This is a genomic window from Anabaena sp. FACHB-595, assembly GCF_048568275.1.
Taxonomy (GTDB): domain Bacteria; phylum Cyanobacteriota; class Cyanobacteriia; order Cyanobacteriales; family Nostocaceae; genus Trichormus.
Genome location: NZ_CP183473.1, coordinates 1,384,117 through 1,441,787, shown reverse-complemented (window position 1 = coordinate 1,441,787; position 57,671 = coordinate 1,384,117). Strand labels below are relative to the sequence as shown.

42 protein-coding genes and 1 pseudogene (2 of these 43 only partly in view) are annotated in these 57,671 nt (G+C 40.3%); 16 read left to right on the top strand and 27 right to left on the bottom strand.

Translation table 11 applies throughout. The features are described 5' to 3' along the window. Nucleotides 1-981, bottom strand: partial view of a 30S ribosomal protein S12 methylthiotransferase RimO gene (gene rimO, locus ACN222_RS06065; protein WP_010995394.1) — the 5' portion only. The gene continues 342 nt to the left of window position 1, outside the view; 981 of the gene's 1,323 nt are visible here — the first part of the coding sequence; it begins with the start codon at nt 979-981; its stop codon lies off the left edge, out of view. Between the two features lie 732 nt (nt 982-1,713). Here rimO and btpA point away from each other — a divergent pair. The 4 genes from btpA to ACN222_RS06045 all read left to right on the top strand — a co-directional run bounded on the left by btpA (nt 1,714) and on the right by ACN222_RS06045 (nt 7,298). Next, nucleotides 1,714-2,562 (top strand): photosystem I biogenesis protein BtpA, encoded by an 849-nt coding sequence (gene btpA / locus ACN222_RS06060; RefSeq protein WP_010995393.1) that lies wholly within the window; start codon nt 1,714-1,716, stop codon nt 2,560-2,562. A gap of 77 nt (nt 2,563-2,639) precedes the next feature. Continuing rightward, nucleotides 2,640-3,623, top strand: a complete 984-nt coding sequence (locus tag ACN222_RS06055; protein ID WP_010995392.1) for a vitamin K epoxide reductase family protein — start codon at nt 2,640-2,642, stop codon at nt 3,621-3,623. A gap of 557 nt (nt 3,624-4,180) precedes the next feature. Further along, nucleotides 4,181-6,394 (top strand): CHASE2 domain-containing protein, encoded by a 2,214-nt coding sequence (locus ACN222_RS06050; RefSeq protein ID WP_010995391.1) that lies wholly within the window; start codon nt 4,181-4,183, stop codon nt 6,392-6,394. A 667-nt stretch (nt 6,395-7,061) separates the two neighbouring features. Further along, complete coding sequence (locus tag ACN222_RS06045; RefSeq protein WP_010995390.1) at nt 7,062-7,298, top strand: hypothetical protein; 237 nt, start codon at nt 7,062-7,064, stop codon at nt 7,296-7,298. A gap of 362 nt (nt 7,299-7,660) precedes the next feature. Here the strand turns inward: ACN222_RS06045 and nadB are convergent, their stop codons facing one another. The 3 genes from nadB to ACN222_RS06030 form a co-directional block, all read right to left on the bottom strand. Beyond that, complete coding sequence (nadB, locus tag ACN222_RS06040) at nt 7,661-9,340, bottom strand: L-aspartate oxidase (protein WP_044522801.1); 1,680 nt, start codon at nt 9,338-9,340, stop codon at nt 7,661-7,663. A gap of 167 nt (nt 9,341-9,507) precedes the next feature. Next, nucleotides 9,508-9,936 carry a photosystem II complex extrinsic protein PsbU gene (gene psbU / locus ACN222_RS06035; protein WP_044522799.1) on the bottom strand — a complete coding sequence of 143 codons (429 nt, stop codon included), beginning with the start codon at nt 9,934-9,936 and terminating at the stop codon, nt 9,508-9,510. Nucleotides 9,937-10,267: 331 nt separating this feature from the next. Further along, nucleotides 10,268-11,047 (bottom strand): DUF3120 domain-containing protein, encoded by a 780-nt coding sequence (locus ACN222_RS06030; RefSeq protein WP_190449609.1) that lies wholly within the window; start codon nt 11,045-11,047, stop codon nt 10,268-10,270. Nucleotides 11,048-11,417: 370 nt separating this feature from the next. Between ACN222_RS06030 and ACN222_RS06025 the strand changes: the two genes are divergently transcribed. After that, on the top strand, nt 11,418-12,380 hold the full coding sequence (locus ACN222_RS06025; RefSeq protein WP_010995386.1) for an undecaprenyl-diphosphate phosphatase: 963 nt from the start codon (nt 11,418-11,420) through the stop codon (nt 12,378-12,380). 431 nt (nt 12,381-12,811) lie between these two features. Here the strand turns inward: ACN222_RS06025 and ACN222_RS06020 are convergent, their stop codons facing one another. Beyond that, on the bottom strand, nt 12,812-13,774 hold the full coding sequence (locus ACN222_RS06020; protein WP_010994426.1) for an IS110 family transposase: 963 nt from the start codon (nt 13,772-13,774) through the stop codon (nt 12,812-12,814). A 344-nt stretch (nt 13,775-14,118) separates the two neighbouring features. Between ACN222_RS06020 and ACN222_RS06015 the strand changes: the two genes are divergently transcribed. After that, complete coding sequence (locus tag ACN222_RS06015; RefSeq protein ID WP_010995384.1) at nt 14,119-15,459, top strand: TIGR03279 family radical SAM protein; 1,341 nt, start codon at nt 14,119-14,121, stop codon at nt 15,457-15,459. 91 nt (nt 15,460-15,550) lie between these two features. Beyond that, nucleotides 15,551-18,271 carry a glycoside hydrolase family 10 protein gene (locus ACN222_RS06010; RefSeq protein ID WP_010995383.1) on the top strand — a complete coding sequence of 907 codons (2,721 nt, stop codon included), beginning with the start codon at nt 15,551-15,553 and terminating at the stop codon, nt 18,269-18,271. Nucleotides 18,272-18,465: 194 nt separating this feature from the next. Here ACN222_RS06010 and ACN222_RS06005 read toward each other — a convergent pair whose 3' ends face one another. From ACN222_RS06005 to ACN222_RS05990, 4 genes are all read right to left on the bottom strand, one after another. Continuing rightward, entirely contained in the window at nt 18,466-19,587 is a 1,122-nt protein-coding gene (locus tag ACN222_RS06005) for a geranylgeranyl reductase family protein (RefSeq protein ID WP_010995382.1), read from the bottom strand. A gap of 105 nt (nt 19,588-19,692) precedes the next feature. Then, a complete protein-coding gene (gene frr / locus ACN222_RS06000; RefSeq protein ID WP_010995381.1) occupies nt 19,693-20,241 on the bottom strand; it encodes a ribosome recycling factor in 549 nt (182 codons plus the stop codon). Then, nucleotides 20,228-20,956, bottom strand: a complete 729-nt coding sequence (gene pyrH / locus ACN222_RS05995) for a UMP kinase (protein ID WP_010995380.1) — start codon at nt 20,954-20,956, stop codon at nt 20,228-20,230. Before pyrH ends, frr begins: the two co-directional genes overlap by 14 nt. Before the next feature lie 70 nt (nt 20,957-21,026). Further along, complete coding sequence (locus ACN222_RS05990; protein WP_010995379.1) at nt 21,027-21,581, bottom strand: thioredoxin family protein; 555 nt, start codon at nt 21,579-21,581, stop codon at nt 21,027-21,029. Nucleotides 21,582-22,342: 761 nt separating this feature from the next. Here ACN222_RS05990 and ACN222_RS05985 point away from each other — a divergent pair. Further along, the gene (locus ACN222_RS05985) at nt 22,343-23,269 is read left to right on the top strand and encodes an alpha/beta fold hydrolase (protein WP_010995378.1); all 927 of its coding nucleotides are present in this window, start codon (nt 22,343-22,345) and stop codon (nt 23,267-23,269) included. Between the two features lie 288 nt (nt 23,270-23,557). On the opposite strand, the gene ACN222_RS05980 is transcribed toward ACN222_RS05985, so the two are convergent. From ACN222_RS05980 to ACN222_RS05930, 11 genes are all read right to left on the bottom strand, one after another. Next, a complete protein-coding gene (locus ACN222_RS05980; protein ID WP_010995377.1) occupies nt 23,558-23,764 on the bottom strand; it encodes a hypothetical protein in 207 nt (68 codons plus the stop codon). A gap of 523 nt (nt 23,765-24,287) precedes the next feature. Beyond that, entirely contained in the window at nt 24,288-24,575 is a 288-nt protein-coding gene (locus tag ACN222_RS05975) for a hypothetical protein (protein WP_010995376.1), read from the bottom strand. 344 nt (nt 24,576-24,919) lie between these two features. Then, a complete protein-coding gene (locus ACN222_RS05970; protein ID WP_010995375.1) occupies nt 24,920-25,108 on the bottom strand; it encodes a hypothetical protein in 189 nt (62 codons plus the stop codon). Between the two features lie 401 nt (nt 25,109-25,509). Beyond that, nucleotides 25,510-27,678, bottom strand: a complete 2,169-nt coding sequence (locus ACN222_RS05965; protein WP_010995374.1) for a peptidase domain-containing ABC transporter — start codon at nt 27,676-27,678, stop codon at nt 25,510-25,512. A 143-nt stretch (nt 27,679-27,821) separates the two neighbouring features. Continuing rightward, entirely contained in the window at nt 27,822-29,954 is a 2,133-nt protein-coding gene (locus ACN222_RS05960; protein WP_010995373.1) for an HlyD family efflux transporter periplasmic adaptor subunit, read from the bottom strand. Nucleotides 29,955-31,427: 1,473 nt separating this feature from the next. After that, nucleotides 31,428-32,180: a metallophosphoesterase family protein gene (locus ACN222_RS05955; RefSeq protein ID WP_010995372.1), complete on the bottom strand. Its 753-nt coding sequence runs from the start codon at nt 32,178-32,180 to the stop codon at nt 31,428-31,430. A 104-nt stretch (nt 32,181-32,284) separates the two neighbouring features. Then, on the bottom strand, nt 32,285-33,097 hold the full coding sequence (locus tag ACN222_RS05950; RefSeq protein WP_010995371.1) for a metallophosphoesterase family protein: 813 nt from the start codon (nt 33,095-33,097) through the stop codon (nt 32,285-32,287). Continuing rightward, entirely contained in the window at nt 33,094-33,870 is a 777-nt protein-coding gene (locus ACN222_RS05945) for a GTP-binding protein (RefSeq protein WP_010995370.1), read from the bottom strand. The genes ACN222_RS05950 and ACN222_RS05945 overlap by 4 nt, the downstream gene beginning before the upstream one ends. A 158-nt stretch (nt 33,871-34,028) precedes the next feature. Further along, nucleotides 34,029-35,045: a mechanosensitive ion channel family protein gene (locus tag ACN222_RS05940; RefSeq protein ID WP_044520846.1), complete on the bottom strand. Its 1,017-nt coding sequence runs from the start codon at nt 35,043-35,045 to the stop codon at nt 34,029-34,031. A gap of 257 nt (nt 35,046-35,302) precedes the next feature. After that, nucleotides 35,303-35,575: a hypothetical protein gene (locus tag ACN222_RS05935; protein WP_010995368.1), complete on the bottom strand. Its 273-nt coding sequence runs from the start codon at nt 35,573-35,575 to the stop codon at nt 35,303-35,305. Nucleotides 35,576-35,766: 191 nt separating this feature from the next. Further along, the gene (locus ACN222_RS05930) at nt 35,767-36,453 is read right to left on the bottom strand and encodes a response regulator transcription factor (RefSeq protein ID WP_010995367.1); all 687 of its coding nucleotides are present in this window, start codon (nt 36,451-36,453) and stop codon (nt 35,767-35,769) included. A gap of 763 nt (nt 36,454-37,216) precedes the next feature. Here ACN222_RS05930 and ACN222_RS05925 point away from each other — a divergent pair. Then, the gene (locus tag ACN222_RS05925) at nt 37,217-37,720 is read left to right on the top strand and encodes a DUF2808 domain-containing protein (protein WP_010995366.1); all 504 of its coding nucleotides are present in this window, start codon (nt 37,217-37,219) and stop codon (nt 37,718-37,720) included. A 299-nt stretch (nt 37,721-38,019) separates the two neighbouring features. Here the strand turns inward: ACN222_RS05925 and ACN222_RS05920 are convergent, their stop codons facing one another. Beyond that, nucleotides 38,020-39,438: a sensor histidine kinase gene (locus ACN222_RS05920; RefSeq protein WP_010995365.1), complete on the bottom strand. Its 1,419-nt coding sequence runs from the start codon at nt 39,436-39,438 to the stop codon at nt 38,020-38,022. A gap of 956 nt (nt 39,439-40,394) precedes the next feature. Between ACN222_RS05920 and ACN222_RS05915 the strand changes: the two genes are divergently transcribed. Further along, nucleotides 40,395-41,702 (top strand): GAF domain-containing protein, encoded by a 1,308-nt coding sequence (locus tag ACN222_RS05915; RefSeq protein WP_010995364.1) that lies wholly within the window; start codon nt 40,395-40,397, stop codon nt 41,700-41,702. A gap of 133 nt (nt 41,703-41,835) precedes the next feature. On the opposite strand, the gene ACN222_RS05910 is transcribed toward ACN222_RS05915, so the two are convergent. Then, on the bottom strand, nt 41,836-42,195 hold the full coding sequence (locus tag ACN222_RS05910) for a hypothetical protein (protein ID WP_010995363.1): 360 nt from the start codon (nt 42,193-42,195) through the stop codon (nt 41,836-41,838). Between the two features lie 258 nt (nt 42,196-42,453). Here ACN222_RS05910 and ACN222_RS05905 point away from each other — a divergent pair, with 258 nt between their 5' ends. From ACN222_RS05905 to ACN222_RS05895, 3 genes and pseudogenes are all read left to right on the top strand, one after another. After that, entirely contained in the window at nt 42,454-43,503 is a 1,050-nt protein-coding gene (locus ACN222_RS05905) for a DMT family transporter (RefSeq protein ID WP_044522795.1), read from the top strand. Between the two features lie 152 nt (nt 43,504-43,655). Further along, nucleotides 43,656-44,663, top strand: coding sequence for an NADP-dependent oxidoreductase (locus tag ACN222_RS05900; protein ID WP_044520844.1), 1,008 nt, complete (start codon nt 43,656-43,658; stop codon nt 44,661-44,663). Nucleotides 44,664-44,901: 238 nt separating this feature from the next. Next, nucleotides 44,902-46,689, top strand: a pseudogene (locus tag ACN222_RS05895) (ShlB/FhaC/HecB family hemolysin secretion/activation protein). A 75-nt stretch (nt 46,690-46,764) separates the two neighbouring features. Here ACN222_RS05895 and ACN222_RS05890 read toward each other — a convergent pair. From ACN222_RS05890 to ACN222_RS05870, 5 genes are all read right to left on the bottom strand, one after another. Continuing rightward, nucleotides 46,765-46,923: a hypothetical protein gene (locus ACN222_RS05890; RefSeq protein WP_010995358.1), complete on the bottom strand. Its 159-nt coding sequence runs from the start codon at nt 46,921-46,923 to the stop codon at nt 46,765-46,767. Continuing rightward, a complete protein-coding gene (locus ACN222_RS05885; RefSeq protein ID WP_010995357.1) occupies nt 46,907-49,459 on the bottom strand; it encodes a filamentous hemagglutinin N-terminal domain-containing protein in 2,553 nt (850 codons plus the stop codon). Before ACN222_RS05885 ends, ACN222_RS05890 begins: the two co-directional genes overlap by 17 nt. A 202-nt stretch (nt 49,460-49,661) precedes the next feature. After that, the gene (locus ACN222_RS05880; protein WP_010995356.1) at nt 49,662-51,227 is read right to left on the bottom strand and encodes an NF038122 family metalloprotease; all 1,566 of its coding nucleotides are present in this window, start codon (nt 51,225-51,227) and stop codon (nt 49,662-49,664) included. Nucleotides 51,228-51,440: 213 nt separating this feature from the next. Beyond that, nucleotides 51,441-51,791, bottom strand: a complete 351-nt coding sequence (locus ACN222_RS05875; protein WP_044520838.1) for a hypothetical protein — start codon at nt 51,789-51,791, stop codon at nt 51,441-51,443. Nucleotides 51,792-51,938: 147 nt separating this feature from the next. Next, nucleotides 51,939-53,207, bottom strand: a complete 1,269-nt coding sequence (locus ACN222_RS05870) for an NF038122 family metalloprotease (protein ID WP_010995353.1) — start codon at nt 53,205-53,207, stop codon at nt 51,939-51,941. 577 nt (nt 53,208-53,784) lie between these two features. Between ACN222_RS05870 and ACN222_RS05865 the strand changes: the two genes are divergently transcribed. From ACN222_RS05865 to ACN222_RS05855, 3 genes are all read left to right on the top strand, one after another. After that, nucleotides 53,785-54,504 carry a DUF928 domain-containing protein gene (locus tag ACN222_RS05865; RefSeq protein ID WP_010995352.1) on the top strand — a complete coding sequence of 240 codons (720 nt, stop codon included), beginning with the start codon at nt 53,785-53,787 and terminating at the stop codon, nt 54,502-54,504. 131 nt (nt 54,505-54,635) lie between these two features. Beyond that, nucleotides 54,636-57,404: a CHASE2 domain-containing protein gene (locus ACN222_RS05860; protein WP_010995351.1), complete on the top strand. Its 2,769-nt coding sequence runs from the start codon at nt 54,636-54,638 to the stop codon at nt 57,402-57,404. Further along, a protein-coding gene (locus ACN222_RS05855; RefSeq protein ID WP_010995350.1) for a sensor histidine kinase crosses the window boundary here: on the top strand, nt 57,401-57,671 show its beginning. 1,052 nt of this gene lie beyond the right edge of the window; the window shows 271 of its 1,323 coding nt (coding positions 1-271); the start codon lies at nt 57,401-57,403; the stop codon falls past the right edge of the window. The genes ACN222_RS05860 and ACN222_RS05855 overlap by 4 nt, the downstream gene beginning before the upstream one ends.

Genomic DNA, 57,671 nt, shown 5'->3' with positions numbered 1-57,671 from the left:
TACATGATCAAACTCATGCCGTTGGACGAACTGTAGTAAATGCTCAAACTGTGCTTCTGTTTCTCCAGGGAAGCCCACTATAAATGTTGTCCGTAACACAGCACCTGGAATGGCTATCTTGAGGCGCTCGATGATTTCATCGTTGACTCGCCCTTGCCAGGGACGGTTCATGCTACGAAGAACTTCACTATGAGAATGTTGTAGAGGCAAATCTAGATATGGTAAGACGTTTGGCGTTTCTTGAATTGCCGCTATCACATCCGGGGTTAATCCAGTGGGATAGGCGTAGTGCATCCTAATCCACGGTACATTAATTTTCCCTAAAGCACGCAATAGTTCGGCTAATTTGGGCTTACCATAAATATCCAACCCATAGTTGGTGGTGATTTGGGAAATAAGAATGATCTCTTGCACCCCTTGGGCTACTAGTTGCTCGGCTTCAGCAACTATAGATTCTATAGTACGCGATCGCTGGTTTCCGCGTAAGTGGGGAATTATGCAAAATGCACAACGGTAATCACACCCTTCGGCTACTCGCAGGTAGGCTACACCTTCGGTAGTAGTTCGATAGCGTGGGGTCGTTTCATCGGCGATATAGGTTGGCTCGGCGCTAACTAGTGTAACCCGTTCGCCTTGCTCTGCTCGCTCAATGACGCTAACTATTTTATGGTAGTCCCCTGTACCAACTACAGCCACTGCTTCGGGTAGCTCTTCCAATAATTGTGTTTGGAAGTGCTGCGCCATACAGCCCGTAATTACAATTTTTTTGTTGGCTTCTGCGAGTTCTACTAAGGTTCTAACCGATTCTTCCCTGGCTGATTCGATAAAACTACAAGTATTGACTATTACGTAGTCGGCTAATTCTTCATTTGTATCTACACCATAACCTGCTTTTACCAGCAGGCCTAACATATGTTCTGTATCAATTCGGTTTTTCTCACAGCCCAAGTGAGAAATTGCTATTGTCGGCTTTTCACCCATATTTTGAAAAAAACTTCCAGTCTTTTCTTGTTATTAAACACAAAACGCGATAGTCTTGCTTTTTTCCTCCGCACCCTTGACTGACAGCGATCTGGTGGGGTGTATCCACAGCCAAAAACTGCCTTGAAACCTGTGACCTTGACTATTTCAGGTCGTGTTATGATATTTTTATTAGTTTGTTTCCCAGGGTAATTTTGAGTGTCTTGAGATAAATCCGACACCTTTAAGTTTTTTAACAATTCGCCTATTGGTATTTTACATTACCGCAGCGTATGCGTTGTTAATTTACCCATCGGGAAGCCGCCCAAAGGGCTGGTTGTGAGAAGTCGCTACCCTCAGGGAAATCGCACTTGCGACTACGCCCAATAAAGCAGTAATGCTACCCTAACGATCAGGCTTGACCTACATGAATCGCAGGTGATGTGCCTAAACCACGGGAAGCTGCCTTGCGTGTTGTGAGTGGCAAACTCCTCTTGTAGCCAGGTTTTATCTTAACATATCTTATGGTAAGTTTTGCGCCAAATTCTGTCTTCAGGAGGAGGTAGTAAAATATCCTGCATAAAACGAAATTTAATGATGTGGGCTGGGGGTGAGGGAGATAAGGAACATAGGGGAGATAAGAAAGATGAAGGAAATGAGGGAGAATTTTTTTGAATACCCAATCCCCATTACCCAATCCCCAGTACCCAATCCCCAGTACCCAATCCCCAATCCCTGACAATAGTTAAAGACGTGGACTTATATCAACTATTTAAAACTCGCACACCGATTATTGGCGTGGTTCATCTGCTCCCACTGCCTACCTCACCCCGTTGGGGAGGAAGCCTGAAAGCAGTGATTGATCGGGCAGAACAAGAAGCCACGGCTCTGGCTAGTGGCGGAGTGAACGGTATTATCGTAGAGAATTTTTTCGATGCGCCGTTTACTAAAAATCAGGTTGATCCAGCCGTTGTTAGCGCCATGACTGTTGTCGTGCAAAGAATACAGAATTTGGTGACATTGCCGGTCGGTCTAAATGTGTTGCGAAATGATGGAAAAAGTGCGATGGCGATCGCTAGCTGTGTCCGCGCCCAGTTTATTCGTGTCAACGTTCTAACTGGGGTGATGGCGACAGATCAAGGATTAATTGAGGGAGAAGCCCATGAATTATTGCGCTATCGGCGAGAATTGGGTAGTGATGTACAAATCCTGGCTGATGTCTTAGTCAAGCACGCTAGACCACTGAGTTCACCAAATCTGACTGTTGCGGTAAAAGACACGATTGAGCGGGGTTTGGCAGATGCGGTGATTTTGTCTGGCTGGGCTACTGGTAGCCCCCCCAATCAAGAAGATTTGGAATTAGCTTGTGATGCTGCCAATGGCACACCCGTATTTATTGGTAGTGGGGCGAGTTGGGAAAATATTGCTACACTGTTGCAGGCTGCAAACGGTGTAATTGTTTCTAGTTCACTCAAACGTCACGGTCGAATCGAGCAACCAATTGACCCGATTCGCGTCAGCCAATTTGTGGAAGCTGCTCATCGGAGTTGGAACTCTAAAGGTGAGAGCAAATCGGTTTCCTCAATCACTATACATTCGTAATTGCTGGGGACTGGTGACTGGGAATTCTTTTAGTCTCCAATCCCTAATCCCCAATCCTTAATACCCAATCGCAATTTATGATTCGCCGCCGTTCTACTCCTTGGATTCATAAATGGTCGCGTCTAATAATTGCCGCGATCGCCGGATTTGGCGCTCTCAATACCGGTTATCTAACTATAGAAAAGTTAACAGGAGGTAGCCCTGCTTGTGTAGCACAAGCTGGTGCTAAGGGTTGTACTGATGTACTTTCCAGCCCCTGGGCAACAATTTTAGGACAGCCATTAGCCTTGTTTGGGTTTCTAGCATACACCAGTATGTTGGTGTTAGCGTTAGCACCTGTTGTTTGGAAAGGTGGAGACAACAACAGCCGCAAACAACTAGAAAATGTGACATGGTGGCTACTGCTGGTAGGTGCGATCGCCATGTCTGTTTTCAGTGGCTATTTAATGTATTTACTGGCATTTGAAATTAAAGCTCTGTGCCTTTATTGTATTAGTTCGGCTTTATTCTCCCTCAGCCTTTTGGTGCTAACAATTCTTGGGCGCTCTTGGGAAGATATCGGACAAATATTATTTACTGCTTTGATCGTGGGCATGGTAACGCTGATAGGTACTCTAGGCGTTTATGCAGGTATTAATAAACCAGATGTTACGTCTTCTAATATACCTCCTGGACAGGTAGCACCTTTTGTCCCCAAAACCAATCCTAACCCAGAATTTGGCTGGGAAATTAATAGTACTTCTGGTGAGGCAGAAATCGCCTTAGCACAGCATTTAGTTAAGGTAGGTGCTAAGGAATATGTAGCGTATTGGTGTCCTCACTGCCATGACCAGAAACTACTTTTTGGGAAAGAAGCTTACCAAATCATCAGTGACAACATTAAGGTAGAGTGTGCTGAGGATAGTCCCAAGGGTCAGCCAGAATTGTGTCGAGCTGCAAAAATACAGGGTTTCCCCACTTGGATTATCAATGGTCAAACCTATAGTGGAGTGCAGAACCTCTCAGAATTAGCCAAAATCACAGGTTATACAGGGCCAAGCAACTTCAAGTACTTTAGGTAACTTCTACAAATCATCCCAGTCCAGACACAAATAAATATGACAAATAAAACAGTCAACTGGTTGATAAGCGTAAGTCACCTGTTGACTGTTTTATTTTCTGGAAGTCCCTTAACGCGGTAGCGTCTCGTAGAGAAGCCTTTCCTGCGGGAATGCTACGCAGGCTTAAGCCTAACCGTAGGGTAACTAGCTTTTTTCATAAAAAAGATGGCAATTGTAACTAAGTGAAAATATACTATTGACAAATAGTATTTAGACTAAGCTTGTGTCTATGAATAATAAAATATCAATCACACAATTAATTGTTATCTATACCAGGCGATATTATCCGGATAGATATTATTTAGATATACATATTCCATACAAGTCAGTCTAGTTTATGTTGATATGTAAGAAGTCGAAATTCAGGTGACATCATTCACAATCATGAAGAAATAAATGCCTAAAATTATATTTTTCTTCTGATTATTTAACTTGGATCTCAAGACTCTTCTGATTTTGAGAATTTTGGATTGATATTTATCAGCAATAGAGACAATTATCCCACTTAGGTATTGGGAATGAATAAGCAACTAGGGAATCCTCTTGTGAGGTTAATTCTGGGACTAAAGCAATGGCTGAGTCGAGGACGGAGAGAATTCATTACTGCTTCCATCGTTTTGGTTTGTGTCCTGATGATGCGTTCTATAGGATTACTGCAATCCGTAGAATTGGCTGCATTAGACCAATTTTTTCGCCTCCGACCAAACGAACAGCCTGATAATCGCATTACTATCGTCGCCATTGATGAAGCTTCTTTAAGTCAAGGATTCCCCATTCCTGATGGCATCATTGCTAATTTATTAAAGAAATTACAAGCCAATCAACCCCGTGCTATTGGTTTAGATATTTATCGAGATTTACCAACCAAAGATGGTTATGAAAATCTAGTTGATACTTATAAAACAATACCGAATTTAATCGGCACGCAATTATTATCAAATAATAAAAGTTATAAAGTTGCGCCGCCACCACAATTAAATTCCCAACAAATAGGTTTTAATAACTTACTTTATGACCCTGATGGCAAAGTACGCCGAATTTTGTTGTATTGGCATATTGGTGAAAATTATTATGAAAGCTTTGCTTTGAAGTTAGCTTTATTATATTTAAAATCAGAGAAAATTCTTCCTAAAAAAGCGGCTAGCAACCCGGAGTATTTACAGTTAGGTAAGTCAGTTTTTCCTCGATTTAAAAAAAATGATGGCGCTTACGTTGGAGCCGATGACAAAGGTACTCAAATTCTGTCTAATTTTCCTAAACCAGGTTGTCGAAATTCGTCTTCAGATTCCTGCGGCTTCCACCGGGTGAGTATGCTAGATGTGCTAGATGACAAAGTTCCGCGCAGTTTGATAGAGGATCGCATTGTCTTAATCGGCTCTACTGCTCCTAGCCTCCAAGATTTTGTATTTATTCCCTATTCAGGTCGTTGGATGGGAGCAGCAAAACCGGTGGCGGGGATTGAACTGCAAGCTTATTTTATTAGCCAGTTAATTTCTGCGGCTTTGGACGGAAGACCTGTATTAAAGGTTTGGTCTGATTTTTGGGAATACTTGTGGATTTTTGCTTGGTCATATTTAGGAGCAGTAGTAGCATGGCGAATAAGGGGAACGATTCCCAGTATCGTGGCAATACTTGTTGCTTGTTGCTTGCTTTGTTTAGGTGCTTATCTAGCTTTTTTATCAGGGTGGTGGATACCGTTAATTCCAGCACTGGTGACCTTAGTTGGTTCAGTCATTTGGATGATTAATTATCTTGCTCATATGCAGGAAGAGTTAAAGCGTTCCAAAGAATTTTTGCAGCAAGTAATTGATACGATCGCTGACCCAATTTTTGTAAAAAATGAGCAACATCAGTGGATTGTTTTAAATAAAGCTTACTGTCGATTTATTGGTTATCCTGAGAGTTTTTTAGTCGAAAAGTCAGATGTTGATTTTTTCCCTAAACATGAAGCTGATGTTTTTCGACAGCAAGATGAGTTAGTGTTTGAAACTCAAAGACCTCAGGAAAATGAGGAAGAATTTACTGATGCTTATGGGAAAACTCATTTAATTGCTACTAAGCGATCGCTCCACAAGGATGCGGCCGGTAATTTCTTTTTAGTTGGGGTGATTAGAGATATTACTCAGCGCAAAATCATGGAGGAAGAACTCAAGCGCACAGCAGCTGAGTTGTTTCGCTCTAATAATGAATTAAAACTGAAAGAAGACCATCTGCGTTATTTAGCTTATCACGACGCTTTAACTGGTCTTCCGAACCGTAAATATTTTGCGGAACAACTTTACGAATCTATTAACTGGGCAAAAGATAATAATTTATCCCTTGGACTCCTATTTATTGACTTAGACGGCTTTAAGCAGGTTAATGATAGCCTTGGTCACGAGATGGGCGATCGCTTGTTAGTGGTGATAGCTCAAAGACTTAGCAATTCTTTACGCGCTAGTGATACAGTGGCTCGCTTAGGTGGCGACGAATTTACCGTCATTTTACAGGCAATACCTAACGTGCAGGTAGCAGCCAAAGTCGCTGAAAAAATTCTAGCGAATATCACTGAGCCAATTGTTTTGAACGGGTGTACTGCCAAAGTTTCCGTGAGTATTGGTATTAGCATTTACCCAGAAACAAGCTTAGATCCTGATACATTGCTAAAAAAAGCGGATGCTGCTATGTACCGTGCTAAACATTTAGGAAAAAATCGCTTTGAATTGGCGGATAGGGTAAATACTGAGTTCTGAGTCAGGAACTTCTAAATAATTTTTGAATTTTGTTGGCGCAACCTTTCTGGCGCGGATGCTACACAGGAGTAAAACTACTTATAGAGTATTTTGAATTTTGAATTTATTACTGTCGGATAGTCATGATAGTTACTTAGATATTGAACAGCACAACTAGTCTTAGCCAGACATATTATGAAATTTTACTGATCTCTGTAAAGCCAATCTTTAAAAAGAATGATTATAATGGTCGTTCTCTCCCTAAATTTTACATATTCTTAAGATTATGAATTTATGAAATTTAGATGAGCCTGCGTAATGTTACGTAAACCGCTACTATGAATGTGAGTATTTACACTATGAATTGTTAAAAAATAATTAAAAAAATATGATGTTGATATTTCTCCTGTGGTAATTAATGAACATATATAACTTTTGACGGAGAAATAACTATAACCAAAGACCGGTGAAAATAACTGGCCGTAAGTTATATTGCTTAACTATTGAGTACCTTTCTGTGTCAATTCTTGAAAGGATGCGACTCTTCACGGTGTTTTAGTTAAGTATTTCTCTGTCTCACCAATAAAATTACCCAGTGTTTAATTTTTGGGAAAAATCCTTTTCTCTTTTGTAAAAAAATAAACAACCTGTAGATAAATCAGAAATTTAAAAATAATTCCCCAAGCATATGAAAACCAACTGGACAATTATCGGTGTTGTGATATTTTGCATTAGTGCCAGCCTAATTATTCCCAAGGTGGCAGATGCCAATGGCAACCAGAGTCATGTTTCCTTGGCTAGCAGTTCTAGGGATATAAGCACGATACCGAGCCAATCTGAGCAAAAACCACAAGATTTGGAAGAATCTTATGTTCCACCAAATTACGGTGGGCCAGATAGCCAGCATGGTAGCGGTACTCGCTAAATATTGATTTTTTCCAGGGTTTTATAAGCTAACAAGCACGGTGTGGACTATTTGACTAAATAGTTCCGTAGCTGCGGTAATTTGCGCCTAACACCGTGAAAAATTTAAATCCAGAGTGATTACCTGGAAATAAATATCAATTTGCTATCAGTATTTATTTGTGTCTATTGGAAGTCAGTATAACGCCGTGTGCAACTTTCTCTCAAACCTAACCCCCAACCCCTTCCCTGCAAGGGAAGGGGAGCAAGATTCAAAGCCTCTCTCCGCTTCGGGGAGAGGTTTGGAGAGGGGTTTCAAAAATAAGTTGCACATCGCGTAGTATATGGAACTTAAACACTTAGTTGAATATACTTAAGCATTATTTAAGATTTCATAATCGGAGATTGCCACCATTGGTGCTTTTGTACTAGAGAGTGGACTTGCCAATCAGGATTTGAGTGGGGATAGTCTAAACGGAAGTGTCCGCCACGGCTTTCAATTCTAAAAGCAGCGCTTTTGAGTATTAAATAGGCAACATCGAGTAAATTGCCTGTTTCTGCCCAGAGTCGTAGTTGTTGGTCGGTATCTGAAAAATTACAGCTAACTGGCTCGTTTGGTTGTAGAGATAACAAAAATTGGCTTAAAGGCAGCGCTGCAAAATCCTGTTGCCAAGATTTTACAGTAGCGATCGCCACAGATAAAGTAGACTGTTCTCGACAAATACCAGCGCTTTGCCAAACTAGACGCGGTAACTTTTCTCGCAGTATGGCTAATTGTGATTGCTGGTGTTGCCACTCGCTGGCATCAATCTTAAATTCTCTTGTGGGTAAGGCTGGTGTTTCTGTATGCTGTATCAAATCTGCTGGCGTGAGATTTGCTAGTTGCGCGCCAAAGACAATACACTCCAGCAATGAATTACTTGCTAAACGATTAGCACCATGTACACCTGTACTAGCGGTTTCTCCCACTGCATACAATCCAGGTATATTAGTTTGATTCTTTAAATTGGTGGCAATACCACCCATCCAATAATGGGCGGCTGGGGCTACAGGAATTGGTTCGCGGAAAACATCTATACCCCAACGCTGACAAACCTTAACAATATTAGGAAACCGGAGACGAATCTTGTCTTCGGGGATGGGGCGCATATCCAACCACACATGGGCTGTGGCAGGATCGACAGCAGTGCGTTGTAAATGACTAAATATAGCCCGACTCACAACGTCTCTGGGTGCTAATTCTCCAGCCGGGTGATAGTCAAAAGCAAATCGCCGCCCTTCATTATCTACTAGGTGTGCGCCTTCACCACGGACTGCTTCACTAATCAGGAAACGGTCTGCACCTGGTTTAGTTAAGGCTGTGGGGTGAAATTGGACAAATTCTAAGTCCCGGAGAATAGCCCCAGCCCGCCATGCAATTGCAACTCCATCGCCAGTACTGACCGCCGGGTTTGTGGTTTGGGCAAATACTTGACCACCGCCACCAGTCGCCAGGACTACAGCCCCAGCCCTGACCCATGTAATTGCACCTTGATAAAACAGGCTGATTCCTTGACAATGACCAGTTTCTGGTTCCAGCCAAAGACTCAAAGCCAAAGCTTGCTGAATTACTTGGATATTGGGACGACGTAATACTTGATCCGTGAGAGTAGTTGTGACTTCCCTACCTGTAGTGTCGGCGGCGTGAAGAACACGGTTACGAGAATGGGCAGCTTCTAAAGTTAATGCTAAAGCTTGTCCGTGTCGGTCAAAAGCAACTCCCAAGTTAACCAAAGATTCGATACATTTGGGGGCTTGTTGAGCCAGAAATTCTACGGCTGCAACATCACACAAGCCTGCTCCTGCTTGAATTGTATCTTCAATATGTAGAGAAGGAGAATCATTAGGGGCGATCGCAGCAGCTATACCACCCTGCGCCCAATCACTAGCAGATAAAGCAACAGTTTCTTTGGTAATCAAGCCGACTCGTAAGGATTCTGGCAGACACAATGCCGTATACAGTCCAGCCGCACCAGCACCGACCACTAAAACATCAAATTGGCTAGGAAACTCTATTTGTGACAAGGTTAGAAATCTGGGTAATGGGTAACGGGTAATGGGTAATGAATAATGGGTAATCACCAATCACCAATCACCTATTACCTATTACCTATCCCCTGATTTAATAATAAGACTCCCACCCCCTGGGATAGAGAGTGGGTTAGTCTTGTTGACGGAAAATACAAATTGGGTTATCTGTAAATACCGTTGTTAAAGCGATCGTCTCCTTCGTTGAAGGCAGGTTCTAGTTCTGTGACGGTGAATTTATCAAAATTAGACTGTAAGAGTTGTTTTTGACCATCGCTTAATCCTGGTAGATTCAAGACATCCTCTACCTTGCCGTAAGGAGCATTCTGGATAATCTTTTTAGCCAGAGTGGGATATAACCCTGGATATTGTTGAAAAGCTCTTACGTTGGTATTGTTCAAATCGATTTTTTCACCGAATTCTGTTGCTAGTTTGGCATCTGCCCGATTTTGTCGTTCAATTGCCAAAACTGGGATTTGAGGAACCAAAAAACTTTGTAAACTGCCAGCTTGGGCAATTTGAGTTGTTCCTAACCATCCCCAGCAGCCTAGCAACAAGCTAAATACTGTTAATAAACGCACCAATCCTTTCACGATTTTTTTACCTCTTTCCATCAAACTGAAACAACAGCTTTAAGCAAAAAGCCTTCAAAAATATATAGTAGAGACTTTGCGTACAACGTTTCTACTGTTTATGAGAAGCTAATGACTTAATCAACACACAGCAGCCATCAGAAACTAATATACAGCTTATTAATGCTCACAATATTTGTTTAGGGGTGTGGGGGTTTAGGGGTTTAACACCATTACACCCAATCTAAACAGCCTCTTGTGGGTAGCTGTCTTTAATTTTGTTGGTGTAGCCTTGCCGTAGGCTATTTTGAATTTTGTAGCTTGAGCTTCCCGTAGGGTATTTTGAATTGAATTATGCTGTCAGGGCGGCTATTAAAAATAAGCTGTCTACCAAAATTGTACTTAAGACTGCTCCACCGAAAGCGTACCAGTGTCGCTGCTTTTTAGTTAAGGGTACAGTTCCCGCTATTAGTAGTACCAAACCCAGAATAACTGCCCACGATATACCCCAAGGTGTTTGCACTTGGCTAACAGCTGCTTGTAAAATGGGCGACACGTTTTCAGGTTCTACTACCATGATTTGCCGCCAGTAGGGCATTAAATCTACTAAATAAAAATACACATCTGTTAAAACTGTGCCGAGTAAGGAACCTAAATAAAACCAGTTACCTACTTTGCCCCAGTTGCGTAACAAACACCAACAAGCAAATGGTAATCCTATAGACTCTACTGGTAAATGCCACAAAGGTTCCCAACGTAGCCAACCCCAATAAATTCCCCCTGCTAGCCAACTCCAGCTAAAGCCTAAAAGCAAATCTCCCCATACATAGGTTGCTGGACGGGACATTAAAGTAAAACTTAGCCACACCCAAAATCCTGTGAGAGCTAAACTCAATGTGGGCAGCGATCGCACTAATGGCGCTTCTATAAATACTGGTACTGATACTAAAAACACTGCTGCTGCAAACACTAGCCATGTTTGCCTAGACACTAGGGCTAAAGGCAAAGAAGGAGATGCTTGTAGTGTTGATTCCAATTCTTTAATATTCTTCTGTCCAGTTTCGCCTTGCGGTAGTTCCGTAATCCCTGGAGTGGTAGAAGTTGCGTAAGATGCCAAAATATTATTAATCAAAGTTTTAATAATTGTTACTAATCTTTATATTACTCAAAATACCATACTCAATAATCCCCCCTGGGGGCATATTTATACTACCACGTATGAGGAGATGGGGCGCAGGGGAAAGAACTAATAACAATTGACGATTGACTATTGCACCGCAAGCTGTAACATGAGATGCTTTGTTGGGTTATTTTCCTGGGGACTTATCTAGTTAGCTGTTTATTTAACATAAGTTGCTAGTTATCTGACGAGAACTGGTAATTGGTAACTGGTAATTGGTTAACAATTCATTACCAATGACCAAGCCCAAAAACTACAGCAGCCTTAAACTGGCAACTTGGGTTACTTAATTCTTTTAATTAAAGCGATCGCAGGTAAAGTAATGTCTATATTCAAACGTCAATGGTTTGTGCTTATCAGTGCAGTATCGGCGGCTTTGTCGGTAGTGCTGTTTCCGTTGGAAGTTTTTAGCGCCTCACCTAACTCAGGAGGTGGTGGGGTGCAGCAAATGAATATTTTGCAGGCGATTGTTTTAGGTTTTGTGCAAGGAATGACTGAGTTCCTACCCATTAGTAGTACAGCACATCTGAAAGTTGTACCAGTCGCCCTTGGTTGGGGTGATCCGGGGGTAGCTTTCACGGCTATCATCCAGTTGGGGAGTATTGCGGCTGTGCTGTGGTACTTCTGGGGAGATTTGACAAGAATTATTAAGGGCGCGACAAGAGCGATCGCCTTGAAAGATTACGCTGATTATGATTTACGTTTATCTTTAGGAATTGTTTTAGGAACCATACCCATCGTCTTTTTTGGGTTGCTGATTAAAACATTTATCCCCGACTATGATAGTTCGCCTATTAGAAGTTTAGGAGCGATCGCCGTTGCCTCGATAGTGATGTCCTTGTTACTAGGGGTGGGGGAAAAATTAGGCAAACGTGAGCGAGATTTTGAACATCTGACAATGCAGGATGGGCTGTTGATGGGTTTAGCCCAAGCACTAACTTTAATTCCTGGTGTCTCCCGTTCCGGTTCCACCCTCACAAGCGGGTTATTTATGGGACTACAAAGGGAAACCGCCGCCAGATTTTCCTTTTTGCTAGGGATTCCTGCGATTACTTTGGCTGGGTTAGTCGAACTAAAAGATCTTTTAGCTGAAGGTATAGCCGATGGTGCAGCGCTTCCTCTAATTATGGGAGTGATTTCTGCGGCTATTTTTTCATATCTTGCGATCGCTGGCTTACTGAGTTTTCTTAAAACCCAAAGTACTTGGGTGTTTATTTGGTATCGGTTAGTGTTTGGTGTAGCGATTTTAGGGGCAATTAGCGCCGGAATTTTGCAAAATAGTTAGGGGATTGGGGACTGGGGACTAGGTAATTTATCTTTTACCCAATTCCTCATAAACTGTCACGCGTTTAACTTGCACGTCTTTTCGTTTTCGCTGACAACGGTCAACTGACAACTATCAACTGACAACAAAGCATACAAGTTAGTAGCGACTGTCTTGAAAGTCAAGCGATCGTTAACAAAAACCGGGACTCTGAACATTGACGCAACTGGGGAACGCTGCGCTAGATTCTGCGGTGGCTGGTACGGGCAAAAAGACTTGTGGCTCTTGGCTAAGATGGTAGCAGCCCGCACCAGCCACTCCGCTTCGCCGCAGAATCTTCCCCAGTTGCTGGATTTCCCGTGAAGATAAAAAAGAGCATCAAAAATTGACCCAAATGCGGCAATAGGATCATCAGGGAGAGTATTTCCAAGTATAAAAACGGTCAATTGTGATTAAGCGTTGGGAATGGGTTGTAAGTTGTCAGTAACACGCCAAGGTAAATTATCCCGAACCATTGCATTTAAAATGACTAACATTTTATGAACGCAAGCAGTGAGAGCTAATTTTTTCGATTTACCACGTTCGACAAGACGCTCATAAAAGGCCTTGATAACCGGATTATGACGCATAGCAACAACAGCACCCATATAAAGAGTGGCACGAACATGAGCGCGACCGCCATTAATCATGCGCTTACCTTTGTGTTGACCACTATCATGATTGATAGGTGCAACACCAACTAAGCGAGAAATTTGTTTGGCAGTGAGTTGACCGAGTTCTGGCAAATCAGAAACCAGAGTTGTCGAAATAACTTGGCCAATACCAGGAGTAGTTTTGAGTAAATTAACTTTTTCAATCCATTGTTGATTGTTTTGAGTTAATTGCTCAATTTCTTGATTGAGTTGTTTGAGACGTTCGTCAAGATATTCAATGTGTGCTTCAATATCTGCCAATGCTTTACCACGGGCGCGTGAGCGTCGATTTTTTTCAGCAGTTTGCATCTCAACTAATTGTCTTCGACGACTAATTAATTCTCCTAATTGACGAGATGCTTGTGACTCAATGTTTAACACTTGAGGTTTCATTGCTTCCCCAAAGTGTGCCAATATTTGTGCATCGATAGCATCTGTTTTGGCGAGTTTACCAGTGGCTTTGGCAAAATTTCGTCCTTGACGTGGATTGATTAATGCTACTGGTAGCATTGCTGCCTGTAGTTGAATGACCAGTTCTGTTTCTAATCCTCCGGTTGCTTCTAGTACGATGAGGTTCAAATCATAAAATTTTAATTGTTCAACTAAATTAAATATTTCTAGTTCTGTATTAGCAAACTTCAATGCTTTACCGATGGGACGGATATAAACATCGAGGGTCGCTTTGCTCACGTCAATGCCTACCCACACAGAGATGTTTTCCATTTTTGAATCTCAACTATTTTGTCAAGAAGTTTTTAATTCATCCCCTTGATTTCACTCATCCTTGCCCGATGCGGACTGTATACTTTAAATGTCAGTAGTTTAAAGCTTTGACCCCGGCGACTGTTCGAGTTCTGTCAAAGAGATTGTTGTGGTGACCCATGCTACAAAGCGGTCTTTAATGACCTAGGGTGCGACGGTCTACCACTTCTTTTAATATACAAGGGTGCGTCAGTATGAATAACTTTTGTAAGATTGTTTGCAAGCGGTTGTCTGTGTTCTGAATCTTACTGCCATTAGTCTATATTCATTAGTAGTGACTCTAATGAGATATTGGCTTTTGATTCATGGCTGCTATTCTTCCCGCCCGTATCACCAAAGTACTACCTGATTCTATAGCTGCTGAGATTGGCTTTGAAGCGGGGGATGCGCTTGTAGCTATTAATGGTGTACAGCCCCGCGATTTAATTGATTATAAATTTTTATGCTCTGATGAGTTCCTGGAATTGGAGGTTTTAGACGCTTCTGGCAAAACTCATCATATCGAAATTGAGAAAGACTACGACGAAGACCTGGGGTTAGAGTTTGAAACGGCTTTGTTTGATGGTCTAATTCAGTGCAATAATCGTTGTCCGTTTTGTTTTATTGACCAACAACCCCCAGGTAAGCGTTCTAGCCTGTATTTAAAAGATGATGATTATCGGTTAAGTTTTTTATACGGCTCTTATCTAACTCTCACCAATTTACCGGAAAGGGAGTGGCAACGGATTGAACAAATGCGTCTGTCTCCCTTATATGTATCCGTTCATGCGACGGAACCGGAAGTGAGAATTAGACTGCTGAAAAATACCCGTGCGGCGCAAATATTAGACCAGTTGCGGTGGTTTCAAACCAGAAGGCTGCAAATCCATGCTCAAGTAGTTGTGTGTCCTGGTATAAATGATGGCAAACATCTGGAACAAACACTACGGGATTTAGCGTCATTTCATGATAGGGATGTGCCTACCGTTGCCTCAGTGGCAGTTGTACCAGTCGGGTTAACAAGATTTCGTCCTGAAGAAGACGAACTTATACCTGTAACTAGAGAGAAAGCCCAAGAAGTGATTGCACAGGTGCGATCGCTAACTCAAGAATTTCGCCGACAATTTGGTTCTAATGTGGCTTGGTTAGCAGACGAATGGTTTTTGATTGCGGGTGAGGAATTACCTAGCGAAGCTGAGTACGAAGAATACCCCCAAATTGATAATGGTGTAGGTTCAATTAGGTTATTTCTCAAACAATTTGCTGAGACTGCGGCGGAATTATTACCAGCAAAAATCAACCATCCCAAAAAGTTAACTTGGGTTGTTGGTAATGCTGTAGAAAAAGCCTTTCAACCAATTCTCAAAAGCTTAAATGCGGTGGAAGGATTAGAAATAAATATGCGTGCTTTATCTAGTGATTACTGGGGACAAACTATTAGTGTTACCGGGTTAATTACTGGACACGATTTACTTTTACACTTAAAAGAACAGGATTTAGGTGGAGGCATTTTGCTACCTAATGTCATGCTCAAACATGGAGAATTAGTTTTTTTAGATGATATGAGTGTTGAAGAAGTAGCTCGGCAATTACAAACCAAAATCTTACCAATAGCAGGTGTTGAAGAACTGATAAAGACCTGTATTACTGATAGTGTTAGCGTTTAAATAGGCAATATCAGTTGTTTTCCTGATGTAAATCCTGGTTGATTTAATTCATAAATAATAAATAATAATTAATGAGCAGTGAGGAGAAATAGTGAAGAATCACAAAAAAGTCAATAAAGATAATCATAGATTACAAATTAAAAAAACTGGATTCTTCATTTTTACTCTGCAATTAGTTATTTTTAATTGTGTTGATATTTTGACAGCAAAGGCGGCAGAAAAACCCGTTTTGAGTGTAGTTAAAAGTCCAGACAATACACAGCATTGGGCTGGAATTACCAAACGCTTGCAAAATATTGGGGTGGAATATTGTGTAATTCCCCTAGCAAGTGTGAGTAATGCAGCAGATTGGGGCGATCGCCGCGTGTTATTTTTACCGAATATTGAAACCCTGACACCAACTCAAGCGATCGCCTTGGAACAGTGGAAAAGCCAAGGCGGTAACATCATTGCTAGCGGCCCCGTTGGTAGTCTCTCCGCCCCAGGAGTCCGTCAATTATTAAAAACCCTCTTAGGCGGCTATTGGGGATTTAGCCTCAAAGATAAACAAGAAATCAAACCCCCCAAAACCTTAAGTCATAGCTGGGTAAACAACGGGGGAATTTTTGGTAATGTGCATGGTGGTGTTTTGATACCCAATAGTGGTGCTAGTCAAACTGTGGCTGTGTGGAGTTCCAGAGAGAATCCCGCCGCCGTAGTCTCCACCGAACGCGCTACTTTTTTGGGCTGGCGCTGGGGAACAGATGCAGCATCTACAGCAGAATTAGATAGTTCTTGGTTAAAAGCTGCTGTGACTCGTTATGCGTCAGGAAATAACACCAAAAAAATCACCGGAGGTGCGTCCAATTGTTCCACATCGGTAGCAACTGTTTCAGAGGAACAGAAGAGAACTAATGATATCGCCCCCCGAACGATCACTCCGCCTAAACCAGTCTTACCAGTAACCAAACCACCCGCAACTGAAGAAGCGATTGATCAACTGGAACAACAGGTACATTGGGATGTTGCGCCTCATTCTAATGCACCAATAGGTAGTAGTGAAGCGATCGCTCTCCAACAAGAGTTAGAAAACCTCATTGGACGAGTAGAAAGCGCCCATTTAGCTGCAATGGTAAATGATGGAAATAGCAACACCTCTCTGTCTGTGAAAGCTGAAACCCCACGAATTACCAGCACCTCTTTAACTCCCATCGCTAACAAAGAGCAAGTTTTGGCACAAGCCAGAATAGTAGCTAAAAACATCCCGCAATTAATTGCCAATAAAAATTATGCTCTGGCGCGTCAACAATGGCTTGCAACCAGAACAAACTTGTGGAAGCAGTTTCCCACAGACCGCAGATTAGCGCCAGCCGAAATTCGCTCAGTATGGCTAGACAGAGGGACAATTGTCCGTGCAGGTAGCGAACAAGAATTAGCCAAAATTTTTGATCGTTTGGCGCAAGCAGGAATCAACACTATCTTTTTTGAAACAATCAACGCTGGCTACACCATTTATCCCAGTAAAGTTGCACCCCAGCAAAACCCATTAATTCGCGGTTGGGACCCCTTAGCTTCTGGGGTGAAATTAGCTCATGCGCGAGGGATGGAATTACACGCTTGGGTTTGGACATTCGCGGCTGGAAACCAGCGTCATAATGAATTACTGAACATTCCCACCAATTATCCAGGGCCAGTCTTAGCTGCTAACCCTGATTGGGCAAACTACGACCACCAAGGGCAAATGATTCCCCTTGGTCAAACTAAGCCCTTTTTTGATCCAGCCAATCCAGAATTACGCCAGTATTTGCTGAAACTGTATGAAGAGATTATTACTAAATATAAAGTCGATGGTCTACAGCTAGACTATATTCGCTACCCTTTCCAAGACCCAGCAGCCGGACGAAGTTACGGCTACGGTAAAGCAGCCAGAACCCAGTTTCAACAATTGACAGGTGTAGATCCGATGAAGATTTCCCCTAGTCAAACACAACTATGGCAGCAGTGGACAACATTCCGTACCCAGCAAGTTGATAGCTTCGTTGCTCAAGTTTCCCAAATGTTACGTCAGCAAGACCGCAACCTGATTTTGTCAGTTGCAGTCTTCCCCCTACCAGAATATGAACGCGTCCAAAAAATTCAACAGCATTGGGAAATTTGGGCAAGACAGGGAAATATAGATTTAATTATTCCCATGACTTATGCCCAAGATACGGTGCGCTTCCAAACTTTAGCAAAACCTTGGATTACTTCGACACAGTTAGGTTCTACTTTATTAATCCCTGGAATCAGATTACTTTCTCTACCAACATTAGGTGCATTTGACCAACTACAACTGGTAAGAGATTTACCAGTGAGTGGTTATGCACTATTCGCCGCCGAGAATTTAAATAACGAGTTGCACAAGCTGTTTAGTAATACTCAAGGAAAGCAACAATCGGCAATTAGTGAACCTTTACCTCATCGTGAACCATTCCAAAGTGCTGTGACCCGATATCTGAGTTTGAAACGTGAATGGCAATTAGTTCTACAGGATGAGAAGCAACAGATAACAAATAAAAGCACTTCCGATTTTCATAACCAGGCAGAATTACTGCAAAATGCTTTAAATCAACTAGCAACCGCACCCTCTGCTAGTAAGTTAGTCACAGCTAGAGCTAATTTAACTCGCTTTAAATCACTATTTCGAGTCTGGATGCGTCAACAACAGATAGAAAATAGCTATCAAGTCAAAGCCTGGGAAAATCGTCTGGCAATTATAGAAAGACTGTTACGTTATGGCGAACGCCAATTAGATTCACGTTCTAACCATAGAGCTAATACGGTTTCTCAGTAGTAAAAAAATATCCAAAATGTAAGGGTGTAAGGGTGTAAGGGTGTAGGGGTGTAGTGATTCCTATGTAGGGGAGCCACTGCGTTGGACGGGTTTCCCGGCTTGGAGCAAGTGGCGTTGGGCAATGCCCACCCTACAGATACTTCTCTTCATTTTGAATTTTGAATTTTGAATTTTGAATTGTTAATCGGTGTTCCCTAACCTCTAAAGCCAGGGATTAAACGCTTGAGAGCGCGACCAGCAACGCTGCTGTAAGACATTTCACCACAGAGGATTTTACCCATAATTTTGGGTGCAGTGGGACGCTTAACACCAACTTGATAACCAACGCTAGGAAAGCGATAGAATGCTCCGGCTAATTTTTGCGCCCAAGCCATTTCCGCACCCCAACTTTCATGGATGATTTCGGTGTATTGTTCCAAAGCGTTGATATCACCAGAAAGCGCTTTGTCAACGGCTCCGGCGGCCATAACACCACTATAAATTGAGGGACGAATCCCTTCGGCGGTCATGGGGTCAACTACACAAGCTGCTTCCCCTGCCAAAATAGCATTTTGAGTGTGTAATTTTTGATTACCATCCCACAAAGCAATTGGATGACCATACTGCTTACTGGTTTTGACATCTATATTAAATAATTGAGAGTATTCAACCAAAATTTTCTTAAAATCTTGGGGTTGACCACCAATGAAGGTTCCCACTCCAATAGAATAACCATCTTCTTTGGGGAAGTTCCAAATATAACCATTTTTCACTAAACCAAACTCGAAGTGAATTGTAGATTTATCTTCGACATTGGCGGGAACTTCTGCTTCTAATGCACCGGCTAAACGGCGTTTACGCTCTTTAAAGCCTAACCATTTTGCCATTGGCCCTTTAGCACCGTCAGCCGCAATTAAGTAGCGACTTGTAACAGGGCCGTTGACAGTGTCAACTTGCCAGCGATCGCTTTTAAACTCAATTCCTGTAACTTCTGTATTATCACGCAGTTCAGCCCCTTGTTTCTGGGCTTGCTGGACTAAGAAATGGTCAAAAACATCTCGACGTACCATCCACACTGGCTCTTTAGTCTCAATCTTCGCTTCTACAGGATCGCCTAAGTTCCAAGTAAAGCGAAACGAGTCTACTTTCAGAGAAATTGCTGGGCTAAAGTCAAAGTCAAACCATTCGGCAACTATTGGTGACACTCCCCCGCCACATGGTTTATATCTAGGTAAGGATTCTTTTTCTAAAACTAATACTGAGCGCCCTTTCTTGGCTAAATGATAGGCTGCTGCGCCACCCGCAGGCCCAGCACCAACAATGATGGTGTCGTACATAAATAATTCAAAATTCAAAATTCAAAATTTCTGAGACTGATCAACAGTCAACACTTACAGATAAAAAAGGCTGAAGAATCTCATGTTCCTCAGCCTGAAAACTGTTTAAACAGTGGAGATGTCTTTTTCTTTTTCTACCAACAATTCATCGATTCTGGCGGTGTATTTATTGGTTAGCTTTTGCAGTTTGTCTTGTTGGTCTTTGGCTTCATCTTCGGAAACCTCGGCGTTTTTCTCTAGCTTGCGAATTGAGTCTACGGCATCACGGCGGATGTTACGAATAGCAACACGCCCTTCTTCCGCGTACTTGGCTGCAATTTTGACTAGTTCTTTGCGGCGATCGCTTGTCAATGGTGGTATATTCAAGCGAATAACAGCACCATCGTTACTTGGTGTTAAACCAACATCGGAGAGAGAAATGGCTTTTTCGACAATATTTAAACTGCTCTTATCGTAAGGCTGAATCAGTATTGTCGTTGCGTCTGGCGTGCTAATATTTGCCAGAGATTTTAAGGGTGTAGGTGAACCGTAGTAGTCTACTAACACCTTATCTAACAAGCTGGCATTGGCGCGGCCAGTACGAATTGTATTAAATGCCCGTTGAGTCGCCTCAACAGTATGTTGCATTTTACTTTCAGCTTCAGCTAATTTCACAAGAACCTCCCACAAGGGTACCGATAGATTCTCCTAAAACGGCGCGGCGAATATTACCCCGCGTTGTTAGGTCAAATACAAGAATAGGGATATTATTTTCTTTACAAAGGGCGATCGCCGTACTGTCCATCACCCGCAAGTCCTGAGCGAGAACATGGGCGTAGGTGAGACTGTTATAACGTTTGGCGTTAGGATAGATTTCGGGGTCTGCATCATAAACCCCATCTACCTTGGTGGCTTTAAAAATTACTTCTGCGTCGATTTCTGCGGCTCTTAATGCTGCTGTTGTATCTGTTGTAAAAAAGGGATTACCGGAACCAGCGCCAAAAATAACCACCCGTCCCTTTTCTAGATGACGGATGGCTCGACGGCGAATATATGGTTCGGCTAATTCCTGCATAGCGATCGCAGTTTGTACCCGCGTTTGTACTCCTATGCGTTCCAGTGAATCTTGCAGAGTCATGGCATTCATTACCGTGGCAATCATCCCAATGTAGTCGGCGGTTGCCCTGTCCATCCCCGCCGACGCTGCCTTCACGCCACGAAAAATATTCCCACCGCCAACGACGATGGCAATTTGAACGCCAGTGGCTATCACCTCCGCTATTTCTTGAGCTATTTCCTTGACCACTTCTGGATCAATCCCATAGCCCATGTTGCCCATTAAGGCTTCACCGCTCAGTTTGAGTAAAACCCGTCGGTAATTCGTTCCCATGAAGTTCCGCTTTATCAAAAAAGTTGCAAGTGCCTCCAATTTAAGATAGCAGTACAATGACTATCTATGTCTATATACGCCAGATCAATGAAGTGCCTACTGGTTCCGTCTCAGGTACTAGGATTTCTTCGCCTTTAAACAGAGCAGCGATCGCATTTCGCAGGTAGTCTTCACCTACAGATGATGGCTCTTGAGGATGATTGTCAATCTGCCCTCTATATCGCAATATACCATGACTGTCGATCAAGAAGGCGATCGGTGTTTTAGTAGCGCCAAAGCTTCTGCTAACTTCTTGGGTCGAATCCCACAGGTAAGGAAAGTTTAACTCGTGATTTTGGGCAAAGGCTTTCATTTTCTCTAAGCTTGACCAACTTGGCTCGGTAATGTCACTAGCATTTATGCCAATTAAGATAAAGCCATCCGTCCCAAATTCCCCTTGAATGCCTTTTAACCGGTCTAGATATAAATTTACATAAGAGCAGTAATTCCCCAAAGAAACTACGCCAACTGCGCGAAAATTATCTAAATAACGACTGAGATGATGGACTTGATTATCAATCCCTGGTAATTCAAAATCTGGCGCGTAACCACCAACAGGAGTGTTACTTGTTTCTAGTATGGTCATTTTCTTTAGCCAGCCTGCACTAGGAACAAAAATCTAGGTGAAATTTAACCTTAGCGTTTAGGTTTAGCTCACCTATTAGTAGATGCTTTGTATCCAGTACATTTTATGGGCTAACTTCAAGCCCGTAAATTGTAAAATTACTGAATTTATGCGGATGCTTATTCCATTATCTTGTATTAACTTCATAATCTTGTGTAAAAATATTCAAATTGTGTTATTCATGAGCCATAAATAAAAATATGAAGATAGAACTAAGTTCATCTAAGAAAACTATTACATAATATCTATAAACTAATAAGCTTAAGTTAATAATATCTCAACCCACCTTGATTTTTATTAGTCAAGCCCGTACCTACATATAAATAAGAAAATCAATAATGCCCATGTTAAACCTCAGAGATTAGACTATTGCTACTGGCATCTGTGTGATAATTTTTATTAATCCCTTGATTGCGTCCATGCTCTGAGTTGAAAATAAGGTATAGGCAATAAAAAAGAAGAAATGGGAAATAAAAAATTTCACACTCTTGTTGTGGAATTTTTGTTTATTGATTTCTAACTTGACAAAAATCTCAGTGCTGTAGAAATTGCTGCTTTTGTTCTTTTGTACACAATACTAACAGGTAGCTGAGTTTCTTTCAGGGTTATGAGTTTTTCCATAAGGAGGGAGTATCCCCAGGATTTGTTCAGCAAAATAACTACACTCTAACTCTAGAGGTACAATCTTTTTCTTTAATATCTTCAGCTATTTTTAAATTCTCATGAATACTTCTACTTCTACAAAAACCTGGATTTGGCGAGGCTTCCCCATCTGCTATCAAACACAAGGAACTACTGGGCCATCTGTTGTACTCGTACATGGTTTTGGTGCTTCTTGGGGACACTGGCGAAAAAATATACCCGTACTAGCGGAAAATTGCCGTGTTTATGCAATCGATTTAATTGGTTTTGGTGGTTCAGCCAAACCTCAACCAGATACGGAAATGGCCTATACACTAGAAACTTGGGGAGAACAAGTAGCGGATTTTTGCCGTGAGATTGTCGGTGAACCAGCTTTTTTAGTGGGTAACTCTATTGGCTGTATTGTAGTGATGCAAGCAGCAGTCAGCAATCCAGAGATTAGTTTAAGTGTTGCCTTACTCAACTGTTCTCTACGATTACTGCACGATCGCAAACGGGAAACTCTACCTTGGTCACGTCGTTTTGGCGCGCCTGTGCTGCAACGCGTACTATCTATTAAAGCAATTGGTCAGTTTTTTTTCCGTCAAGTCGCGCAACCAAAAACAGTGAGAAAGATTCTGCTACAAGCCTACATTAATAGCGAAGCAGTGACAGAGGAACTGGTAGATATTTTGACAGTACCAGCCAGTGATCCTGGTGCTGCGGCTGTATTCCTTGCCTTTACTTCCTATTCTTCTGGCCCCTTACCAGAAGACCTTTTACCATTGCTACCCTGTCCAGCATTGATTGTGTGGGGGACAAATGATCCTTGGGAACCGATAGATTTAGGTCGAGAATTAGCCAACTATCCTCAAGTCCTCAAGTTTATTCCCTTGGAAGGTGTAGGGCATTGTCCTCAAGATGAAGCTCCTGAATTAGTTAATCCAATTTTACAAGATTGGATATGGGAACAAACTAGGCTTTTAGAATCCCAAGAAATTGAGCATAATTCCCAGACAATTGGGTAATTATTTTTAATATAAATAACGCGATGTGCAACTTATTTTTGAAACCTCTCTCCATAGCGCGGAGCGCTTCTCGTAGAGTACCTCTCCCCGTTGGCGTTAGCCTGCCGTTAGGCAAGCGGAGAGAGGCTTTGAATCTTGCTCCCCTTCCCTTGCAGGGAAGGGGTTGGGGGTTAGGTTTGAGAGAAAGTTGCACACGGCGTTATAAATAGCAAAAAGACAAGTCTGATTTACGATAAATCAAGACTTGTCATCATAGCCAATAAGCTTCTATCGATGAGCTTCAGGCAATTATCTCCAGTAACCACCCCAGCGACCCCGGAAACCACCTGGTCTGAACCAAGAGCGACCTCCCCAGAACCTGCCTGTTCTAAACCAAGAGCGACCCCGGAAACCACCGAAACCACCGAAATGACCCCAGCGACCTCCAGCTAGATTTTGCTGGTCTTCTGTGGATAGTTCCACGAGTAAATCGGATTGCCAAACTTGATTTGACATGATTCTTTTCCTCTGTTCTATCTATTATTTGTACACGCCTAGAAGGTTTACACAAATATGGACGGGAACCATAAATATGTAATACTTTGATTCTATTTATAGGAAGAATTTTGACAAATTAAACTCCCCTAGAGGTGGAAATAAAAATACTAAATATCATGCTTAAGAAGTATGATATTTTTACTTATCTTTTTGTAATTATTGCAGGTATAAATACAAATAATATTTTATTTTTGAATTTAGATTTTGATGCAAAAATAATATATTTGTACTGCATTATTAATAGACTATGGCTGAAAATTTTATCCTCAAAAAGTAATTTTAAATTCAAAAAAGCCAGTTCCTCGAAGAAACTGGCTGTTGAGCAAAAATCCAATATAGTTAGTGTTCTGATTGCACTAGTCAGGACAACAAAGAAACAGAGTGTCTAAATGCTGACTACAAGGTTTGAGAACATTTACCTTGTATGAACAATAGTGCAAGTTTAATGGCTCATCAGAGCCTACTTTTAAAATTTACCGATTTATCTGAGATAGACGTAGCCGGAAAGTCTTACTCGCAAGCGGCGACGGCGACTACCGAAGCTACCTCCAGAGCCACCCCCTTCCTGATCATAGCCATTTTGATCCCAGCTATCTTGATCAGTACCACCAGAACCCATACCCATACCACCAGAACCCATACCCATACCACCCGGACAACCACCTTGACCTTGTCGTGGTTGAGTTGTTTGCTGACCACCCACCAGAAACTGCTGTTGTTCTGTGGATAAATCTGCCAACAAATTAGATGCAACGGTTTGATTAGACATATTTTTTACCTCACTTAATCACATAGGTGTCTAACACCTGATAATTTAATTGTTCAATATTTACATATATTTTAAATTATTCTTTGGTCGGATAATTTAATATTAAAAATCTAGCTTTTGACTCATGAAAATAATCTTTTAAGTGAAGTTACTATTTTAGATTTAAATCTAAAATATTATACTTTAATCAAGAACAAAAATATGTGATTTTCTCGCCAAAAAAAGCTAGGTATTATTAGTACCTAGCTTAATTATATTTAGCAGAAAATAGGAGATGGTGTAGAAATGCTCAAATACAATTAGGCTTTGAGCGGTTTATTTCAGTTCACTCCATTCACCACTAACTATGACAATTTGCGGACACTAACGATGCTGACACTTCTAATTCTATAGCGACGAGTTTCACCAGTGCCAAGTCGTGTATTTCCGCCTTCATCATCTCCATCATCAAAGGTTTGACCACCAGCCAAAGATTGCTGTTGATCTAAGGATAAATCTTCAAGTAAATTAGAAGCTAGCATTTGGTTTGACATGAACTTTTACCTCACTTACGTACAACATAGGTTTGTTATTACCTATGTTTTTATTATTCAATATCACTTGTTTATTTAAATTATTCTGTAGTAGTATTTATAAAAATAAATTTTACTACTTTTGACTCATGATATTTTGATCATAAAATATAACTTCCATATAAATCAAGGGTGCAAAAATACAGGAATGTGATTAGCCACATCCCTGTAATCAGTTTATTTTGCTTATGAGCTTTTAGCTATTAATACAACTCTTTAAGTGCCAAAATATGTACCCCATAAGCTATAATGGGTGCTTAATAAAGTAATTTAATCACTACTTTATAAATAAAATTTCAACTTTGCCGTATCTTTATTGGTAAATTACAACCTACTATATTTTCTATAACTAAAAATAATATTTATAGAGATAAAAACTTTAGATGCTCTCCTTGTTGAGACAGGAAATCTTCTAAATTACCTTGGAGTTGTATTTTGCCTTGATCAAGTAATACAATCCAATCAGCGCGGTGGACTACGCTGGGACGATGGGTAATGAGAATTGTAGTTTTACCTTGACGTGATTCTAACAACCGATCAAGGACTTGAGTTTCACTAACTGGGTCTAGTCCGGCTGTTGCTTCATCTAAAATTAGGACTGGGGGATTATTGAGAATACCTCTGGCGATCGCTAGTCTTTGTTTTTGTCCTCCAGAAAGATTTGCTCCAAATTCTCCTAGCACTGTTTGATACTTATTTGGTAGTTGGCTAATAAAACTATCAGCATCGGCAATTTGGCAAGCTGTGACGACTTCTTCAAAGGAAATATGGGGACTTCCTAAACGAAAGTTTTCTAAAATTGAACGACTCCAGAAATGAGGTTCTTGAGGTACATAAACTACTTGTTGCCGTAAACAATCAAGGGCAATATCTTGAATATTATAAAAGCCGATGCGGATATTACCAGAATTGGGCTGATATAATCCTGCCATGAGTTTGGCTAAGGAACTTTTACCACAGCCTGACTTGCCAATTAAAGCTATAATTTGTCCTCCTGGTAGCTTGAGAGAAAAATCTTCCAAGAGGTCAACTCTACCAGGATGGTGAAAGTTGATATGTGAAAAACGAATGTCTGCATCACTAGAGATTTGGGCGAATGGTTTTTGAGAAGTATTATCTACTTCGGGAGTAGCATCAATCACTTCCAAAAGCCGAGAGATAGCAGTTTGGGAACGAAAATATTCATCTACTAAACCTACTAGTGAGCTAATTAATGTCAATACATTAACTTGTAGTACATTAATTGCTAACATTTGACCAATACTTAACTTTCCTTGGATAACTAAAATACTCCCTAGCCCTAATAAAACTACACCGCCGATAGCAGAGAGAAATTTCGCAATAGTATTGTTGATAATGCCAATTTGAATAGTACTAAATGTTAAATTTGCCAGACGACCAAAACGATTTTGTAATTCATCCCAAAATTGCGGTGCAGCATTTGTAGTTTTAAGTACTTGTGCGCCTTTAAAAGTTTCTACTAACACGCCTTGATTTTCTGAACCTAAAACTAAAAGACTACGAGTTTTTTGTTGCAGGACTGGTAAAAGCGGCAATGTAGCTAAACTCATCAATGCACCGATGAGGATTACCGCTAATGCTAACTGCCAACTATAAAAAAGCATTAAGCCAAAAGAAATTACAGCTATGAAAAATTGGCTAGGTAAAAGCACTACCACTTGCGAGACTAATTGGTTAATTTCATTAATATCTCTAAGTCGGCTGGTAATCTCTCCACTGCGACGAGCTTCGTAATAAGTCAATGGTAATTGCAGAATTCTCCGCCCAAATTCCAAGACTAAACCTAATTGCAGGCGTTGGCTAAAATGGGCAATCATCGTAGATTCTAATACCTGCATACCACTACTAAATAAATTCATGATGATGACAGCGATCGCTATCACAGTTAGTAGTTGAGTATCGCCACGAACTAAGACATCATCGGTGAGGATTTGAATCAGGACTGGTGAGCCTAAAGCCAATATACCCAGGACAATGTTGATCATAAAAACCTGGGACAATAGCCCATGATAGGGCAAGATGCGCTGAAGAAAGCGGGTAAATCCTGGCTGTGGTTTGTCGTGGGGCTGTTGAGAAAAACGCTGGTGATCTGGCTCCATTAATAGCATGACCCCATTCCAGGCGGCTGTTAACTCTTCCCGGTGAATATAACGAATGCCTACGGCTGGATCAGCTATGACATATTTGCTTCCCTTTTTGCCATATAAAACTACCCAGTGATAGCCCCGCCAATGAATAATTGCTGGTAGTTGAATTTCTTTAATTCTGTCTAAGATGGCGGGGGATGCTTTCACGGCTCTGGCATTAAAACCGAGATTTTCTGAGCCACGTTTTAGACCTAATAAGGTTGTACCCAGTTGTCCAGTCCCTACTGCTTCACGGCTTTTATTCATACTTAAAAAGCGTCCGTGTTGCCGACAAATGGAAACTATACAAGCGGCTCCACAATCTTCTTCACTCAACTGTAAAACACAGGGGTAATTTTTTCGGAGTTTGAAGAAATTAAGCATATTAATTTGTAATTTTGGCTTTTTTAAACGCAGAGGAATACGGAGGCTAGCGCGGAGGTACGCGGAGTTTTTTAGGTGCAGGGGTGTAGGGGGAAGAAAATTGACTATGGACTATGGACTAATGACTATTGACCAATAACTAATTACAAATCTGCAATTAATCTGGCTTTGCGGAGGATGAAGCGTAATACTGTTTCTCGACGGGAAATAATATCTGCTTTACCCTGCATCCCGGTTTTAAGTTGACATTGCCGATCGCCTCTACCAACGTATGGGGTTTGTGGTTCTACAATGACTTCATAGGCTGTGGCTTTAGCTGTGGTGGTCTGTGGGTTATTGTTGGCTACGGGTAGGGCATCTGGGGCGATTGTTTTGACTGTTCCTTTGAGAGTGCCGTAGTCTGGATAGGGACAAGCAGAAACCTGCATTTGGACTTGTTGACCGGGTTTGACTTTGTTGATATCTTGCGCCTGGACGTTAGCTTTGATCTGTATTGGTGCATTTAACGGCGCAATTTGAGCGATCGCCTCACTTGGTTGTACTACCTGTCCAGGGTTACGCAAATTCAATTGCAGCACTGTCCCGGCGATGGGTGCGCGGACTATACTCTGTTTTAAGTCATTTTCGGCTTGTTGTAGTTCTTTGCGGTTTCTATCCAGTTGTTTTTGAAATTCTAGGCGTTGTTGTAGCAAAGTTTCTCTTTCTTTTTTCAAGGCGGCTAAGGTAACTTCACCCCTGGCTTGTTCTTGTTTAATTCGTTCCGATGCTACAGTCACGTTAGCATCATTGGGATTTATCGCTGTTCTGGCCTTGGCGAGATTTGTTTGCGCCACTGTTAAAGCTTGGTCTTTTTCTTCTTGGAGATTTTTGGCGTTAGCTTTGGCTTGTTCCAGTTTCGCCTCCGCCGCAATCACCTCTTGTTCTTTCTCTTCTAAGAGATTTTTGGCGTTGGCTTTGGCTTGTTCCAGTTTCGCCTCCGCCGCAATCACCCCTTGGTCTTTTTCTTCTAAGAGATTTTTAGCGTTGGCTTTGGCTTGTTCTAGCTTCGCTTCTGCTGATTTGACAGCCTGTTCTTTCTCCTCCAAAAGATTTTTGGCGTTGGCTTTGGCTTGTTCCAACTTCGCCTCCGCCGCAATCACCGCTTGTTCTTTCTCTTCCAGCAGATTTTTAGCGTTAGCTTTGGCTTGTTCCAGCCTCGCCTCCGCCGATATTACGGCTTGGTCTTTTTCCTCGAAGAAACTACGGGCGATCGCTCCTGATGCTACTATCGGCTGTAATCTTTCTCGCTGTACTCTAGCTAAACTCAAGGCGGCTTCTGCTTCTTGGACAGTTGCAGTTAAAACTCTATCTTGTTGTAGGCGATCGCGTTGTACCCTGGCTAAATTTAAAGCGGTTTCTGCTTCCTGCACAGTTTTGGCTAAGAGTTGTTCCCTTTGTAATCTTTCTTGTTGCGCCTTTGCTAAGTTCAAAGCCGTCTGTGTTTCTTGCACAGTCGTCCTGAGAAGCCTATCCCGTCGTAAACGATCGCGTTGTTCTCTCGCCAATTTTAAGCCTCTTTCCGCTTCATCTACGGTAGTTTTTAGCAGCTTTTCCCGTTGTAGGCGATCGCTTTGCACCCTGGCTAACTGCAAAGCGGCTTCTGTTTCTCGCACAGTCGCCGTTAACAGCTTTTCCCGTTGCAGGCGGTCTTTTTGGATCCTGGCTAAAGTTAAGGCTGATTGTGCTTGTGTCATATCCGCCGTAGCTTTCACTTGCTGATCGGCATAGTTGCGTTGTGTACCACTCAGTTCAGCTTGTGCAGCGATTGTGGTGCGATCGTTTAAATTTGTCTGTGCTGTAATTTGAGCGTCGATTTCTCCCAACTGTGCATCGATTTTATTGAGTTGTAGTTGACTTTGCTGGATGAGGTTTTGTAACTGGCTCTTTTGAGTCTGGAGGCGGGAATCATCAATGTAGGCGATCGCTTGTCCTTCGGCTACCATCTGATTTTCTGCAACACTAATCTTGAGAATTTTGCCATTAATTAGCGACTGTACCAGCCTTAATTCTCCCACAGGGCGAATAGTCGCCGGCACTTTCACCGTCACGTTGTACTTGAGAACAGATGTTAGCACCACCCCCACAATAAAGATACTGAAGACAACTACCCCACCGATACTTGTCCATTTCCCAATATGGGGTAAAAATTCGTTAGCTTCCAAGGTAGGAAGTTCTTCGGGAATTGGCTGATGCGATCGATGCCAAAAATCATTCTCTTGGCGGCGTAAGGTGTTCACGATACTGCACCTTGGTATATGAATATGATAGAAATTAGGCTGTTAAATGATGTGTTTGGTTATTCTTATAGACGCTGTTATTCATGGGTTGATGAGTTAATTTTAGTTTGCAGATTGATACAAACATTTTTCTCTTCTCTCCAATTTATGTTCCAAATTGGCTATAATAAGATATGGGGAATAAGAAAAGAATGTGCTTTGAGATGTGCTTACTTTTCTGGAATCTCTAACGCGGATAACGTGTGGAGAAATATAGAGGAGAACGCTCAAACTCCCTCAAAAACCTCACTTACGTTGAGCGAGTTATTATCACCTCCTCTACCCCTTTTTCCACAATATACACATGGGAAATTTTGTTTGCATTGCAAGCAAGAACAACTTGCAGCATGAACAAAGCTATATCCTTATTCAACAAAGGAAGCTGTAGCAAAACCAGAGAGGGAAGTGGTCATCTGTTATATAGTCTGATCAAAAAATTCTGTTTCAACGTGAGTCTCCAACGAAGACGCACCCACTGGAAGGGCGAAAGAAAACTTGCTGTTTTCTTAGGAGTTCAACAAGTCTTTTTTGACCTCTCCCCCAACCCCTCTCCGACGCGGAGAGGGGAGTAAAGAGCATGAAATATCGAAAAAAATAAAGGTTTTAAAGCCTTTCTCCTTGCAGGGGAGGTACCCTACGGGTACTCCTACGGAGAACTCGTAGAGTAGCAAGCTATGGAGAGGGGTTGTTCCAACCGTCGAACTCACGTTGTTTCAGTTCCGTTTTCTAGAGTATTTTCCAGAATTAGGTTAACTCACACACAAGACTATAGATTGATTTAAGAAGCTGTTGCAAGTTTCACTGGGAGATACTAGGCGGACAAGATGCCCACTTTACAGTGCATATACTCCACATACAAGCAAACAGATATCAGTTGCCTACTATCTTATGGTTAATCTAGAGTTAACAGTCGAAATTTATAGTAAATCCCAGACATTTACTCTGACCACAAAAAATAGGTAATTTAAAAGCCTGTTAGCTTAAAATCCCCAAATTTACGGTGCTAACTAGGGAATCTTAAAAAGCAAACCTCTAACATGAAGATTTATTCAGAATGGTAATTGCAATTGAACCAATCATTGATTGAGAAACAATGCAAATACAAATATTTAAGTAACATGATTTTTAGCCTCACTTGCGTGACTAGGTTTAGCCTCACCTAAGAACTTAACTATAAGCACTGTCCGCTAATTATTCATAAATCTGGAGACAGAAATCAAACTTATATATTTACTACGCAGGATAGATGCAAAATCATCCGACGTGCTTATAGTTATTTTAGGGAACACCAGAAAATAAAATCCGTTGATTTATCCGCGTTTCTCTGTCTTGAAAAGTTTCCTACGGAGGGAAACCCTCCTACAGAACTTTTCGCTGCGTGCATCTGCATTCAATTATTCTATGCAGCTTCATATTAATTTGGCATAACTCACTTTAAGATGAGATAGCTTTAACAGAATTACGCTGAAATCCTTGACCAATACCATAACGGATAGTTTTAAATTCTACATGGTTTGTAGCGGGAGTATAGAGAGTGTATGTTGCTACACCTGGTGTTCTACCTACATTACCCACTCCAATTATCTGGCGCGGAGAAATGGTCATAGTTTCCGGGGATTTTGGACTATCAAGAGTTGTGATACCTGTAGTTACTGAACCAGCTTGAAGGTGATATTGAAAAGCTAAACCAGAACGACCGCAAAATAAATTATTTGCCTGCATTCTTGTCAGGCGGTCAAGCATTTGAATTGGTGAAGTATCGGGAGTTAATGCTTCATCAATTGATACAGTTGTACCGTGAATTAATAAACAATCTAGTTCAAAAAAACCAAAATCTAGAGTTCTTAACCATTGCACCGTTTGACGAGAAACAGAATCCCAAAGTAACTTAACTGTTTCTCCGCCATACTGCACTAGTAAATCATCAGCCTCGCCAGTGGGGCCAAGACCATGCAAAATGAAGCACTGTTCTTCCCACCAACCTTTACAAACCAGAGGTTCTAACTCACCGTTTAGTGGGTTGCGGACTCGTTCTACAACTTTTTCCACTTCTGGTCTTGGCCCCACCAAATCACCCAAAATATATAAAGCTTCTATCTGTTTACTTTGGCGCTTAATATCTGCCATTACAGCCTCATAAGCTGCCAAATTGCCCTCAATACCGCTTAAAATTGCCCATTTATTCATAATAATTCTGCGATTTTATAATTTATTTTTTGCAAAAAGCTTTAGGGATGTAAGGAGACAAGAGAACCATAGACTATTGACCAATCCCTAATCCCCTATATCCTTCATCGAGTACAAACATGAGTGGGGTCATCAGCCCTTTCTGCATATTCCAAGCCTTGGGCTAAACGCCAAGCAAAGATGGGGGGTAAACCTTGTTCGATGATGGCGGCGCAGGTTTTTTGATAGTTGTAAGGTACTTCTCTGAGATTTACTTCTTGAGTATCTGTATCATAAATAGCGTAGGTGGCATTTGGTCGCCCGTGTCTGGGTTCTCCCACTGAACCTACATTGACGATTCGTTTTACTGAAGCAGAAAAGTTAATTTCTTTCTGTTCTATTCCCATACCTTTGACGGAGACTTGTAAACTACCTGCATCTAGGGTACGGACATAAGGTACATGAGTATGTCCACAAAATAGTACATCTGCGTCTGTGGAAAATACTCTTTCTAAGGCGGCAAAAGCGTCAAGTTCTGGTAACAGATACTCGTGGTTACTCTGGGGACTACCATGAACAAAAACCAAGTTGTCTTGACGTAAGGTGTGGGGTAATTGGGCAAGAAATTCTTGGTTTTCTTGATGGAGTTCTTTATGTGTCCATTCGTGAGCAAGTTTACCGCGTTTTTCCGCTAACAGTGAAGGGTAACTACAGTCACAAGAGTTTAAACCTTCCACAATATCTTCATCCCAACAGCCGACACAGGTGGGAATATCTAATGAGCGAATTTGGGTAACTACAGCATTGGGATATGGCCCGTATCCTACTAAGTCACCCAGACAATAGATTTGGTCGGCTTTTTGTTGGTCAATATCTAACAAAACTGCATCTAACGCCTCATAGTTACTATGAATGCAGGACATAACTGCTATTTTCACTCGCTACCCTCCTCTAGTAAAATTTGTGTTACCTGTTCTTGGTATTGTGCGATCGCTACATCTGTTAAATAGCAATCTGCCAAAGTCTGTCTCATTGCCGACTCATCTAAGTTTTTTCCCAATACCTCTATACCACTAAACCTTTGTGGTCTGCCTTCTAAGTGGCGGGGTAAGTCTAATTCCAAAAAATCAATTGTAGGTATACCTGCGATAAAATCTGCATAAAGTGACCTACCATCAGCAACATCAAAAATACCCTTGGCGCGGTTAACTATACCATAAGCACCATGAGTAATTTCGTACCAAAACTCTTTTAAACTCTCTTCGTCGATTACTTGACCATTGCTGGGTACGCGCCACATTTGCGTGGGTATGATGCTGGCCTGAATATCTGCACCAATGATAATTTTTCTGGCCCAAGCATGATATTCGGAGTCTGGGAGGTTTGCTGGTAAAACAGCCACGGCTTGGTAAGGTAAATTATCTAATATTGTTTGGATGGCGTTTAATTCTAAATAAAACCCTATTTCTATATAAGCATTCCCCGATGTTGCCAGTTCGGACAAAAACTCGATTTCTTGTCCATCACTAAAAACTTTGACTTTCGGGAATTCTGCTGCTAGCCGTGTCTGGTCAATGGGAACTTTGCCAGTCCCAGGACTAAAGTAAATGATATTTTCATTGGAGGTGGTGTTTCGTATTTGTTGGCAAATCCAGGTAGTTTTGCCACCGCCAGCCGGGCCGGCAACGACAGTAATGATTGGTAAATTCATTTTTAAATGATAATCATTTTCATGCAGTTTGCAAAGCGATCGCTAAAATATCTTGTCTTACTGGCTTCGTGTGCCAGTTATGCAACCCTGACTAATCAGCGATGACAATAGCAGAAGTATGCACAAAAAACGAAATATGAACTATTTGCTTCTCTTCTCTAATTGTTATTAGGATCTTGAATATACACATTTCTCACAGGAAAAGGAATCGAAATACCATTTTCTTGATAGCGTTTGTGTAGTTTTTTAATAAATAGATGTTTGCCAATACGCTGGTCAAAGTATTCGTTGACACGCATATATAATGTAAAATCTATACTAAAATCCCCAAAAGTATGGAACCTTATATATGGCTCATGTTCTTTTAATTCTGGGGCAATCTCCTGCATAACTTCTTTGGCAACTTCTACCGTCACTCTTTCAACTTGATCTAAATAACTATCGTAACTAACACCGACATTCATTGTTAATGTGATTTCTTTAGCTGGTAGATGATAGTTAGTAAAGATTGCCGAGGCTAGTTTAGAATTAGGAACGATAATTACATTATTGGAAAACTCTTTAATTGTGGTATTACGCCAAGAAATATCGGTGACGTAACCTTCTTGTCCAGCATCTAATTTGACATAATCTCCAGTTCTAACTTGCTTAGAAATAATTAAATGAAAGCCAGAGAATAAATTTGCTAGTGTATCTTGTAACGCTAAACCAACGGCTAAACCACCGACTCCTAAAGTTGTAATAATTGGTGTAATTTCAATTCCTAATGTTTGTAACAAAATTAGGCAACCCAAAACTAAAACAGTAGCTTTGGCTAAGTTAGAAATTAAAGACGCCGTAGCTCTTTCTGTTCTATAAGTATATAGTCTGATGAAACCTGAAACTAACCTAGCTAAAACTAATGTCAGTGAAGACAGGAAAAATATTGTAATAATTTTTTGCAGTAAATTAGTAAAGTCTGGCTTCAAAGGAGCAGCGATAACTGCGCCTAAAATGCCTGCTAGTATGAACCAAGTTAGGAGCATACCTTGCAGAGACTTAAAAATTATATGGCTTCCGGGTATTTCTTTTTTATAAACGAAGTTTTTAAACTTATTAATTATAAATTTTTCACTAATCAGTCCCGTTATTAAAGCAAATATGGGCAATCCTATAGGTAAAAGCCATTGAATCATAATTAATTTTGCTATTAACTCTTGCAAAATTTTACTACACCATTGAGTGTCAGACACTTTTTATTATACCAATTCAAAAAATGTTTGTGGCAAATAGATAAATCAAAATGAAATTATAGCTAGTAGCGGAAGTAGTCACTTCATAAATGAGAAATAGTGTGCTTTATTTAAGCACACCCTAACGTACAACTAGGCTTAAATTTTCGCTGCTCTGGTGTTGGGTTTAAACATAGTCTCTAGCATTACGCCCAGGTCAATTAAGATGCTTTCGATTGCTGCCAGAGAATAAGTTGCAATGGTGAACAGTAGTAAGCTCCATTACTCATTTCTGTTTCGTGTTCAGCTATCCAATCATAAATTTTCGCAGCTTTTGCTAATGCTAATTTTTCTGAACGATAAAGCTGAGGAGTAGGGCAGTAAGCTTGACCATTAATATGTATAGCGGCAATTTGCCAATAGTCGCTGCTTTCACCTTCTGGTAAAACTTCCAAAAATCCGTCACTGTAAGGCTCGATTATTCCTATATTCATCTACAACCATTAAACTTTTAACTAAGGCCACAAAGTTAGACACCAGCCTCTCAGGGAAGAAAAAGCTGAAATTATCAGGGAACACGGTAGCAACCCCTGCTAATGATTTTGTGTTCGTAGTCAATGGAAATCTGAGTGATTGGTCACTTTTTCACTATAAATTTTTAATTGGTAAGTTTTTCACTGGGGAATTATTTGTTGGGATACTCCCGTAGTGCATATCCTACGCCACGTACTGTATGAACCAGCCGCTTTTCGTTATTTTCTTCCAATTTAAGCCGCAAATAACGGATATAAACCTCGATGATGTTGGAATCTCCCATAAAATCATAACCCCAAACTTTTTCGAGAATTTGATCTCTGGTAAAAACCTGACGGGGATAGGAAAGAAGATACTCTAATAAATCAAACTCTTTTGCTGTTAATTCAACCGCTCGGTTACCTCGAAACACTTCACGAGTGCGGCGATTTAAACTTAGGTCTTCAAACTGCAACAAGTCTTCATCTGTTTCTTGAGTGCGGCGCAGATGGGCGCGAATTCTTGCTAATAATTCCTCAATACTGAAGGGTTTGACTACATAATCATCAGCTCCTGCATCTAATCCTGCCACGCGATCGCTCACTTCGTCTCTGGCAGTTAACAAAATTACAGGTATTGAATTACCCGTTGCTCGCAGACGGCGACAAATTTCTAAACCTGATAGTCCTGGTAACATCCAATCAAGAACCGCTAAATCGGGTGTTGACTCTCGCGCCAAGGTTAGTCCAGTAATTCCATCATGAGCGACACTAACTTTGTAACCTTCACTACTTAGTTCCAATTCGACAAATCGCGCTAATTTAACTTCATCTTCAACCAAAAGAATGTGTGTTGTCATATTTTTGTTCCTATCATTGGTAATTGTCTAAAAAAATGTGATCTTAAACTAACTCTGGGTTTATTAAGAAATAACTCGACACTTAAGTTTCTCGGTTATCAGTGCTATCTCTACAACCGAGTCATTCAATATTATTGATTCATATCCTAAAGGCATGAGATATTTTTTCCTAAGTCTCGTCTATAAAATTAATTTCCGCTTCTGAATCGGTCTTTCAAAACATCTATTAATACAATATTTCTCAACTCAGTGAAGTACAGTAATTATTCTTAACACTACCTCTAAATACCTGAAAACAGATAAGTAGAACGACTTGAAAAAACCAAGCGATGTCAAGTGATGTAAAAATACTAGGCTTCAGTTCGTAGTAAGGACTCTAGTCCTTGTTTGTTCGCGGAGCATCTCGCCCAGAGAACTAAAGTTCTCACTACAAACATTTAATTATTTACCTTATTCGACTTAGCTTTGCGCTTTATCCATATAGAAAATTCTGTATATAAATTTTGCTAAAAATTCTTGATTGATCAGGCTAACATAAACGGTCATGATAAAAGTGAGTTTTTCCTGAAGAAATTTTAAGTTTTTGCTGAGAAAATTTCCAACTTCTCAAAACCATGCTGATTTTTATAAGATTATTGATCATCAAATTTCATACTGCTTTAATTTATATATCAGCTTGAATTCATCTTCATGAAGCAATCTGTTAATTACACTGCTTGACTAACACCAAGCAAGTAATTCACCTAAAAATGAAAATTGCATCATGAAAATTCTAATTTGCGGTAGCTTATCTGCTCTTATATTTTCTACATCTGCTGTAGCTATAGCTATACCTGTAAAACATGAACAGCCTGATTCAAATATAAATAAATTATCTCAGGTGGCGCTAAATATTAACGTTCCCCATATTACGAACTCTGGTGTCCGCAATGGTAATCACTTCATTCGGCTGGAGGTAGTGGGTATGTCTTTGCAAGACCTCATGATCTCATTACCAAGTCAAATGGAACGTTTCAATGGAGTAAGAATTAGGGATCAGTCAGGTAAAGCAATTTCAGCTAAAACAGAGATTAGTAAAGATAATTTGTCAATCACTTTTGATGAACCTGTAACATCTGGCGCTTCCGTAGAAGTAGAACTAACAGGTGTACGAAGAAATGGCGTAGGTCAAGACGTACTACTTTACGGCGTAACTGCTAGAAGGGTTGGATTAACAGGACAGATTCCTGTTGGTACAGCCAGAATTGATATTTATGATAAGAATTAGTATATACGTAAGCAATTAAGAGTCAGGAATCAGAAATCAAATTTATCTGATATCTGACTCTTAAATTGAAAAAATGTAATTTATTAACTAATTAGTTAATAAATTCAATACTCAAATATAAAATATTATATATAAATTCTTTTTTAGAGAACAAGTTAGTTTTAAAAAATCACTCCTTATGGGTGGCTGTGGCTGTTTTGAATTTTGTTGGCGTTAGCCTCTGTCTACGACACGCTACCGCGAACGTAAGAGATGCCGTAGGCTATTTTAAATTTTGAATTGATTCATTCATACTTTGCCTATCTAGGTAAAATTATTGTAAATATACTTCCTTCTCCTAACTTTGATTGCACGCTGACACTACCTCCCATACCCTCTACCAGCGTTTTGACAATCGATAAACCCAAACCACAGCCGCCAGTGGCCTGGGAGCGAGATTCATCTATACGATAAAATCGCTCAAAAATCCGGGCTTGGTGTTGTAAGGGAATACCGTAACCTTGATCACAAACTTGAATAATTGCTGTGTCTTGAAGTTGATCTAAGTTAAAGATTATGGGTGTATCAGCTTCAGAATACTTAACAGCATTATCAATCAAATTCAGTAATACTTGTTTGAAGCGACTGTAATCTACTTTCACTTCAATAGGGAAAATTGTTGACTCGATAGTAATTAGGCGATCGCTATACTTTTCAGCCATCACTACAATTTCTGCAACTATGTCATTCAGTACATAAGTTTTCATCTGAAAGTATAAATAACCACTGTCGGCTCTTGCTAAATCCAGTAAATCTTGTAGCAGGCGGATAGTCCGTTCCGCTTCTGATGCAGCAATTTCTAAAGCTTCTTGTTGAATAGAGGTTAAATTATTTTGCCGCCGCAATACGCTCTGTAAATAACCATGTACAATCGTTAAGGGTGTACGTAATTCGTGAGAAACATTACTGACAAATTCCCGCTCCTGTTCCCAAGATTGGGAGAGACGGGATAAGAGCATAGTTAAAGTTTGTGCTAATTCTTTGACTTCGCTAGGAGCATTATCAAGATATAATTGGGCTTGTCCTAAATCTTCGGCGGAAATCACAGCAGTCATTTGACTGAGTTGGCGTAGAGGTTGCAAAGAGCGCTTGATATAAAATGCGATCGCTACAGTCAGAATAATAATTGCCAGAATACTAGTAATACATAAACTACGCACCATTACCACAAACATTGTTTGTTCGCGGGTAATATCCTTGACTACAAATAACTCACCCAACAACTTACCTTGGATTTTGATAGAAGTTCCACATAAAACAAAATAGTTTTGATTAACTTGATAAACCTGTGCTTTAATCGGCATCTGAGTCAAGTTCATTAACTTAGTTACCAAAAAGTCAGGTAATAAATCTAAATTATCAGTTTTTGATAATATTTTATTGTTAGAATTCTTAAACCATATTAACGTGTTAGTATTCGCAAAATTATTAATCGCCTTTTCTAAACTCGTGTCAGGTTGCATCATCTTGCTATAAATTTGCACGTCTTGTGGTAGTCGTTTGGCTATTTGTTCTACCTCATTTTTATGGCTATCAATTAAAATTTGCTGCATCTTCCAACTAGTCCAGGTAGCTAGGCTACCTAATACCAAAGCTGAAAAGGAAGCCATACCAACGGTTAGGCGTAACTGTAGTGAAAATGGGTCTATATTTAGCCAATTTTTTTTGATGTTATTCACTGTTTTTGAGTAGCAAAAAAGGCTTTAATAATAAAATCAAGCTGTTAAATGTAACTTGACTGTTAACCGCTACATCTTTAGTTATAGCCGATTTACAATTACCGCTCTTGCAGACCACAGTAAATAGGGTAGTTATTGCCAATAAAATACCAAATATTTTCTTTGCGCTGCCCGTGTCAGTTGTCACTTGCTAGTTGTTTTATATCTAGATGAATACCTTCCTTGTGGGCGGTGGTTAGTTGTTTTGCAACTGACTACTGACTGCTAACAAAAATTCTCAGCTATTCTGCTTTTAAGTGGCACAATCCATCGTGAGGGCTATGGACTGTTTACAGTCCTTATTAGTAGTTATGCAATTTAGGCGCGCATTAGCTTAGACTGATGTAATCTTTCTTATAGAGCGGTGAAAGACACAGGGGAGGAAAATTGACGTTTTGTTCCTAAATTAAAATATGCAGGTTAAGCGTCCGATATCTTATCTCTTTAATATTAATTAAAATATATTAGTTAGCAATTAAATTAATTTAAGCTGAGAATTTCCTAAGAATTACTCTGACGCTGAAAGTCTTTACAGCAATACTTGACTGCTACTACTGATGACCTTTACAAAAGATTAATAATTTATTTGGCTTTATTCTGCACATTAGAATAAAATCAACAATTCCTCATAATTCTGATTTATCTCAAAATATTTGCTTACCAAGGATAAGGATGTATGTATTTAAAACTTTACATTGTCATTAGGGTATTGTTAAAACCCAGCATTTAACAGTTTCAGTTTTAAGTTAATCTTGATACGGAAATTACTTGTAGCTTAATTAGTTAAAAAATTATAAATATCTCATGGTTTATATCTATAAAACTGATATCTTCTTGAGGAGATAATCAGAAGTTTGTCACCGCAAGTTAACATAAATATTTCAAAAATAATTTCCCTAAGTTTGTTATAGGTATTTATGGTTAAGGCCATTGATGATGGAATTTTATTGCAAAATCAAATGTGGCAACGTGAGCGTCTGGCGATCGCTCTTTTATCATCTTTAAACTATCGGACTGGAGAACTAAGCGGCTATCTGTTTAACATTGCCTGTGGAGTTAGTCAGTTACTAAATGTAGACTGGTCAGTAGTCACATTGTGTCAACAAGGATTTGAGAAAGTCCTAGCAAGTAGTATTAATATAGGTGTAGGTGAACACGTTTATTCATTACATGGTTCCCTAACTAACACTGTTATAGAAACTGGTAACTCCTTGGTAGTAGAAGATACTAGTAAGCACCCAGAGTATGGTCAGCCTCCAGAAGGTTATCGAGCTTATTTAGGGATACCGTTGCGGACTGCCGAAGGCGAAGTAATTGGCACTATTTGCTCATTTCATCACGAATCACGAGAGTTTAGTCCAGAAGAAATCCAGTTTACAGAACTATTGGCTGAACGTGCTGCTACAGCCATTGATAATTATCGTTTATACAAGCAGCAGTGCCAATTTAATCATATTCTGGAAGCGGAAGTAGAAAAACGTACGGCAGAATTAAAAGCGACACAAAGCAAGCTTCTAGAAAAGGAAAGACTGGCAGTTATGGGTGAATTTGCTGCCATGATTGTGCATGAAATCCGCAATCCCTTAACTACAATGATCATGGGATTGAAATATTCTCAAAAAACAATTTTGTCATCAGCTGCTCAAGAGCGATTATCCTTAGCAGTTAGTGAAGCCTACCGCCTAGACAATCTACTAAGTGAAATCTTGCTTTATGCAAAACCTCAAATTTTACAAATATGTGAATTAGAAGTCAACAAATTTATTAGTGAGTTACTTGTATTGGTATATGAAATGCCAGAAGCAATCTCACGTAAAATCGAATTTATTCCATCATCAAATCCGGTGAAAATCTTAGCAGATGAAAATAAGCTAAAACAAGTTTTTATTAATATTATCTGTAATGCCTGTGAGGTGATTGCAGACGGAGATATTGTTAAATGGGAAGTGGACGTTTCATTGCCAGATCAAGTATGTATAAATATCTGTAATGGCGGCGAACCAATTCCCCCAGAGATTTTATCAAAATTAACTCAGCCATTCTTTTCTACAAAACCTCATGGTACTGGTTTAGGACTTGCCATTGCCGAACGCATCATCCATGCTCATTATGGAAAACTATCTATTGAGTCTGATATAGCGAAAGGTACTATAGTAAGTGTACGATTGCCTATAGCTACTTTTAAGAGATTGGGACATTTTGAAGTCTGCAAAGATAATCTTTAAAAGATAATTTCATAAGAATTGAATAGAAAAAGATATGACAAAATAATTAAAGGGAAAAAGGATGATGCTTATTTCCATTTTTCCCTATTTTAGCAATAAGACTATTGATTATTTTTTCTATACAGTCCTATAACTACTTCACTTCATTAGGTTCAAATTTAGTGATCTTACCTTTTTTAACTGCAACAACTACATCATAAGTTGAACAATAAGAGAATGTCACATTGTTGGCTTTGTTATAAAGGTTAACCACATGACCTGCGCCGCCTGGTTGAATTCCAATTGGTTCCAAATCTCCAAAAAAGAAACGCCGTAACTGATCACCACCACCAATCTGACCCTTATTTTTAGTAACTAATGTTATTTTCTGACTGACTGATAATTCTTGAGCTGATGCTTGAACTAATGCAGGATTAATGACTTTTAATGGTGCATCCCAAAGCGTTAAAAAACCAGTCAAGGCAAAAGTTGTAATTAATGGCGCGATCTTCATTGCTGACTCCTGGATGTTTGACTTATCTCGAACATCCAAACTATCGCACTGAGGACTGAGAGATTATTGAAACCAATTCATGTTTTTCCTGAGTTTATCTATTAATTCGATTAAGTTAATTCTCAGCATTTTTTCAGAAAATCACATCATTTTCAAAATCACATCCTTATTTAAGGACACTCTCAGCAAAATCTCATTTTTAACTAGATTGAAGTAACTTAATATATCGAATGATGCTTTTATTGCTGTAATGTGATTGTGATTAAATTTAGAGGACGACATCGCCTAATCCGCAGAGTTTCTGGACAAGTATATCTTTGGCTAGCCATCTTCATTTTTGGTGCATCTAGTGCAGTTACCCGGAAACTCACAGAAATTGGCGCTCGTCACTTTATTGATGGACGCAATCCTATTTCTTTGTGTAATGTTTTGTTTGTGGGGAACTTATGCGCCTTGATGGTGATGCTCCTCATCTATAGCCGACAGTGGAACAAAGCTACTTTAACGCAACTGTCAAAGAAGGACTGGCTTGGTTTAACCGCAGTAGCCATCTTATCAGGAGCGCTAGCGCCTGGCTTAATTTTCCACGCATTGTCACTCACAGGGGTGAATAATGTGATTTTGGTGGGACGCTTAGAACCAACTCTGGCGTTGGCTTTATCAGTTTGGTTGTTAAAAGAGCAGATCAATTTTGGGGAATTTATCGGAGCGATCGCCGCATTTATTGGTGTTATCTTAACTATTATCCTCCAACCGCCAGTGTCAGACATGATGAATATGGGAGGTTGGCAATTGGGTTTAGGAGAATTTTTCGTAGCCGCAGGGTCTGTCGCTTTAGCTATTTCTACAATTATCGGTAAAAAATATTTAACTCATATCCCTTTAGGGATTTACAGCATCTTTCGGACTGCACTGGGAACCGTCATCTTTTTTTTCATTGCTTTAGTACTCTATGGTAGAGAGCATTTTGCTGATGTCTTCTCACCATTCTTGTGGCAATGGATGTTCCTTTATGGTGGTGTGATTGTGGTTGTAGGTCAGTCATTCTGGCTTATAGGGTTGAAAACTTCTACTGTCTCTACAGCATCCTTGGTTGCTTCATTTACCCCAATTGCAGGTATTGTGGCAGCTTATTTCATATTAAGTGAAGTCCCGACTGTAGCTCAATATCTTGGTGGTGGCTTGATTATGTTAGGCATCTTTCTCAGCCAAATTAGCAAAAGCCGTCAGACTTCTCATAAATCTCCAATTGCTTCAACTCCCGCAGAACAAAAGGTAGAAATGGATATGGGATTTAAGGGTATGTAATGCCTTGTCTGTAAGGTTTCTTCCGAATTTATCAAACTCCCGTTAATAGATATGACTGTGACCCAAGTCCAGGTATAGCTGATCGCCTGATGCAAAAATGGAAAACATCATGTACGTTGGTCATCAGTCTTATACTATGGAATAATTTTCCTATGGCTGATGCCGTAAATCAACAAATCGTACTCAAGAGTCGCCCTTTTGGTGAACCACAAGAGAGTGATTTTGCTTTAGTAGAGTCACCAATTCCCCAACCTGGGGAAGGCGAAGTTCTCAGCCGCACTATTTATTTATCCCTCGACCCATATATGCGTGGTCGCCTCAGCGCCAATGCTTCTTACGCAGCCTCAACGGAATTAAACTCAGTTATTGTTGGTGGAACAGTCAGTCAAGTTATTAAATCCCATCATCTGGAGTTTCAAGCAGGAGATTTTGTTCTCAGCAATCATGGTTGGCAAACTTACGCTGTTGCTAAAGGTGAGACTTTGCGTAAACTTGACCCCAATCAGGCTCCTCTATCCTACAATTTAGGCGTATTGGGTATGCCTGGTCTAACGGCTTACGCTGCTTTACTGGATATAGGTCAACCAAAAGCAGGTGAAACTGTAGTGATTTCCGCCGCTTCTGGTGCTGTCGGTGCGGTAGCAGGTCAAATTGCCAAAATTAAAGGCGCTAGAGTAGTAGGAATTGTTGGTAGTGACGAAAAGCGAGACTACATCGTCAATGAATTAGGCTTTGATGTGGGAATTAACCGCCGGACGCAAGAAGTATCATCAGCACTCAAAGAAGCTGCACCTGATGGTATTGATGTTTATTTTGACAATACCGCAGGTGAAATTTTAGAAGCAGTGTTACAGCAAATTAACTTGGGAGCCAGAATTCCTTTAGTAGGACTAATTTCTCAATATAATGCTTCATCACCACCGCCTGGCCCGAATCTGCTCCCTTTGCTCATTAAAAGAGCTTTAATTAAAGGTTTTTTGGTAAGTGATTATCAATACCGGTTTCCTGATTTTGTCCGTGATGTCGCTGGATGGTTGCAGTCAGGACAACTGAAATATAAAGAAGATGTAGTAGTTGGTTTGGAGAATGCTCCTCGTGCCTTCATTGGCTTGTTGCGAGGAGATAACTTTGGCAAATTAATTGTCAAGGTGAGTCAATAGTTAGTTGTCAGTTGTTAGTTGTCAGTTGTCAGTTGTTAGTTGTCAGTTGTCAGTTGTCATTGGTCAACAGTAATTCTTCTTTGCTCCCCCCTGCTCCCTGCTCCCCTGCTTTTTCACCGTCCCGTAGATGAAATTTTGATGGTTAGCGTGTACCTAGACCAGAAGATGAAGTAATATTCACATCTGAAGCCGTAGCCGTGCAAACCTCTTATTGTTGGCAAATAAACAACTTATTAGCATGATGTATAGCCACCCAAAGCTTGCAGTTTCTTGGTTGCCGTTGAGTATATTATTATCTCTCAACAGCATAGATTTTCTACCTGTGAACGCTCAAGCTGTTGATCGGACGCAACTACCAAATAGTAATTCGACACAAGCACTGCCTCAGCCTCAAGATATTCAACCACCTGCACCTGCTCCTTTACCTCCTCCCCAGTAGCCACAGCAATTACCGCCACCTGGAGAACTACTCCAACCGTCTTCTCCCGACATTAACCCACAGCAACAAGTACCGGAAAATGCGCCGCAAACTATCACAGTAGAAAGGTTTGAAGTTGTTGGCAGTACAGTGTTTAGTCAGGAAGAGTTAGCCAAGGTTACCACTGAGTTTACCAAAAGACCTATTACATTAGCAGAACTGTTTCAAGCTCGTTCTAAAATTACCGAATTATACGTCAATAAAGGTTACATTACTTCTGGTGCTTATATCCCACCGCAAACTATTAAATCTGGTGTCATTAAAATTCAGGTGGTGGAAGGTAGGTTAGAAGACATTCAAATTACTGGAAATCGGCGACTCAAACCTAATTATGTCCGCAGTCGGTTGGCGATCGCTACAAAACCCCCCCTCAACCGCGAGAGTTTACTAGAAGCGCTACAATTATTACAACTCAATCCGTTGATTCAAAATCTTTCTGCTGAACTTTCAGCAGGTTCTCGTCCAGGGACGAGTGTACTACAGGTACAAATCACAGAAGCAAAATCTTTTCATGCTCAGTTAGCTTTAGATAATGGGCGATCGCCTGGAGTCGGGAGTTTTCGCCGCCGAGTACAATTAAATGAAGCTAATTTGCTGGGGTTAGGTGACAACATCAGTTTAGCTTATAGTAATACTGATGGTAGTAACACCTTTGATACCAGTTACACCTTGCCATTAAATCCCCGCAACGGCACAATCAGCTTTAATTTTGGTACTGCATCCAGCAATGTGATTGAAGAACCTTTTAATACTCTCGATATCCAGTCTTCCTCTCGCTACTACGAAATCACCTATCGTCAACCATTAGCTCAATCTCCTAGCCAAGAATTCGCCATTGGTTTGACAGCCTCACGGAGAGAAAGTGAAATATATTCCTCACTGTTCAACGAAGAACCTCGTTTACCGCCTAGTGTGCTTTCCCCTGGTGCTGATGATCAGGGACGCACCAGGATATCTGCGTTGCGTTTCTTTCAGGAATGGACTACTCGTAACAGTCGGCAAGTTTTTGCAGTGCGATCGCAATTTAATTTGGGTATAGGTGCATTAAACGCCACAGTTAATGCCGAGCCTCCCGATAGTCGCTTTTTTTCTTGGCAGGGACAAGCTCAATGGGCGCGTCTTCTGGCTCCAGAAACCTTATTAATTGTCAAAGCTAATACACAGATAGCATCCAAAGGGCTATTATCTTTGGAACAATTTGGTTTGGGTGGTTTAGATAGTGTCCGGGGTTATCGGCAAGATTTTCTACTAACCGATAATGGCGCTTTTGCTTCAGCTGAGGTGCAAATACCGATTCTGCGATTATCCCAGTCCGATGGTCTGTTACAAGTCACCCCTTTTGTAGATTTTGGTGTTGCCTGGAATAACTATCGGGAGACTCCAGACCCTAATACCCTAGCGTCGATTGGTCTGGGTTTGCGCTGGTCACAAGGCGATCGCTTTAGCGCCCGTCTTGATTGGGGTATTCCTTTAGTATCCGTTGATTCACAAGCCAGAACCTGGCAAGAGAATGGATTATATTTTTCGCTGGTTTATAATCCTTTTTAAAATTTTCCAGAGGGGGGGTAGTACTCAAGATGTAATGATGGAAAAGTAGAGTTTATTGCTGGTCTCGTCTCATACCTACCTGCCCCATTTGTGCATCTTCCCAAAAGGCCAATGAGAAATACGCCAAGGTGTCTCTGTAGCACTACCAATTCTGTTGTAGCCCACATTCCGCAGGTTAGTTAAGAGAGAAAGTAATTTAGTTGCAGCAATTTCACCATTAAGATGGTTTAACATTACATGAAGGTGATACTTGCCACGGAGTAAGAGGCGTTACCGTGGGGATGGATGCTAGTAGCCGTATTGTACCATCTGCACTAACAATTAGTCCTTGAGCCTCAACAATTGGTTGTTGATTACTAGCAGTTTGATAGTTACTGCTTGCTGTTGAGTTAGCTACTTCATTTGATAAATCACGGACATCATACCAAACTATCTCACCTCTGACGGTATCAGTAGGATTGGCAGGTAATCCGCCACGATTGCTAACAACAAAACGATTCTGTTGCGTTGTACTACAACCACTGGCTATCTGCTGTGAGCGATCGCTAAAATTAGTTGGTAGCTTCACTAATCCGCTAGTAGGATCAACATCTAGCGTATTCGATTCTACGGTACCATGAAACTCCGCACCCAAATCAGAAGAAGCCGTCAGATCACTGTATGGAGTCGGTTGGGGACGAAATTGAATCCCAAAAATTCCTTTGGCATTGACAACCACCCTACCCCCAAAACCTTGTTGAGCATTAGCGGTAATATCACTATTCTCGTAAGCCACTAAAGTATTCGTAGTGATGTTAATATTTCCCCCAACTGCACTATTGCGGGCATTGGTGCTAATTTGACTACCGCGCAGCATTTGCAAAGTATCCGATTGAATCGTAATATTGCCTTTATCTCCGGCATTAGTATCAGCAGTAATTATCCCTTGATTTGCTAGTAAAATATCAGCAGAATCAAGTGTGATATCTCCAGCCGCCCCTTGACCAGCTAAACCCAGCAGATTTTGTGGGTCTCGACTGAGTAAATTACTGACATTGATAGTTGCACCATCACGAACCACTAAGCGATTAGCACTCACATTGACATCGCCACCTTGACCAGTACCAACAATAGCGTTAGCGAATAACCCACTACGACCAAGTTGATTAGTACCTGTCAATTCTACCGAGTTAGCAGTAATCGTCATGTTACCAGCCGAGCCATTCCCAGATGTACTAACAGCAATCTGACCCCCATCAGCAACTCGTAAGTTATTGGTTTCAATCATTAAATTACCGCCTGTACCAAAACCAGCACCTAAAAAAGTGGCTATTGGCTCTGGAATTGCTGATAGTTTTATGGTTGTAGCGGCAATAATACTAGGGCCAAATTGTGTCCCACCAATAACTTCCACATCTTCAGCAAGGATTTTCAAATCACCAGCTTGGCCAAACCCATAGGTAGTGGTGAATATCTGTCCGCCATCAGTAACTTGTAATTTCTTAGTTTCAACTCCTAAGCTACCCCCGTTTCCTCTTGCACCAGGAGCAACAGGAGCAAATAAACCACTCGGACCGAAGGGAGAAATACCACTTACCTGCACATCCTGAGCTGTAACATTCAATTCTCCAGCGTTTCCAGTCCCAAAAGTACCGCTCGAAATTTGACCCCCATTGCTCACTTGTAAGGTTTTCGTGCTAATGCTGATTTTACCTCCCTCTCCACTTGCACCTGAGCCAACATCAGCTAGTATGCTGCTAGATACCTGGTTATTAGGATTTAGGACAAAGCCTTTAATAGTCAACGCCTCAGATGCAGAGATATTCAATATTCCTCCAGAACCATTACCGATGGTATCTGTAACTATCACTGAGCCGTTTTCGAGAGTCACATTTTGCCCTCGTGCCTGGATAATACCGCCACTATTCCCACTAGTATCTACAGAGGCAGCATTCAGAAGGTTAACATTACCATAACTAATTCCTGGTGTGGGTTGTAGTTGTAGCTGTCCACTAGGATTGGTAATTGTAACTTCACCTTGATTCACAGACCATAATTCAACTCTTCCCTGGGGTACAGTAATATTTCCTCCATCTAGTTCTACCTTGCCTGCAATTAGTGCTAAAGTCTGACCATTTGGGGTTTTATAGCTCAATCCTGGTGGACGGTTCCTGCTATCAATAGAAAAATCGGGGTTGAGCCTTAAATTGTTGCCTGAACCTTGTACTTGAATGGTGCTGGTGGGATGAGAACCAAATTGCAAGCCGAGAGGTACACTAACAGTAAGAATTGGGTTAACGGTGGGGTTAGTAGCACTAAATTCTGTCCCATCAGTGAATTTGATGCTATCTGCTGTAGTACCAATAAATGAGCCACCTATATCTAATTTGGCATTAGCACCAAAGATGATTCCATAAGGATTGATCAGAAATAAATTGGCATTGCCTATATTGTTAGTGCCATTGAGAAGTGTTTGAATAGTTCCGTTAATTTGGGAAGGCGACCCTCCCGTAACCCGTGTGATGATATTGTTAATCCCTGTATCATAAATAAACCTGGCAGTATCACCTGATCGAATCGCAAAATCTTGGAAACTGTGGAAAAGATTAGCACCATTATTTGGTCTAGCACCGCCAGTAATATCGTACACACCACCACCAATATTATTCACATTAGTGGGCAATGTGTTATCAGGATTAAGTTGAGTCTGTGCTAATGCCTTTAAAGGTGTTTCTAGAAATAGACAAAAGGTAAAAAAAAATAATATTTTTGTTTGTTGTAAAATCACCATTATATTTTTATATAAATTTTGCCAGCTTGTCTAATGCAAAATCCCCTTGCAAACATAACTTGAACTGTAAGCAAGTGGGACAAATTAGATTGATTCACATCAACACAGATTATGTCTGTGGATGGGATACTCTCTTCTCTTGCTAACTAAAGTATATTTCCCCAAAAACTAACTAAACTAACAATAGAACTCTTCCACTTTGCTAATATTCACAACGACGCTTGAGCTTTGTAGCAATGCCCATTATGGCTATGCCAAATAATCCAAAGATAGTAGTGGGTTCTGGTACAGATTGGGACTGAGAAGACCCACTTAAATAGTCATGGTCGCCATGTTCATACTCATCCAGTGTTTCCCAAGCGAAATTTTGCCAAAAGCCATCTGTGGTTAAATTGTCCGTAGTTTGCCAATAGCCATTCCAACCCCACCAATAGCCATTCCAACCCCACCAATAACCATTCCAACCCCAGTTATAAGTACCACTGCTATTGATCATCTGGTTCAAGGATTCACCGCGATCATCGTAGCCATTGTTATTAGCATCGATATATTGTGGTGTTAGCAGTAAAGCTGCTTGAGTAGGGTTGTCATCCATCCAACTGGTAGTAACTCCCATCTTAGTAGCCAGTCCAGATTTAGCACTATTGAAAGTGCTGAGTAGGTCTTGATTGTTCTGCTGTAGATTCCACCCCAAGATATCTAAAGTAGTCAGATCATTATTGGTCACAAATTTTCTCGTACCGCCTGCACCCAAACTAGACTCCATAATGCCATCATAGGTAGCGTCTTTTTTCCAGTGACTACCTTGATTACCATCTCCTCCAAATTTGGTACTTCCAGAAGACATATTACCTAACTTGGTCATACCACCATCAAGAGATAACATCGTATCTACACCAACGGATATATCAGGTCTATTCCAAAAGCGGCTATTCTCAGATAAACGAAACATATCCATCAGGTAGCCATATTTAGACATATCATCACTGGTTAACCATGTTTTTTTTGTCAATAAATCTTGGTATTCAGGTAAGTCTATACCACTGATAAAGCCGAGGGTGTGAGTCAGTTCATGTACCGCCACAGTGAAAAAGTCTAGAGTGGCGTTAGGAATAGTACTACTGGTATTGGTGGCAGAAAAATAATTCCATGACAGAGGCCTAGCAATATTGCTTAAGTTACTCACGAGAATATAACCATCATAACCAGGGTCATTAGCACTAATCATTCCTAAAGCTTTGGCATTAGCACGAGTGAGATTGATCTTTTTGACATCGGAGTGAATATCTAAGTTAGTTAGACCATTTTTATAGGTATTCGTTAAAGATTTATATCCTGTGCATTGATTCTGAAACCATCCATTGCTAAAGGTAAGGCTGGTCTGACATTGGTTATATAAACTATTTAAAGCTATGTGATCGCTAGTTGAGGTGATATCTGTTTGCAGCTTTTGATAAACAGTGCTAAAGTTTTGCGAAGTCACCCCTGGTATTGCCCCACCAATGACATTAGTAGGTAACTTATTTGTCGGCTCAATAAAGATATTGACCGTGACATCATCGGCTAAATAATTTGACCAATATTTACCCGCCATCTCATAACCGAGCATTTGGTCTAGGGTTGTCCCTGGTGCATAGGTGAAATTAAATTGCAATGCTTGGGCTGATATACTACCCACCATAACCATAGAACCAGCCAATGTTAGAGGTGTAATTAGCTTGATTAAGCCAAGAGATTTATTTTGCCTGTAATTGATATTTTTATTCATGGAATTAGGCTCAAGATAAACAGATAAGCTGAGGAGGCTCTTGAGGCTGAGGAAGTAAGAGAGTTATTGTTGGTTACTTCTTGACTTCAAGAGCTACCTCTAATCTTTAAGTTGGGGACTGGCGGATAAAGTTTTGGACTCTGCTTGACTTAATGTTGATACAGATTGGCTGGTATTTTATTTTTACGCGAGTTTCTTGGCGGAGAATTGCTACTAGCAATCCCAACCCTTGTCATTCCAATAGCCATTCCCACGCCACCAATCCCACCAATCCCAGGCGTAAAGACTACTGCTACTGATCGTTTGGTTTAACGATTCACCGCGATCGCCATTTCCATTGTTATTGATAGGAATCACGGTGACATTATCGGCTAGGTAATTTGACAAATCCCTACTAGCCATTTCATCGCCGAGCATTTGGTCTATGGTTGTCGCTGTTTCATAAGTGGAATTAAATTGCAATTCTTGGGCTGAAGTATTACTAATTATGACTATTGAAGCAGCTAACGTTAAGGGTGTAAGCCATCCGAACCAAGGAAGTAATTTCAAACAATTTGAAGACATATTGACAAACCTTAATGATTTAAATTTTTACTGTTGAGAGTCAGGATGAAGAATGAATGAAAAAGCCTTTGTCATATCTAAGGAAGCACAGTATTTTCAGCCCGTTTTCTGATATATCTCAATGGGTAGTCAGTTCAACGCACAAGCTTATTTATTGCCCTGTTCTTTTGTGTGAGAACAAATAGGTACTTGTGATGATGGAGTAGGATTGGCTGTTTGCCAATATCCATTCCAGCCCCAGTTATAAATCCCACTTTCCTGCATCATTTGCTGTACATCAGAAGAGCGATCGCGGATGGCATCGTTATTTGTATTACTATCGAATTGTGACTCCCAAATTTTTTGTGCTTTAGTTTGGGCATTCGTGGATAAGGCAGGCAAATTAATTTTTGGGGAATAATCAACCTGCCAACCAATGTAATCGAGGGCAGCGAGATCCAGTTTGGAAATTTTTCTAATTCCTCCCATGCTGATAGTTGAGGACATAATCCCTAAATAGGGTTGGCTATTTCTTTTCCAGTGACTAGCCTGCTCCCCATCACCTCCCAAGAGGGTATTTTCGCCAGTAGAAAAGATTGCTTGGTATACATTGGGGGCGTTTTTTTCTATTTGAGTAAAGTTAAACGGATTTTGCCCTCCGTTGATTGAGAAGTATTTAGTTCCACCAACTGTGTAGTCAATTGCTCTTTGGCTGGCACTCTCGGTAGAGTAGCGAAACATATCAAGAGCAGTAGGTAAAGCTAAACCACTCAAAGCATCAATACCACTAATAAAACCCAAGCTATGCCCAATTTCGTGGATAGCTACACTGACAAAATCATATTGGTTGTGTCCAACTTTGCCCCCAGCGTGCCTGTAACTCCAATTAACTGATTTTTCTAATTGAATATAGCCATCTAATCCAGAAGCATCGCCACTCAAGTCATTACCGAGGGCTTTATTATTGGCTGTAGTTGTCAGAAGTTCATAGTTACTACTATTGATGATGCCGCCTGTTAGTCTAGTTCTATATTTATCACTGCTGTGGGTAGAAGTTGGCAACTGATGGATATTAGCTGTACCATCTGCACCCAAACCTTCTTTGAACTTGTCATAGTTGATCTTTTTAATCGCTGGGGTTGCACCGCCCAATTTACCCTCAGCTAAAACGCCTTCGGTCATCTCGACATGGACGTTGACCACAACATCTATATCTTGTAAGTAAGCAGACCAAATACTTCCTGCTAACTCAACTGCTGCAATCTGTTCCTGTGTGATTCCTGGCTGATAGGTAAAGTTAAATGTGATGGCTTGAGCAGGAATAGCAGATCCTATCAATGTGGCTAAAGCTAAGAGTGGTTTTGCCGTATGCAGAGTAATTTGGGTGGTTTGATGAGATGGAGTTATATGTATTTTTTTATACGTCTTGCAGTTCATGACAGTAATTTATCAGTAATAAATATATCAACTGCCAATCAATATAGAAAATATTGTGATGTTCCGATATGAAACATTTGTAAAAACAAAAATTTTTTTTATATAGAAGTCTATAATCAATCTTTTTGAGTGTGTTGTTTTTTTAAAGTTAACTATTAGTAATGTATGTTTAATTCATTTCTTATAAAAGATAAGACCTATACTTAAAATTTTTATCTATTAATTTTAAGTATTTTCAAGTAAGTATTGTAAATTGCATATATTCATTATCATGAAAGTAAAAATGTCTATAAGAACCAGAAAGTCAGCTTTTTTAATCAAAAATTACTCAAGCTTTACTTCAAATCATTATTTGACTTCATGAATTTATTTTATATAAACAAATAAGTTTTCATGAAATTTCCATATTAGAATCTCTAGAAATTTATGATTAACTTTTTACTTATTAGTAAAAAGATGGCAATAGTAATTATACTGATGCAATATGATCAATAATAACATTCAATAATAGTAAGTAATATAATCCTTAGAAATAAGGTATCCCCACTAAATTACTTTTAGACAGTCTTCAAAATTTATGGCAAGAGAAAATAAATATCTTTTCCCACGCAAGTTATTGGTAATTTTGTGGTTAATTTCTTTGTCCTCGATTCCCATTGGCATTACACCCAGTATGGGTCAGGTAACTTTCAGACCACCTAAAGCACAGGCTCCAAAAAAATCAATTGGAGGAGCATCTCGTGATGCTTCTACTTGCGGTGCTGATATGAGCGCAACTATTCAAGCCTCAGTTACACCACTATTACCAAAAACTAATATCGGTTTGACAGTAGCGGAGCGTCCGACAATATTTGTTTATGTTCCGCAAACGAATGCTAAAACAGCACTTTTTGCTCTGCAAGATGAACGAGGAAAGCAATCTTACCAGAGAATCTTACACCTGTCTAAGAAACCTGGGGTGATAGAAATTAAGCTTCCTAGTTCAGTGTCAGCACTCAAAATAGGTCAGAATTATCAATGGTCTTTAGTGATGATTTGTACTGAAGAATTAGAGCCGGATAGTCCTTGGGTAAGTGGATGGATTCGTCGAGTTGAATCTCATCGCAATTTCAATAATCAACCTACTGTGCAATTAGCATCTAAGTTAGCTAATATGGGCATCTGGTATGATTCGCTGGCAACTCTGGCCGAATTAAAGAGAACACAACCAAATAATCCAACTATAACTACTTCTTGGCAAGAACTATTAAGGTCTGTTGATTTGAGTGCGCTCGCTGAAGTACCTCTTACCAATTAAGCAAAACTAGACAACATAAGAGCAAGAAAATAGTAAAGCATGAGAATAATTTTCACTCATGCTTCTGCTCTAAAAATAACTATTTATGCTTCTCATATTACACAACTTTTCATCTTGAATACAAACACCTAATGAGGTCATCTGTAAAAACAATTATTGGCTATATACACAAGGTATGTTTCCAAGATTGGCGCAGTATATTCATGACAGCTCCAGTCGTGGCAATATGCGTCATGACTGGAGGAATGGCGGGGTTATTTCAACTACTGGAATGGAACACGATGGAGCAATATTATGCTCTACGTCCTAATGAATCAATAGACAAACGGATTTTAATCGTTACTATTGATGAACAAGACATCACTCAAATTGGCAAATGGCCTATTCCTGACCTTATTTTAGCCAAGCTGATCATCAAACTAAAGGCACAAAGACCAGCAGCTATAGGCTTGGATATCTATCGAGATTTGCCAGTAGAACCAGGTCATCAAGAATTTCTGGGAGTGATTAAATCTACGCCTAATTTAATTGGAATCAAAAAATTAGTAGGGGATCAAGTTGCTCCATCACCTACCTTATCTGAACTAGGTCAAATTGCACTAGCTGATTTAGTCGTGGACACAGATGGTAAAGTTAGGCGTGGGTTATTATCTGCTGGTGATAGTAAGGAGAAAATTTTTTTAGGATTAGCACCTCACTTAAGTCTGATGTATCTTCAAAGTAAAGGTATTGCTTTAGAGGAACTAGATCCAACTGGCACTTCTTTGCGGCTAGGGAAAGCAATATTTACACCTTTGACTGGTGAAGAATTTAGTTATCGAGGTACAGATGTTGGAGGATACCAAATTCTGTTAAATTACCGTGGTTTTCAAGATAATTTTGACACGGTGAAAATGCGGGATATCCTTAGTGATTCTATATCATCAGAATTAATACGCGATCGCATTGTTTTGATTGGAACTACAGCTAAGAGTATTAATGATTTTGTGAACGTTGGTTACAGCCGCAATGTGCAGGATGAAGAAAGACGCATGGCTGGGGTAGTAGTTCATGCCAATTTAGTCAGCCAAATTTTAAGTGCTGCTCTTGATGGTAGGCCATTGTTGCGAGTTTGGCCTGAGCCAGCAGAGTGGCTATTGGTATTTTGTTGGTCTTTTGTCAGTAGTGGTGTGACCTGGCATGGGTTACAAGTCAACTCTCAGCGCAAACAGTCTTTACCAGGATGGCCGATTCTGGTGATTTTATTGAGTATAAGTATAATCTTCGGCAGTAGCTATGCTGCATTTATGATTGGTTGGTGGATTCCTGTAATGTCACCACTGTTAACAACTTTTCTGTCTACAATTGTCACTACTAATCTGTATAAACAATCACAATTAGAAAAAGCTAACCAGCAACTCCAAGATTATTCTCGCACCTTAGAAGAAAAAGTGCGCGATCGTACCCAAGAGTTAGAAACCGCCAAAATTGCTGCTGATGTCGCCAACCAAGCTAAAAGTGAATTTTTAGCAAGCATGAGTCATGAGTTGCGGACACCTCTCAATGGGATTTTAGGATACGCACAAATCCTAGAACGCTCTGAAAACATAGCACCCGCAGCATTAGAGGGCATTAATATTATTCATCAGTGTGGTTCTCACCTCCTCATTCTCATCAACGATATTTTAGACTTGTCCAAAATCGAGGCGGGAAAACTGGAATTACACAATACGGATTTTGATTTTTCTTACTTCCTTACGGGAGTAGTAGAAATGTGTCGTATCCGTGCTTTACAAAAAGGTATCTCTTTTCATTACCTACCAGATCCCGATCTCCCTCAAGCAATTAATGCAGATGAAAAACGGCTACGACAAATAATAATTAATTTACTTGGTAATGCGATTAAGTTTACTGAGACAGGTGGAGTCAATTTCACAATACAAGTCTTAGAAGCTGGAGCCGATTTCAACAAAATTAGATTTCAAGTGGAAGATACAGGAGTGGGAATGACTCCTGAACAATTGACAAAGATTTTTTTACCTTTTGAGCAAGTAGGAGATAAAAATAAACAAGCAGAAGGTACGGGATTAGGGTTAGCTATTAGCTGTAGAATTGCTGAATTAATGGGCAGCCAAATCCAAGTAGATAGCATTTTGGGAACTGGTAGTAAATTCTGGCTAGATTTAAATTTAAATATTATCAGTCACTGGTTACAAACATCTAGTGTACTACAGAAGAAAAAAATTATCGGTATTCAAGACAAACAGCCAAAAGTTCTAATTGTAGATGACAAATGGGAAAATCGTGCCATAATTTGTAATTTCCTGCGACCAATTGGTTTTGAATGCCTTGAAGCTGCTAATGGACAAGAAGGATTAAATATAGCAGCAACAAATGAGCCTGATTTGATTATTACTGACTTAGCCATGCCAGTTATAGATGGCTTTGAAATGATCCAAACCATAAGAAGTTTACCTCAAATATCCAAAGTTCCCATTTTTGTTTCTTCTGCTAGTGTGTTTGAAAGTGATAAAAACAAAAGTTTGCAAATAGGAGGAACTGAGTTTTTACCAAAACCTTTAGAACTTGATAAATTACTCAAGTATTTACAAGATTATTTACAACTCGATTGGATTTATGCAGAAGATAGCAAGCAAACAAAAATTTCTGAAAATCAACCATCCCAACATAATAATCATCAATTGATAGTTGCACCACCAATATCAGAACTTGATAAGCTATTGGATTTGTCTATGAGAGGCAATATCAAAGGAATACACATAATATTGGATGAAATAGAAGAATTAGATTTAAATGGTGATTTTATCGGCTTTGTGACACAAGTTAGACAATTAAGCGATAGCTTTCAAATTAAACAAATCCGCGCATTAATAAAATATTTAAAAGCTGGTGTATCATGAAGATTTTTAATAGCTTTGAAAAAGCAACAGTATTAATTGTGGATGATAATCCAACAAATTTAAAAGTTTTATCAGATGCTATTTCTTCTTTAGGATGGGAAATTTTAATAGCAACTGATGGTGAAAGTGCTATTGAAGAAGCTGAATATGCTCAACCAGATATAATTTTGTTAGATGTGATGATGCCAGAAATGGATGGATTTCAAACCTGTGCAGAACTCAAGAGTAAAACGTCTACTAAAGATATCCCAGTCATTTTTCTGACGG

Coding starts and splice junctions, on each gene's coding strand:
- ACN222_RS06045 (WP_010995390.1), top strand. CDS start 7,062: ATGAAAACCAACTGGACAATTATCGGTGTTGTGATATTTTGCATTAGT.
- ACN222_RS05930 (WP_010995367.1), bottom strand. CDS start 36,453: ATGACAACACACATTCTTTTGGTTGAAGATGAAGTTAAATTAGCGCGA.
- ACN222_RS05900 (WP_044520844.1), top strand. CDS start 43,656: ATGGCTGATGCCGTAAATCAACAAATCGTACTCAAGAGTCGCCCTTTT.
- ACN222_RS05865 (WP_010995352.1), top strand. CDS start 53,785: ATGGCAAGAGAAAATAAATATCTTTTCCCACGCAAGTTATTGGTAATT.
- ACN222_RS05880 (WP_010995356.1), bottom strand. CDS start 51,227: ATGAATAAAAATATCAATTACAGGCAAAATAAATCTCTTGGCTTAATC.
- ACN222_RS05935 (WP_010995368.1), bottom strand. CDS start 35,575: ATGAATATAGGAATAATCGAGCCTTACAGTGACGGATTTTTGGAAGTT.
- ACN222_RS06020 (WP_010994426.1), bottom strand. CDS start 13,774: ATGGAAAACATCTCTGTGTGGGTAGGCATTGACGTGAGCAAAGCGACC.
- ACN222_RS06005 (WP_010995382.1), bottom strand. CDS start 19,587: ATGTACGACACCATCATTGTTGGTGCTGGGCCTGCGGGTGGCGCAGCA.
- ACN222_RS06025 (WP_010995386.1), top strand. CDS start 11,418: ATGTCTATATTCAAACGTCAATGGTTTGTGCTTATCAGTGCAGTATCG.
- ACN222_RS05860 (WP_010995351.1), top strand. CDS start 54,636: ATGAGGTCATCTGTAAAAACAATTATTGGCTATATACACAAGGTATGT.
- ACN222_RS05925 (WP_010995366.1), top strand. CDS start 37,217: ATGAAAATTCTAATTTGCGGTAGCTTATCTGCTCTTATATTTTCTACA.
- ACN222_RS05955 (WP_010995372.1), bottom strand. CDS start 32,180: ATGAATAAATGGGCAATTTTAAGCGGTATTGAGGGCAATTTGGCAGCT.
- ACN222_RS06015 (WP_010995384.1), top strand. CDS start 14,119: ATGGCTGCTATTCTTCCCGCCCGTATCACCAAAGTACTACCTGATTCT.
- ACN222_RS05910 (WP_010995363.1), bottom strand. CDS start 42,195: ATGAAGATCGCGCCATTAATTACAACTTTTGCCTTGACTGGTTTTTTA.
- ACN222_RS05965 (WP_010995374.1), bottom strand. CDS start 27,678: ATGCTTAATTTCTTCAAACTCCGAAAAAATTACCCCTGTGTTTTACAG.
- ACN222_RS05875 (WP_044520838.1), bottom strand. CDS start 51,791: ATGTCTTCAAATTGTTTGAAATTACTTCCTTGGTTCGGATGGCTTACA.
- ACN222_RS05870 (WP_010995353.1), bottom strand. CDS start 53,207: ATGAACTGCAAGACGTATAAAAAAATACATATAACTCCATCTCATCAA.
- ACN222_RS05985 (WP_010995378.1), top strand. CDS start 22,343: ATGAATACTTCTACTTCTACAAAAACCTGGATTTGGCGAGGCTTCCCC.
- ACN222_RS06055 (WP_010995392.1), top strand. CDS start 2,640: ATGATTCGCCGCCGTTCTACTCCTTGGATTCATAAATGGTCGCGTCTA.
- ACN222_RS05980 (WP_010995377.1), bottom strand. CDS start 23,764: ATGTCAAATCAAGTTTGGCAATCCGATTTACTCGTGGAACTATCCACA.
- ACN222_RS05990 (WP_010995379.1), bottom strand. CDS start 21,581: ATGACCATACTAGAAACAAGTAACACTCCTGTTGGTGGTTACGCGCCA.
- ACN222_RS05885 (WP_010995357.1), bottom strand. CDS start 49,459: ATGGTGATTTTACAACAAACAAAAATATTATTTTTTTTTACCTTTTGT.
- ACN222_RS05940 (WP_044520846.1), bottom strand. CDS start 35,045: ATGATTCAATGGCTTTTACCTATAGGATTGCCCATATTTGCTTTAATA.
- ACN222_RS05970 (WP_010995375.1), bottom strand. CDS start 25,108: ATGTCAAACCAAATGCTAGCTTCTAATTTACTTGAAGATTTATCCTTA.
- ACN222_RS05915 (WP_010995364.1), top strand. CDS start 40,395: ATGGTTAAGGCCATTGATGATGGAATTTTATTGCAAAATCAAATGTGG.
- ACN222_RS05975 (WP_010995376.1), bottom strand. CDS start 24,575: ATGTCTAATCAAACCGTTGCATCTAATTTGTTGGCAGATTTATCCACA.
- ACN222_RS06050 (WP_010995391.1), top strand. CDS start 4,181: ATGAATAAGCAACTAGGGAATCCTCTTGTGAGGTTAATTCTGGGACTA.
- ACN222_RS05890 (WP_010995358.1), bottom strand. CDS start 46,923: ATGTTAAACCATCTTAATGGTGAAATTGCTGCAACTAAATTACTTTCT.
- pyrH (WP_010995380.1), bottom strand. CDS start 20,956: ATGGGAACGAATTACCGACGGGTTTTACTCAAACTGAGCGGTGAAGCC.
- ACN222_RS05945 (WP_010995370.1), bottom strand. CDS start 33,870: ATGAATTTACCAATCATTACTGTCGTTGCCGGCCCGGCTGGCGGTGGC.